The sequence below is a fragment of the Mesorhizobium sp. WSM4828 genome (genome assembly GCF_055811175.1).
In genome coordinates this window covers 1-41529 of record NZ_JBVVQK010000020.1, presented here as the reverse complement: position 1 = coordinate 41529, position 41529 = coordinate 1, and the positions used below count along the sequence as shown (strand labels likewise).

The window sequence follows — 41529 nt, the reverse complement described above, 5'->3', positions numbered from 1 at the left end:
GGGGGGGGTGGTGTGTATAAACACCCCCCCCGGGGGGGGGCCCCCCCCCCCCCCCTCCGGGGGGGGGGGGGGGGGGGGGCCCGGGGGGGGGGGGGGCGGCCCCCCCCCCCCCCAACCCGATAGATTTCGAAGTCCCGCGCTCGCGTGCGGTCGGCATGCAGCACCTGCCGCGTCTTGCGCGGATCGAGCTCGACGACGTTGCACTCGCGTTCGAACAGATTGATGATCGGTGTTGCGAAAAGTTCAAAATCGGCCGCCGTCACATCGGCAAGTTCAGGCACCGGACGCCTGAAGATGAAGATGATCTCGAGTTCGGCCGTGCATGTGCGCACGATGGGCTGCAATCCCGAAACCCGAGCATAATGAAAGCGCTCCGGCATCATGAAATATTCGCGCAGAAGACGGTACCCTTCGAAGGTCGGACGTGTACGAGGCATCAGCGCCTCGTCATCGTTGATGCCGACCATTTCAGGTACCGGCAACGGCGATATCGGGTTGGCTTTGCCTTCCGGCCGTGCACCAAGGGCCGAGCAGGCGCCGAAAATCGCGTCGAAAAGCAGTGGTGCCTTGGTGCGCGCGGAAAAGTAGAGATCAAGCCGGTCGAGCGACAGTTCGTCGAGCTTGCCTTTTCCGGTACGAGCCAGTGTGATGCGAAGCGCCGCCTCGCCATTCACACCGCCGATCCGCGCGATGCCGGCCGCAGCCAAGGCGCTGCGATCCTGAAAATAGCCGACCGAGGTGATGGCAATCGGCCACAGCGTCATGTCCTGGGCGGTGGTGAACGTGCAACGCGTCGACAGGCCTGGCAGGAGGCTGGAAACCAGACGCGTTTTGCGCTTGACGACATGGCCCCCAATCATTGTCTGGACCTGCTGGCCGGGTTTGAACACCACCATGGCCGTTGCCGGCGCCGGCGTGACAAGATCGGGATAGAGAACATCAAGGACGGCGCGCGAGAAACGCGAGCGTTCCGCATCGACCTTGAGCCGGGTCCGCGCGGCCAAGAAAGCAACGCCGTCAAGCAGCCGCTCGACGTAAGGGTCCGGACAGGGGACCGTATCGAGTGAAAGGTTGCGCGCCACCGCGGGATGCATATCGGCAAATTCTGCCGCGAGTGCGCGGATATGGGTCAGTTCCTCCTCGTAATACTCTACGAAGACCCGGTCCATCTCAGCCTTCCCTAAATTCGGTCCGAGCCAAGCCGTTATCGAGATTGATCGTGGTGCGCAGGCGCATACGTTCGGGCGTCGGCGTCATGATCAACACCGCATCTATCTCGATCTTCAGGCCCACGGTTTTGTCGCCAAGGGTTACCGTAACCTTTGTTGCACTGTCCTTGAGACGCGGCTCGAAGGTGGCAAGCACCGAGCGGATCTCGCGCGCAAGGGCCTCGCGATCAAAGTCGCGGGAAGAACGGCCCGAGAAGGAAGGCACTCCGTAATTGACGACGCTGCGACGCACCTCCGGAAAATCGGCGAGCGACGGCGGGTTGTCCGCGGCCTGTTCGCTTTCAAGGTCGGTAAGAAGCGGAACGGCCTCGAAGCGCTCGGTGTTGAACAAAGCCTCGACGTCGCGCCGCACGGCTTCCTTGAGCACACGCGCCGACACCACCACGCCGCGGCTTTCGATTTCAGCGCGGTGCTGGCTCTGAAAGGCGAGGCGATGCAGACGCCGCTTCTGGTCGGCCGTCAACTCCGCGTCGGCGTCGATGAGCCGGGCGCTGGCCGCAACAAGATTGTCCAGCCGCTCCGCGCCAAGCTCGTCCTGCAGTGCCTGGCGCAGCCCGTCTATCTCGGAGGTCATACCCGGCAGATCGTTTACGAGGCGGTCCCACAGAGAGGGCTGGACGGCTTCGCGCTTTGCTCGCGAGCTGCCGCTACCCAGCGACTTGTCCGCGCCGGGCCGCCGGGCCTCACTTGCCGACATAGACATCCATTTCGATTTCGTCGTTGTCGTCGTAGACGAACTTTATTTTCTTGTAGGCAAAGCTGACCTCCTCCTCGATCAGGTCCTCCTCATCCTCGGCCTGCGACATGTCGTATTCCATGATCGAGGCGTCGGTGAGTGTGACGACCAGGTAATCCTTGGTCTCGCCATCAATGGTCCGCCGTGCCGAAAACACGACTTCGTCCAGGGCCTTGTTTTCGAACAGCGCTTTTTTCAGGTAGGGGGAGGATTTGTCATAATGCTTGGTGAACTTGATCATACCCAAGGACACACGACCGCGGCGCGAGAGCGAGTTTGGATCATAGGGTGCGATCATCTTGTAATCGACGCCATGGATTTCGATTTCGTCCTCATGGCCATCACGAGTGCTTGGACCCTTGATATCCGGAACCTTTAGAAAGCCATCAATCTTCGTATTTGTGGGCATTGTCTTTCTCCACCGCTTTCAAAAACCAAGATGTTGTTGCTGCAAATCAAGTCTTTACGGACGGAAGTTCCGAAACCAGCCGGAGCGAGGCATTGATTCCTTCCAGCTGATAATGCGGGCGCAGATAGAAGCGGGCGTTGTAGTACCCTGGGCGTCCCTCCACGCTGTCGACCTGAACCTCGGCGGCGGCGAGCGGGCGCTTGGCGCGCGCCTTGTCGTCGGCAAAGGCCGGGTTGGCCAGCACATACCGGTTGATCCATTCGGTCAGCCAGATCTGCATATCGGAGCGCTCCTTGAACGAACCGACCTTGTCGCGCGCGATCGCCTTGAGGTAGTGGGCAAAGCGCGAGACCGGGAAAAGGTAGGGCAGGTTGGCGCTCAGCCGCTCGTTGGCCTGCGCATCGGGGTCGACCAGCCGTCCCGCCCTTGTCTCGTCGTCCTGCAGCGAATGGGCGCCAATGAAGGCGGCGAGATCGGTGTTCTTTCGATGCAGGATGGGCATCAGGCCGAGCTTGGCCAGCTCCGCCTCGCGCCGGTCGTCGATGGCGACCTCCGTCGGACATTTCATCGCTATCGAGCCATCATCGGTCGGGAAGCTGTGCACTGGCAGGTTGAGAACCGTGCCGCCATTTTCGACGCCGCGGATCTGCGTACCCCAGCCATAGAGCTTGTGGCTGCGGTTTATGTTCACGCCCATCGGGAAGGCAGCGTTCATCCAGACATATTTGTTGTGGTCGCCATGTACCTCCTCCTCGAAGGTGAAGCCCTTCACCGGAACGGTATCGGTGCCATACGGCAGCCGCGCCAGGACGCGAGGCATGGTCAGGCCGATATAGCGTGCATCCTCGCTCTCGCGCAGCGACTGCCAGGAGGCATAGGCGGGGTTGGAGACGATCTGCTGCAGGTCCTGCGGATTCGGCAATTCCTGCCAGCTGTCCATGCGGAACAGGCGAGGCGAGGCAGCTGCGATAAAAGGCGTGTGCGCTGAGGCGCAGATGCCGGAGATGTTGCGCAGCAGACCGACGTCGCGCGGGTGGTTGGAAAATTCGTACGCACCGATCACACAGCCGATCGGCTCGCCGCCAAGCATCGAATACTCGTCCGTGTAGACTTTCTTGAAGATCGGGCTCTGATCCCACATCTGGCCCTCATAATCCTCAAGCGTGTCGGCCAGCTGCTCCTTGGAAATGTTCATCACCCGGATCTTCAGCTTCTGATCCGTCTCGGTATTGTTGACGAGATACCACAGACCACGCCATGTGCCCTCCATTTCGCGCACTTCCGGCGCGTGCAGGATCTCGTTGACCTGTTCAGAAAGCATCTTGTCGATCCCGGCGATCAGCGATTTGATCGACTTGATGGCATTGGACGAGATGGTCGTGGTGTCGGAACGCGATTGCGCGGCAAGCGCGAGATTGCGCACCAATTGCTGCAGCTTTTCGCTGTCGTCCTTCTTGACCTTGAAATCCTTCTCGAGGAGCCCGCTGAATTCTCCAAGATCGATGGTTTCCGCCTCGGCGACGGCTGCGGTTTTTTGCTGTTCGGCCATGGTCATTCCCCTGCCTTGTCGTCCGCCAGCGCCTGGCTGGCGATCTTGCCAAGCAGCGGTTCATTGTTCAGCAGTTGCGCAATGCGCTTTTCGGCGTCGACGCGCCCGTCCATGAAGCCGAGAAGTTCCTCGAGCTGGCGGCGCATCTTGAGGATTTCGGCTAATTGTGGAACCTGTTCGGCAATCTTGTCCGGCGCGAAATCGCCCATCTTGGTAAAGGTAAGGTCGAGCGCCAGCTCCTCGTCCCGCTCGGCGCCTTCGGCCTGCGGCAGCGTATTCTTCACGCGAGCTTTCACGCGTGGTCCAAGTGCCTCCATGAAACGCGGAAACCGGTTTGCATCGGTCTCGACAAAGGAGCGGTCCAGCACCGACTTGGCCGCTTCCTTCGTCTGCGAAGCCCCCGAAAGGTCGGCCATGACGGCCATGACAAACGGCAGCTCGATTGTCGTTGGACTGCCATAGGTTTCCACGTCATAGGCGATCTGCACCCGCGGCGCGCGATTTCGTTCGATGACCTTGGCTTTGCTTTCGGCTGGCATTGCTTGCTACCTTTCATCCTTCTGAGCCGTCTTCTTGGCATCGGGAACGCCGGCAAGAAGCCGGAACTCCTTCAGTCCCGACGGGGCGAGATCTTCCATCAGTTCAACAAAATCCATATGCACCATCCGGCGCACACGGCGGGCGAGGTGGGGAATCGGGCTCGACGGTTCGGTGCGGTCATAAAACGCGACGACGAGGTCCAGGCATTTCACCACGTCGTCGCGCGAAGTAATCCGGTCGGGAAGTCCGGTGCTCGAGTCGGGGTAGCTAGCCACACTTGCCATAGTATCGGCTCCATGACCGTTTCGAGCAGGCATTGCCGGTTCTGCAGGCGAAGGGGGCGGCTTTGCCGAGCCATTCGCCATCGCGCCGGCAGCCGAGTTGCGCTCGAGGGTTGTCAGCAAACGCTGCAGGAACCGTTTTAATTCCGGAATGGTGGTCCCGCCGCTGCCTTCAAGGCGAGCGTTGAGGGCTGTCTCGACGGCTTCCAGTGCCGTGACCGCCGCGCGCGCATCGGCGATGAGCAACTGCATTTCCTCATTGGCTTGATCCGCCTGCGCCGCGCATCCGGCACGAACCCGGTTCAACAGTTGTCCGTGCGCACTGACAAGCGCGGCCTTTTCGGCCGCATTCAACCCTGACGCTGCTTCTTGCAGCATGACGCGGTCGTCGAGAGCAGCGTGTTCCAGGTCGCGTCCGCTGATCGGCCCGATCGAGCGTGGCGCAAAGAAAGTCATTTGACGCAGGTTGGCCAGCAGCCCGTCCTGACCATTTTGAAGATCGAGCAGCGCGTTGATGCGGCGCAAGGCGGCCTCGCGAGGCGACGTGTTGAGCCGCAGCGCTGGGTGCATGGATTCCCAATGCTGATCGAATGTCCGCCTAATAAGCGTCAGACCCTGCGCCAAGCCGGCGAGTCCCTGCTCGTTGGCCAGTGCGCGTGTGACAATGACAATCAGGCGCAGGTCGCGACCACGCGCGCGCAATTCCTCGGCCTTGGTGAGCACTGCTGGCCAGTCGACGGGAATGGTGCTTTGCGAGACCGGCCTGTTGTTGCCGTCATGGACAACCTTGACCTGGGGCTCCGTCAGGCGCTCCAGTTCGTGAAACGCCGGATCGTTACGCAAATCCTCTCCGGACGGATTTTCACCGTCGAGCGGAGCAAGCCAGAGTGCGACGTCGATCACACCGATCCCCCAGTCACCGGCCCTGAGGCCGACCTGCCCCTACGTTATCACACGGTTGCGCTTTTCCACAATTCAGCGAGTGCGGAAAAAATTAACAAAAGCTAATGCAGCCTTGTCTTGATTGTGAAATCCGGGGGCGTGATCGCCGAGCCCTGAATCGGGAATGCGTCGTGGCGGGATGTCAGTACCGTCGTTGTTTATGGCCGACGATGCGGGATCTTCCACCAATGGCGGGAGCCCGCATAATCGGTGCATCGAAACCTTTGTTCATCACGCACTTTGTCAAGTGGCTGCTTATGTGGCAGGTTATCAACTTGCAGAGTGCAGGAGCACGTTCGATGGAACAGCGCCGGTCATCGCAGAGTTTCAAGCGCAAGGAACTGGTCGGCAAGCTCAATACTGTAGGCTTGCGCGCCTTCAAGGCAGCGGCCGACAGTGCCAAGCTGCGCGGCAATCCTTACGTCGAACTCGTCCACTTCATCGAGCAACTGGTGCTCTCCGACCGCTCGGATGTGCAAATGATGATCGCCGATGCGGGACTGGATGCGAGCCGACTTACGGCCGATATGACCCGTGCGGTGGACAAACTGCCTTATGGCGCAACGTCGATCGAAGAGTTTTCCGACCATATCTTCCACGCCATCCAGGAGGCCTGGAATCTGGCAACACTGGAATTCGGCGTGGAGGAGGTCCGCAGCGCACATGTTCTGCTTGCTTGCCTGAAGACACCGGTGCTGGAAGGCCTGCTGTCGAAGATCAGCGGCGAGTTCGACAAGATCGACGCCGACGCCGTCGTGGCGCGCTTCGCCGATGTCACGGAGGGCTCACTCGAAGCCGGCGCTGCGCCAACGGTCAGCGCGGCAGAGGCGCCGCGGCGGCATCCCGGCGGGGATTCGGCACTGGCCAAATATGCCACCGACCTGACCCAGCGCGCCCGCGACGGAAAGATCGACCCGGTCGTCGGCCGCGATCCGGAGATCAGGCAGATTGTCGACATATTGATGCGACGGCGGCAGAACAATCCGATCCTGACCGGCGAGGCGGGTGTCGGAAAGACTGCAGTCGTGGAGGGTTTTGCTCTGCGCATCGCCCAAGGCGATGTGCCGCCCCCACTGCAGGGAGTGAGCGTGCGCATGCTCGACGTCGGATTGATGCAGGCAGGCGCTAGCGTAAAGGGTGAATTTGAAAAGCGGCTGAAGGCTGTTATCGACGAGGTTCAATCGTCCGAAGCGCCGGTCATCCTCTTCATCGACGAAGCCCATACCCTGATAGGCGCGGGTGGTGCTGCCGGAACCGGCGACGCCGCCAATCTGCTCAAACCGGCGTTGGCGCGCGGCGAGCTTCGCACCATAGCGGCAACGACCTGGGCGGAATACAAACAGCACATCGAGAAAGACCCGGCGCTGACCCGCCGCTTCCAGGTGGTAAAGATCGACGAGCCGCCCGAAGCGGTGGCCATTCTCATGTTGCGCGGGGTGGCCGGCGTCCTGGAACAGCACCACAAGGTGCAGATATTGGACGAGGCGATCGACGCGGCGGTCGCCCTGTCGCATCGCTACATCCCGGCGCGGCAGTTGCCGGACAAGGCGGTCAGTCTTCTCGACACCGCCTGCGCGCGTGTCGCCGTATCGCAGCACGCCACGCCGGCCGAGGTCGAGGACATTATGCGCCGTCGCCAGGCGCTGGAGGTCGAGGGCGGCATCATCGGCCGCGAGGCTGCAATCGGCATCGAGGTGACCGAGCGGCAGGCACGGGTCGAGGCTGGGCTTGCCGAGACCGAACGCACGCTTGCGGCCGCGCAGCAGCGCTGGGAGCGCGAAAAGGCTCTGGTGGCCGAGATACTCGAACTGCGCGCCAGGCTGCGCGGTGACGGCGTGCCTCTCGATACCGTGGAAGGGCAGGAGGCCGCCACTGAGACAGAGAGCGTGGACCCGCCGGAGACCGAACGGTCCAACCCCGGGACGGAGGTTCCGGCGGGAGGCGGTATTTCTCCTCCCGATCCGGCTGCCGATCTCGCTCGGCTGCGCGAACTGATGAGCGAACTGGCCGAGGCGCAAGGCGAAACACCGCTTATCCTGCCATCGGTCGACCGCAACGCCGTGGCGGCCGTGGTTCAGGACTGGACGGGCATCCCGACGGGGCGGATGCTGTCGAGTCAGACCGAGAAGGCGCTGCGGCTCGCGGCCACTCTGTCCGAGCGCGTTGTCGGACAGGATCACGCCATGGAGATGATTGCCAAGCGCGTGCAGACCAGCCGCGCCGGTCTCGGCGCCCCGGAAAAGCCGGTGGGCGTATTCCTGCTTTGCGGTCCCTCGGGCGTCGGCAAGACCGAAACCGCCTTGGCACTGGCCGAAACGCTCTACGGCGGAGAGCAGAACCTGATCTCGATCAACATGTCTGAATTCCAGGAGGCGCATACGGTTTCCACTTTGAAGGGCGCGCCGCCCGGCTATGTCGGCTATGGCAAAGGCGGAATTCTCACCGAGGCGGTTCGGCGCAAGCCCTATTCGGTGATCCTGCTCGACGAAGTCGAGAAGGCCCATCCGGACGTGCACGAAATCTTCTTCCAGGTCTTTGACAAAGGGATGATGGACGACAGTGAAGGCAGACGCATCGATTTCAAGAACACGCTGATCCTGCTCACGTCGAATGTCGGCTCAGAAGTCATCATGGGCCGGACAAGGAACGGGGCGGAACGGGCAGGGCTCGACGAATTGGACACCGCGTTGCGCAGCCCGTTGCTGAAGGTCTTTCCTGCGGCCTTTCTCGGCCGGGTGGTGACCATCCCTTACTTTCCGCTTTCGGATTCGATGATCGAAGCGATCACCTGTCATCAGTTCGCCAAGATTGCTCGCCGGCTGCGCGCAACCAACGATGCGGAATTGGTCATCGGCGACGGTGTCATGGATCTGGTCAAGGCCCGCTGCACGGAAATCGAATCGGGCGGCAGGATGATTGACGCAATTCTGACCAACACGCTCCTCCCGGAGTTGAGCCGCGGCGTGCTGAACCGATCGCTCGCTGGTGAAAAGATGACGAAGGTGACGGTTGGCGCCTCAGCCCAAGGGTTTACCTATTCGTTCGAATAAAAGCGCGGATATTTCGGGCGGCTCTTTTCCGCAGCTGTCGCGTTATTCGCTCGTGCGGCAGTCAAGCCAACACAACCAATCTTTGCTAGTGAGCGAAGCGGGTCCAGTTAACGCCGCGAAGGAATCCGATATGGCGGAACCACAACTCTCTCAGTCCGTAGTGCCAAAGCGCGCGATCTTGCACACCGGCTTGCCTGCCGTGAAAACCGCTCAATTACTGATGTAGTGGAACGGGCGCTCGAATCCTACGAGGTCCGCGAGGCCGGCCGCGAGCCGGCTTCGGCCTTCTATCGCCGCCTTTCAGCACAATCAGGCACAGACATCGACCTTGAGGCAGTGATCCGGGAGAGTCGCCAGGTGAATCCAGGCGTCGAGCTTTGATCTTCGTAGCCAGCAATGTCGTTTCCGAAACGCTGAGGAAGGCTCCAAACCAGGCGGTCCTTGCCTGGCTGGTCCGATATGATACCGAACTCGCGCTTCCAACCGTGACGATTGCCGAGATCGATTTTGGCATTGAAAAGATAAGACCGGACCAGCGTTCTGAACGACTGGAGCAAGGGTTATCCGACTGGCGCAGGCATTTCGCAAACCGCATCTCCGACTGAAGAAGCTGCACTGGCTTAGGGCGAAATTATGGGTACTGCTGCTCGCCAGGGTCGCGGGATGTCGGCACCCGGTGGCATGATCGCGGCGATTGCTCGAGTAAACGGTGGCCGCTTCGCCACCCGTAATCGGAACGACTTTGACACAAGAGAACTCGTTCGACCTCTCCGTGAGAGTTCTAGAGCCTTAGAAGGGGGAGTAAGGAGGGCAGGGGCAGGGGCTTCTTCCCTTTTTGCGTGGCTGGGCCTCCTCAGTCCGGCAATATTCCTCGTAATCTCGGCGAGATGGTGGTTCCTCGGCGAGAATGTCCTAATGCACCTGGTGGCGCGTTCATCAAAAATCGCGTCAGCGCGAAAGCCGATTTTCATCGTCAATCAAGGTGAGGCGCGAGGGGGCTCTGTCGCTCCAACGCCAGAGCACGAGATTCAAGTCGCTGTGGGTCGCGCCGGGCGCGAAGCTTTTGACCAACAGCGCATTGAACCCATTGGCCATCAGGCGCCGGGCAAAGCTCTGGGTTCTCGCCTCTCCAGAAACAATCATCTGCTCGCGCCACGTCGTATCGGAAAGGACGGCGGGATCCATGCCCTCAGCTTTCAGGGCGTTCTCATCCCGGCTGTCAAATATGTTCTCAATCTCTGCGTCGTAGGCGACGAGGGTGGTCGGCTGCAGGCTGCCCGCCTGATTCGCTTCCCTCAGCGCCGTCATTACGGACAGCGAGGAATAGAGCGCTGCCACGCCTTTCGGATTGAACCGTCCTCCATAGAGTTCGGCGCCGCGGCCTGAAAGCGGTTCACGCGCATAGATCGGATTGAGGGCACGGTAGAGCGCACCGCGATAGAGCATCGAACCGGTCAGGCGTGGACGCCGGCATCAACCGCATCGATGTAATCAAGCACCTCGTCCGCACGACCACTGCGAACCAGTTGCATCGCGGTCTGGCCAGAAAACCCCGGCAGCGGCTCCGATCGATACCAGGCATAGGCCATCAGGGTTGAACCGAAGCGCGGCTCGACCTTGTTGATCACCTCGACCATTTCACGCAGGCGGCGCTGAGTCTTGTCCGACCGGACCCGCTCCTTGCGCTGAACGGCGTCCTTGCCCAGCCCGGCAGTCCGGGCGACTTCCTCGCTCGTCGTGCGAAAGGCGTCGGCAATCTTGCGCGGGGCGAAGAAGCCATCGTCGGAGTACTGGACAAGTGCCATTATCAATCCTAGCCGCAAAATGCCTCATATCCTGACGGTATATAGTGTCAAAATGGGAGGCGCTCAAGAGGGGAGCTCATTGCGCAGGCATTAGAAGCCAATGGCCGTGCGGTGTTAAACTGCCTATTCACCGCATAAAGTGCGGCAAAAGATCTTGCGCCCTCGAGCGGACGCAGAAGCGCAATCTTGACGTGACACTTGGCTGCAATGGTTTCTAAGCTGCCTCGACCGCACCATCACGGGGGCCGAGGAAATTTTGCCCAATGTGCTGCGAAAGGCCCGTTTCCAGGAGGAGATGGTCTAACCAACCCTTAAACGAACGCCAGCGCAAACCCGTCAACCGGCTCCTGGACGGCCCTGAAGGCAAGCTCACCTCCTCGATAGCACTGGCCAAGACCTCAGCTGATACGGCCTTCGGCCCGACATCTTCTGTTCTAGCTTCTGCAGGATTGCCAATATAGCCGGCAAGCCGCGCGGCCCTTCGCCGCTGCGCGTCTCCGATACAGCACGCGTCTTGTCCCGCTTTGCGGAGACCGCAGATGCGCACGGCTCGGCGCAGTGTTAGTCGCCGCCGTCCAGGGCGTCAGGTGGCCTGATTTCTGGTGGCTCGGCCTGCCCACGCCGGTCTTTTGGGGCCTTGTCATGGGACTTCTTGCCATTGTGCCTGTGCTCGGGGCATTTGTGATCTGGGTGCCCGGGGCGATCTATCTCGCTCTGGAGGGGGCTTGGCCCAGCGCGGCGATATTGACCGTCTGGGGCGGCATCACTGTCGGTGGCATCGACAATCTGCTCTATCCGATGCTTGTCGGGAACAGGTTGCGCCTCCACACGGTGGTGGCCTTTATCGGCTCGGTCGGCGGCATTCGTCCTGTTCGGAGCATCCGGCCTTGTCCTCGGGCCCGCGGTGATCGCCATCACGGTCAGCCTCATTGATGTGCTGAAGAATCGGTTGACTAACCACCGCGAGACGGCGCCAACGCGCCCTGCCGAGCTACCGCATCAGTCCATAACGGATTGAACAATGTTACCAACCGTCGGATGCTTGCCGGGCCTTAACCAAGCGCGTCGGAGGCTTGTTGGCTCGCGTCCCACTCTCCAAGTGTCTCTCACCTGCTCGACCGAGGTGCGCCCACATCGCGGCCGGTGGCATCGCGGCGCCACACTATGCCCTTATCCAGTTGACGGGCGTTTTTCTGTGGCTATCCAGCAGGATCCTAGCAAACTTTAATGCCAATCTTGGAGGGGCGGTTCTATCATTGGGCCGAGGACATCCGAGACGGAGAATTGACATGCCGATCCATCGAAAAGCCCGGACTGCTGGTATTTTTAATCCATCCGAGCTGGCGCTTCTGGGCCGCGTTTTCGATTGGCTCAAGCGTGACTGTCAATCCGAGCATGAGCATGAAGCGCTCGCATCGCGCATCATTGCAAATTACATGGCCGGAGTGATGGACGAGGCCGAATTGCTTTCGACTTCGAAGCTGCCGCTGGGCCGATAGGGCGGACTTCACCTCGGCTGACTGGGCTTCAAGCGCGCAGGTGCCAGACTGAACCAGTCTCCTGGCAGACATTCAATCAGGCAATGCACATCAGCCAGGCTGCTGTATTGCGGCGAGTTTCCACTCATCGCCGTCCTGGCGCATGAAGGTCCATAGTTCGGTTGTCTCCGTCGGCCGATCGGCCTGGCCCTCGACGATCTTGCCGCTGATGCGATCGCGGGTCACGTCGCGAGACTCATAGCGCAAAGCAGCCGTCGCGTAGTCGCAATCACCCTCCCGCCAACTTTCCGCAATATCTGCCTCCAACAGGCTGACGTCCGATACGTCGTTCCTGATGCCCTTTTTGGCATTGTCGGCAAGTTCCTCGGACAGATCGGACACCATCTCGGGCGTCACCAACCGGCGCAATGCAGAATGGTCCTCACGCCCGAATGCTTCCTGAACTTCCGTCAGCCGTTGCTGGAACGTGTCGAGGTCGGTTTGGGTGAGTGTGACTTCATCGGAAGCACCGGCTTGGGAGGGATTGTCTTGGTTCGTTCCGCCATATCCTGACCCGATACCTGGAATGGGGAACGCTGTGGCGTTGCTTGGGTCAGGCCGGGCTGCTGCGCTTCGCCCCAAGCTCTCCGTGCCCCGCGAGGCACCGGCCATAGCTGGCGCCGGGTTTTGCGCCGCCTGCGAGCGGAAAAAGCGGATCGCCAGCATGATCACGCCGCCGAACAGCAGTAGTTGGAGCAAAAGGCCCAACATGCCGGCTAAGCCGCCGAACCCATGGCCCAGAAGAACGCCGATCAAACCGCCGAGAAGCAGCCCCGCATCATCGATCCGCCGAGGCCGTTGAAGAAGCTCGGTCGCTGGAATGGCTGTGGCTGACGGGCCGCATTGTTCGTTGCCGCATTGGGCGTCATCGAGCGCTCGACCGGTGCGGCCGGTTGCGGCGCAACTCTGGTCGGCGGGACCGGCTGGAAAGTACGCATGCCGCGACTGCCGAAGCTGCCGCCACGGCGCGCATCGGCGTGATCCACAGCGACCATGGAAAATGCCAGGAACAACCCCGCAAGCAAAACGGCAAACCGGCTGGAACCGAAATCGACATAGGCAAGTCCTCAAGTGACATTCTTTCCGCTCATATGGGGTGCGTCGATCGAATTATCAGTGAAGCGTCCGCCGAGATATTTTCGGACGGCACGGTCGGCCGCCCACCAGGGTTCACGACGAGAACGTCCAGCTACCCAAACGAGATGACCGCCTGAGGAATCCCGCGCCCGGCCGACCGGCGCCGGTCGCGTCAAGAGCATCGGTCATGCAAGCCTCTGGTCATCGGTCTTCCGGGAATGACGCCGACTCAATGTTGACATACAGCTTTCCGAGGTACTATCAACACATCTGGAAAACCTGTCATACAGGTTTGCCCCTTCTGAACTGGAGATTGCGTGAGCACGGCCGTATCCGCAAAACATTCCGACGCAGCGAGCCTGGTCAGCAATACGATCGGCGAGATCACGCGCCATATCCGCGCGCATGAACTCGGGCCCGGCGACCGGCTGCCCAGCGAGGCCGCTCTTTCGAGACAACTAAGCGTCTCGCGTACGGTGGTTCGCGAGGCCTTCAGCTCGCTCGCCGCCATGCGGCTTATCGACCTGAGGGCAGGCCGACGGGCTACCGTCGCCGAGCTGGATTATGGCGCCATGTCATTGGTCATCGAGCATGGCGTCCACACCGAGCAGATCACGGTGCAGCAAATCTACGACGTGCGCCGCACGATTGAGACCCGCACCGCCATGCTGGCGGCCTTGCGCAGAACAGCTGACGAAGTGGAAAGGATCAGGACGCACGCGCTCGCCATGCGCGAGAATTTCCAGCAGCCGGAACAGGTCATGGAGCACGATCTCGCCTTTCACCTCGAAATCGCTAAGGCTGCGAAGAACCCGGTTTTCAGCCTGATCGTCGGCGCGTTCGAGCGCGTATCGCGCCAGACCTGGCCGATCGGCTGGCGGACCCGCCCTTCGGATGCCGAGCAGTTGGAGATGATCCAGATCCATATCAATCTCGCCGAAGCAATCGAGACGGGTGATCCCCAGTCTGCTCGTGACCTGATGGCGAGGCATTTTGACGAGAGCGTCAAGGCCCTGCTGGCGGCCGGCATCGCCTGAGGAGCGGGGACGCAATGAAGATCACGAAACTGGAAACGCTACGGCTCAAGGAGCGGCCGAACCTTCTCTGGGTTCTGGTTCACACGGACGAAGGCCTCGTCGGACTGGGCGAGACCTTCTTCATGGCCGAAACCGTCGAGACCTATCTGCACGAATATGTCGCGCCATGCGTGATCGGGCGCGACCCGTTGCAGATCGACCTGCTTGCCGCCGACCTCGTCGGCTATCTCGGTTTCCGATCGACGGGCGCGGAAGTCAGGGGCAATTCCGCTTTCGATATCGCGCTTTGGGATCTGTTCGGAAAGGCGACGGGTCAGCCGATCGCACAACTCCTCGGCGGTTTCACCCGCCACGAGATCAGGACCTACAACACCTGTGCCGGAACCGAATACATCAAGAGGGCCACCGGGCAGACGACGGCCAACTATGGGCTTGATAAGCCCGGCGACGCCTATGATGATCTGAACGGCTTCCTTCACCGCGCCGACGAACTGGCGCATTCGTTGTTGGAGGAAGGCATCACGGCCATGAAGATCTGGCCCTTCGACATGGCGGCCGAGAAAACGCGTGGCCAGTATATATCGCAACCCGATTTGAATTCCGCGCTGGCGCCGTTCGAGAAAATCCGCAATGCGGTCGGCGACAAGATGGACATCATGGTTGAATTCCATTCAATGTGGCAGCTGCTGCCGGCCATGCAGATCGCTCGCGAGCTTGCCCCCTACAAGACCTTCTGGCACGAAGATCCGATCAGGATGGACAGCCTGTCCAGCCTCAAACGCTATGCCGAGGCCTCGCTGGCGCCGATATCGGCTTCGGAAACGCTCGGTTCCAGGTGGGCCTTCCGCGACCTTCTCGAAACCGGAGCGGCCGGTGTCATCATGCTCGATATCAGCTGGTGCGGCGGGCTCTCGGAAGCGCGCAAGATCGCTGCCATGGCGGAGGCATGGCACCTGCCGGTTGCGCCACACGACTGCACCGGTCCAGTGGTGCTCGGCGCATCGACCCACCTGTCGCTGAATGCGCCGAACGCACTTGTCCAGGAGAGTGTCAGGGCCTTTTACAAGACCTGGTACCGCGACCTTGTGACCGCTTTGCCGCAGGTGAAGAACGGCATGATCACCGTGCCTCCCGGACCGGGCCTCGGCATGGAACTGAACCCGGAAATCGATCGCGCCTTCACGGCGCTTCGACGGGTGACTGACGCATCTACGCTCTGAAAATGAACCTGAAGCAGCTATCTACGGAGGAGGAGAACCATGAAGAAGCTACTTATCTCGGCAGCCCTGGGAGCAGTACTGGCTGGAGGCTCGGCAATCGGCTCACGCGCGCAGGAGCCGATGAACATCGTCTTCACGCATCATTCGTCGGCGTCGAACCCGTTCTGGCAGGCGGTGAAGAAGGGGTTTGACGACGCCTGCGCCAAGATCCAGGCCAATTGCCAGATGGTCTTCACCCAGACCGAAGGCTCGATCGAGCAACAATCGGCCAACATGCAGGCAGCGCTCGCGGCAAAACCGGACGCGCTGATCACCTCGATCGTCGACAACAATGCCTTCGACCAGATCATCGCCGACGCCCGCGCTGCCGGCGTCACCGTCATCGCGTCCAACGTCGACGACACCGAGGGTGCAGCCGGCAATGCCCGCCAGGCTTTCATCGGCCAGGGCTTCATTCCCGCCGGCTACGAACTCGGCAAGAAGATGTCCGAGTTCTTCCCCAAGGAAGGCAAGATCAGGGCGCTCGTCGGCGTTTCCGCGCCCGGTCAGAACTGGTCGGAACAGCGTGCTGCCGGCGTCATGAAGTTCCTTGAGGAATACAAGGCCGCGAATGGAGGACGCGAAGTGGTCATTGAACGGCTCGACACCGGCACAGATGGCGCCGTCGTCGCCGATCGTGTTGGCGCCTATCTGTCTGCCCACCCGGACACCACTGTGTATTTCGACACCGGCCTTTGGCATGCCTACGTGGCCCAGGTCCTGATCGATCGCGGCATCGAGCCGGGCAAGGTGCTGATGGGTGGCTTCGATATTGTCTCGGAGGTCCTGCAACAGATGGAAGCGGGGTATATCCAGGTCCAGGTCGACCAGCAGCCCTACATGCAGGGCTTCATGCCGGTGATGGAAGCCTATCTCGCCAAGAACGTCGGTCTGCTGCCGGCAGACATCGACACCGGCAAGGGCATCATCGTCAAGGAAGACGTGCCAAAGCTCAAGGAACTGGCCGCAAAAGGCGTGCGGTAGGCGCGAAGCCAGTGTCCTCTCCTCGTTCTTTACGGGGAGAGGGCGAGGGAGGGCCAGGCAGCACGGTCTCGAGCGTTGGCTCCGTCCCGTCCTCCAACGGGTCTCCCCCGTCAAGGGCGGTAGAAGACAGACTGCCGCAATCCCCCTTGCCGAGGCGGCAAGCCAGCGGAAAACAATCCCAAGCCGGAGCGAATGATGAAGCGCTTGATGAAGATTTACCTGGAGAGGCCGGAGCTTGCGGCGGTCGTGTTCCTGCTCCTTCTCCTCCTCCTCTTTCAGATCCGCTCGAACGGCGTATTTCTGAACACACAGAACGTGCGAGGAATGCTTGGGCTGCTGCCTGAAATGGGGCTGGTCGCGATCGGCGTGACCCTGCTGATGATATGCGGCGAGTTTGATCTTTCCGTGGGCTCGGTCTTTGCGCTGACCCCGATGACCATGGCAGTGATGCTGGCGGCCGGCGTGCCGTTCGCGCCGGCCTTTGCCGCAGGCCTCGCGATCGCCGCTCTGATCGGCTTCTTCAACGGGTTCATCACGATTCGTTTCGCGATACCAAGCTTCATCACCACGCTTGGCATGCTGTTCATCGCGCGTTCGCTGACAGTGGTAATCTCCGGCGGCTTTCCTCCTGTTATCCCAGCCAACGCTCTGCCGAAATGGCTGTTTACGATCTATGTGGGGCCGGGCGACCTCTTTCGCATGTCGTTCTTCTGGTTTGTCGCCGTGGCAATCCTGGTGACGGTGCTCCTGTCGCGCACGAACTTCGGCAACTGGGTGCGCGCCACCGGCGGCTTTCTGCCCGCCGCGCAATCGATGGGCATTCCGACGGCCCGGGTGAAGGTCGCCTGCTTTATGATCTGTTCGGTGCTCGCCGGCTTTGCCGGCACCATTCAAGTGATGCGGCTAGGCGCGCCGTTGCCGTCCATCGGCGAGGGGCTGGAGTTGCAGGCCGTATCGGCTGCCGTCATCGGTGGCGCCTCGCTGGCTGGTGGCATCGGCACCATCTTCGGCGGCATCATCGGGGCTGCCCTTATCCGCGTCATCGACAACGGACTGGTGCTGAGCCAGGTTGACGCCAACTGGTTCAAGATGGCAATCGGCTTCCTGACCATCTTCGCGGTCGTCATGAATGCCTGGCTTCGAAAGCGGGGCAGGGCAATGAAGGTGGAGACCTGATCATGGCGACACCCATCATTGCGATCAAGGGACTCCAGAAATGGTATTCCGGCGTCCACGCCTTGAAGAACGTCACGCTGGACATCTACCCCAATGAGGCACTGGGCCTCGTCGGCGACAACGGCGCCGGCAAATCGACGCTGATCAACATCCTGTCAGGCACCCAAAAGCCCGATGGCGGCGAGATCAGGATCGACGGCGAACCGGTCCGCTTCTCGAACCCACGCGACGCCATGGATCGCGGCATCGAGACGATCTACCAGTACAATTCCATGGTCCCGACCATGACCATCGCCCGCAACGTTTTCATTGGACGCGAGCCGGTGAAGCGCTCGGTTTTCGGCATCGGCATCCTGGACCAGAAGCGCATGCGTGACGAAAGCGTCAAGGCGATCGCCGACGTCGATCTGCATCTGAGGTCACCCGACGCGCTGGTCGGCGAACTGTCGGGCGGCCAGCGCCAAGGCGTGGCGATCGCCAGGGCCATGCACTTCAAGTCGAAAGTCATGATCCTCGACGAGCCGACCAATCATCTCTCGGTGAAGGAAACGCGAAAGGTGATCGGCTTCGTTCGCGCCCTCAAGGCCCAGAATATCACCAGCGTCTTCATAAGCCACAACATGCATCATGTTTTCGAATGCTGTGACCGGGTCGTTGCCATGGCGCGCGGCGAGATCGTTCTCGACAAGCGGATTGGCGAGACTTCGATCGAGGAAATCCACGAGGTTCTGTGACGTGGAGAAGCGATCACTCGCGAGCCACTCTGCTGGTAGAGGTCAGTCTGCGCTACGGCTTTTCCGCCAGGATCGCCTCAGCGGTTTTCTCGTCGGTGATCAGCACGTCGACGACTCCCAGACGCAACACGGCGCGCAGCACCGGAACCTTGTCGAGGCCGCCGGAGGGCAGGATCACAGTATCGACGTCGCGCAGATGTTGGGGGGCGAGGCCAATGACACGGCTGTTTAGCGGGTGATCGACGAGTTGTCCGTCGGCGTCGATCCAATGGCCGCAAATATCGCCGACCGCTCCGGCTTCGCGGAGCGATCTGAGATCATCGTCTCCCACCAGTCCGATCCGGAAGATGGTGGCGTCCTTGTGCACCGCGCCCACCGAAACGAAAGCGGCGTCAACGTCGCGGGCATGAGTGAAGGCGTCTTCCAGAATAGACTGGCGCATAAGCAGGTCGCGTGTGGCCTCGGTGTCCGTGAACACGGGTGCTGCGATGTAGAAGCATTCCGCGTCAAAAAGCGCCGCGAGCCGCGAGGCGATTTCATAGATGTTGATCGCTGATCCACGCGTGAGCCCGCCAAGCAGGGAAACGACCGACATCCCTTTGACCGGACGTACAGTCACTGAGCGCAGACTAAGCTGGAGCGTCCGTCCCCATCCCACGCCCACCGATATCCCGTCACGGATTCTATGCGACAGGGCTTCACCGGCAGCGGCTGCGATGACCTGTGGCACCAGGGCAGGATCGGGCGGTGTCGGAACCACGATTGGGTCGGAGACTCCATAGGCGTCCCGCAGCCGGTGCTCCAGCTCGATGCAGTTCGCCACCTTGGAATTGATGCGAATCTGGACGATCCCCCGCTGGCGGGCATGCGCCAGCATCCGGTTGACGCGAAGGCGCGTCAGGCCAAGAGACTTGGCGATTTGCGCTTGCGTCAGGTCACCGACATAAGCAAGCCAGGCGGCGCGCACGAGCAGCCCTTCCTCGCGATCGGCCGTGACGGAACTGGTGACGGCTTGGCGGCCGTCGCGTTTCTTTCGTGCGGGTTTCTCCATCAGATCATCCTGTCCACTCCGCCGCAGCGGGTCCAGAGCGGGCTCGGCCGAGCCATGTGCCCATCGATATGAGGCATCAATCGCGTTTCCCGGCTCCTCTAGCTTCGATGATAGCGGTCGAAGGACAAAACCAGCGGAGCATCATGGCAAATTGCGTCGATGATGGCCCTCGTCAGCGGCAGGCGATCATGGGGAAGTACGCCCCGGGCCATCATATTCTTCAAAGTCGGACCAAGGTCCAGCGCCAGTTGCGCGCCCTCGACCGTGTCCGAACTCATATGTTCGCGCTTCGCCACGGAATAGGGCAGGCCGCGGCCGAGCAGGCGCCCCATGCGACCGTTACGGCCCGCCTGGCAGGTCACATAAAGATCGCCGGAGCCGGCCAGCCCCAGCACTGTTTCGATCTTTCCACCCAGAGCTTCGACCAGAATCGCCATCTCGGCGAGGGACTGCGAGAAAAGTGACGAGGCAAGATTGTGCATGAGCGCACCATTGGGCGCCCTGCCGTCGCGCTCCAGCAGCCCGACGGGAGCCCCAACGGCGAGTGTGTAGAAATTCTTGAAAGCGGCGCAGATCTCGACGCCGACGAGATCGGATGACGGTCGCGCATGATAGAAGGGCGCGCGCAGAAGGCGGGACGCCGCGGCCACCTGGTCGGGATTGTGCCCGGCCACGATCACAGAGGTGTCGCGCTGTGCGGCCAGTTCGCCGGCAATGCACGGTCCGCCGACGGCCATCACAGGGGCAGACAAGCCAGTGCGTTGCTCGATCTCGCGGGCAAGCAGATACGGCAGGATTTCCACGCCTTCGTCGCTTGCTGCAAGTCCTTTCGTAATCATCAGGATCGGCACGGGCGACTTGATGCTTTCTGCAATGCGTTCGATCGCCCAGGGAACGCCGGCCGACGAGACGCCGAGTACAAGCAGATCGGGTCCATTGTTCATCGCCGCCCCGAATTCGGTCCAGGCACAGGCGGTCACCGCGTCGGGCAGAGTGATATTGAGGCGTGGATGACGGCCTGTGCTGGCCACCGAGCCGACGATCTCCTCGTCGAGATGAGTGCCGACAAGAGTGATGTGGTTACCAGCGTGAGCGGCCGGAAGCGTCATGGCAGCGCCCATGACGCCGGCGCCGAGGATAATTATCTGCGCCATTCAACTTCTTCCCTTGTCCAGCCGCTCGCCGCTGCCTTCGTCGAACAGGTGGATTCGCTCAGGCGCCGGCTCCAGATGGATCACAGCTCCAGGAGAGGGCTCCATGCGGTCATGCAGCACCGAGCAGATTGCGGTGTTGCCCATGCTGGCAAAGATGTGGATTTCGGGGCCAGTCGGCTCGACAACCGTAATCCTCGCCGGGATGCCGCGTCCGTCGGCCACTGGTCGAAGATGTTCGGGGCGAATGCCGTAGATCACCTTTTGGCCGGGCCGGACCGCAGCCCCTGGCGGGAGCGGGAGGGATAGCTCGTCGGTCCGCACCACCCAGGCGTCGCGCTCGGAAGCCACCTCGCCATGGAACATGTTCATTGCGGGCGAGCCGATAAAAGAGGCGACGAACAGGTTTGCCGGGCGATCGTAGACATCGAGCGGGCGTCCGATCTGCTCAATATGGCCGTCGCGCATGATGACGATGACATCGGCCATGGTCATGGCCTCGATCTGGTCATGCGTAACATACACCGTGGTGGTCTTCAGCCGCTGGTGGAGCTCCTTGATTTCGGTGCGCATCTGCACGCGCAGCTTGGCGTCGAGGTTGGACAGCGGCTCGTCGAACAGGAATACAGTTGGGTCTCGCACGATGGCGCGGCCCATGGCGACGCGCTGGCGCTGGCCGCCCGAAAGCTGGCGCGGATACCGTTCCAGATAGGGTGTCAGGTTGAGGATCGATGCCGCCCACCCGACCTTCTGTTTGATTTCTTCGGTTGGGCGCTTCTTCAACTGCATGGAAAAGGCCATGTTGTCGAAGACGGTCATGTGCGCATAAAGCGCGTAATTCTGGAAGACCATCGCGATGTTGCGGTCTTTGGGATGGAGCGTGTTGACGACCCTGTCGCCTATGGCGATCTCACCGGACGTGATCGGCTCGAGACCGGCTATCATGCGCAACAGCGTGGACTTGCCGCAGCCGGACGGCCCCAACAAAACGACGAACTGGCCATCCTCGATCGAGAGATCGAGTCCATCGATAATCGAGAGGGCGCCATAGTCCTTCTTTATGTTGCTGATGGTGACAGACGCCATAAATTGCTACCCTTCGATTGCCCTTGCCGGTTGGATCTCGTTTTCGCCATGCGAGCCGTTGGCGATCGGATGAGCTCTCACCATTCGTTCTCCAGAAACTCTTCCAGCAACCCTGCATCGGCGGCCAGATTGATGAAGGACCATCGGCCGCGGATTTCTCGCGAATAGCGAATGGCATCGTGCCAAAGCGCACGCGGCAGGCCTAGTTCCGCGCCGGTGACCGGACCTCCCGCAGCCTTGAGTGCTGCCTCCATGCGGGCGACCGGCATTGCCATCGGCCGAACCTCCTGGCGCAGCGCAGGCCAGATTTCCGCAAGCCTGCGGTTGAACACTTCCGTCTGGTTGGCGTCGAGTGCCGTCTTCTTCATCTCGGCAATGCACAGTGATCCAAGCTGCGCGCCATAGCGGGCCAGCATTGCCGCCTCGTCGATGACGGTCGGCTTTGCCTGCGGCGGTTCATCCATGTCGAGCAGCCGCGCTTGCAGACGGGCCATGACCAGCGAGGCAACCCCGACCTGCTGGCCGTGCGTGGTGCCGGGATGATGGTCTTGCGCGAACATGTCGATCCAATGGGAAATCTGGTGCTCTCCCATGGACCCGGGATGGGAAACGCCGGCAAAGCACACACCCATCGAGCACAGCGTCAAAACGCGCTGGAGATGCCCGACGGCGGTGATGTCATGCCTGGCAAGGCCAGGCGCGTGGGCCAGCATCGGCTCCTCGTCGCCCGCCTGTAGCAGGTAAGGCACCTCGGAATAGTAGGTGTCGAACAGCCGATATGAAGCCCACCAGTCGATCTGGGCGGTGGACCGGCAGAGGCTGTCGCCAAGCCCGGCGGCGCTGAGCCAGGAGGGTGCTGCGGCCGAAACACCAAGGTCCAGGAAGATGCCCCGCGGAGCGTGCGAGGGCAGCGAGATCTTGAGCCCGGAGGCCAAGGTCACCGACGCTGTCGAGGCGCCATAGCCGTTCATCGAGGCTGCCGTGCCGAAGACGGCATAGGGCCGCTCGTCGAGAAAGGTTGCGTGCTTGCAACTGTCGTTGAGGACGCCGGACCCAACGGCCACGACCCCTTCGGCGTGACGCGTCTTCTCCCTGACCATCTGGATCGTTGCCTCATCGCAGTCGAGGCCGTCAGGCAGCACGATTTCGTCGATGTCGGCGATGGCACGCAGCGCCCTCGCGACGCGTTGGCCCATCACATCGACGGTGTTGATATCCGATACAACAGCGATGCGGCTGCCTAGCGCCAGGGGCGCAACAAGATCCGACTCGCGGCCCTCCGTCGTCTCCAGCAGTTCGATCGTCTGGAACGGCAGGACCGCGGCCGCGCCGGTCTTGGGATCTGTCCAGCGTCCCGCGACAACGTCCTCGATCAACGCGTTCCAGTTGGTCGTTTCAGCCATGATCGGCCTCCATGAAGGCTGCGAGGCGCTGGTTCCAGGCTGAAAGCGTTGGCCAAAGATCGGCATGGATCGCAAGAAGCTCGGCGTAGAGCGCGGCACGTTTGGTGTCGGGTTCGAAGGTTTTGGCCGGCTCGCTGGCCATTGCGAGCGCCGCTTCGGCGATGGTGGAAAACCAGCCCACGCCCTTTGCCGCCGACATCGCCGCGCCAAGCGAGGAGGCTTCGACGGTCGTCGAACGTTTTATAGGACGATCGAGCGCATCCGCCAGAATTTGCATCCACAGGTCGGACTTCGCTCCTCCGCCGATCGCTATGAACTGGTCGATGGTCTGGGCGGCAGCCGCAGCGGCCCGCTGACTTGTCGCGGCCTGATGCAGCGCTATGCCTTCCAGCACGGCGCGATAGATGTCGCCGCGGCGGCTCGAGCCCGAAAGCCCAGCAACAACACCACGGGCCGTACTATCCCAGTGCGGATCCATGACGCCCTGCCAGTAGGGCAGGAGCATTATGCCGCCTGCGCCGATCGGGCTGGCAGCGGCCTCGGCCTCGAGCGTCTCCAGGGCATCATTTGCGCCATGCAGATCGGCGCCGAGCATTTCGCGCGCCATCCAGTCGACAAGAAAAGTGCCGGCGCGAAGGCACGTCTCGTAAATATAGCCGTCATCGGCGACCGCCGTCTCGGTGCGGAAGGCCAGGTCGTGGACGTAGTCCGTGCCGAAGCTGCCGGAGACGACCGCCGTGCCGAGGTTGATGTAAGCGCATCGCGGCTGTAACACACCCGCGCCCGTGCCGGCGCATTGACCATCGCCGCCGCCGGCGACGATCGGCGTGCCCTCGCGCAGGCCCGTCGAAATGGCCGCTTCCGAAGTCAGTTGGCCCAGAACGGTGCCGGGCCGCGCGAGGTCCGGCATCATGCGCCGGGCGACGCCTGCCGCGTCCAGTATGTCGTTCGACCAGTCCATAGCGCGCATATCGAGTATGCCCATCGGGTCGGCGGATGCGGTGGACGTCACCCATCGGCCGCTCAAGCGAAACACCAGATAGCCGTGGACTTCGGCCATCCGCTCCACGCGGGCAAAAATCTCGGGCTCTTCCTCGCGAAACCAGATCATGCGGTAAAGGCAAGGAATGACGTCCAGCGGCTTGCCGGATATTGCGTGGACGCGTGCCGCGCCGAAACTCTCGCCGAAGCGCCGTGCTTTCCCCCGGGCGCGCTCATCGAGCCAGAGCGTTGCGGGCCCGACTGCCTGGCCCTGCTCATCGAAAAGGCCGAAGCTCTCGCGTTGGTTGGCAATCGCAAGGGCGGCAATGCGTGCCGGCGAAACTGTTGCCGCGACAGCACGAAGCGCCGTGACCGTCGAGGCCCACCATTCGGCCGGATCCTGCTCGAAATAGCCCGAACGCGGGTTGGACAGCGCAAGCGGTGCACGACCTTCAGCCACGGCCAGACCATTGCGGTCCCAGGCGATCGCCTTGGTAGCCGAGGTCGAGGAATCAATGCCGATGACGAGATCCGGAACCATTGCCGCCACATTGCCAAACGGCGAGGGCGGCCGAAGCCGCCTTCGCCCAAATCACCGATTAGCCGCTAAAGACCGGCATCCTTGACTTTGCCGTCGACAATCCCGGCTATGGCATCCAGGCATGCCTTCGCGTCGCCGCCATAGTCTTGGCCCGTAAGCAATTTGCCGAGCTCAACCGGGATGTCGTTGTTCGACAGATCCGCCCAAATCGGCATGTCCGGCTCCGATCCCATCTGATTGTCGATAGTGTATTTGATCGCGTCGAAATGACGTGTCGTTCCGGGGCCGACAACGGCCTTCGCCTTGACCCGAGGGTCTGTAAAAGAGGAATTACGCATCGGCGAGGCGCCGCCGCCGAGCGTCGATACCCGCGCCATCACATCCTTCGAGCAGACCCACTGCATGAACAGCCATGCTGCTTCCTTGTTCTTGGAATATTGCGACAGCGAAATCGTCGAGCCGCCCTGGTGACCAACGGCCGGGATTTCGTTGAAGCCGCAATCGGCGGCGGCGCGACGACCAGGAACTTCCTTGGGCGCGGGCAGGGCCTCGAACAGGCCTTTGACCTTGGAATCATTGGCGTCGAAGCCGGGGAAATCTTCGCCCCAGGTGATTGCCATGGCGGCCTGACCCTGTGTCAGGGCCTGTCCCTGGCCGTCCCAGGTCCAAGTCGTCGCCGACGGCGGCGAGTTCTTGACCAGCTCCTGATAGAATTTGAGCCCGGCCACGCCGCGCTCGTCATTGCCGACAAACTTCTTGTCTTTGTTGAAGATGGAACCGCCATGGCCCCACAATGCGAAGGTCCAGTCGCATTCCAGCGAATAGTGGCCTGACTTCGCCTGGCATGCTGTGCCGAAGATGCCGTTGCTTTTTTCTGCCTCTGTGAGCGCCTGAACGGCCTTGAGGTAGGCGTCGAGGTCTGTCGGCAGCGCAATGTTGTGTTTGTCGAAAAGATCCTTGCGGTACATCAGGATGAAGATCGGAATATCGAATGGAATTCCGCACTGTTTACCGTTGTACATGGCGATGCCGTCGACCAGCGGCTTGGAGAAATCGTCCCAGTCGAAGTTGGGCATCGCCAGTTCTTTGTTCTGGTCATAATACTCGCGCGGATCGACGACATCCTGGGCAAATGTCGCCATCCAGGACTGGTCGAGATAGTAGACGTCGTACGTACCAAGCTGGCCCTGTACGTCTTGCGTCGCCTTGGCGAGAACCTGCTCCAGCGGCACGATCTCGACTTCCACCTCAATGCCGGTTGCTTTTGTGAATTCACCCGCGACAAGCTGGTTGGCCACGATCGTTGGCGGCGTCGCTTCCGAAGTATAACGGATTTTGGTGCCGGCATATGGCTTGCCGACGTCGGCCAGCCACTTCAGCATATCGGCGTCCTGGGCGCGGGCTTCCTCAACCCCGAGCCCCAGCACCCCCCGATTGGTACGGCCGCCTCCTAGCATGGCCGACCCGAAGGCAGAAAAGCCGACACCAGCAAGCGCCATCTTCCTCATGAAGTCGCGTTTGGTTATTCGGCGCGCCGTAAAATCGTTGCAGGTATCGGCGACGAATGTCTTCTTGTCGTGTTCACTGAAGCTCATGATCGTTCCTCCATTGCGTTTTTGTCGTCGTTCTTCTCGTCTGCGCCTCACTCCTTCAGGGATCCGAGGGTGAGGCCGCGGACCAGATGCCGTTGAACCAGCAGGATAAAGATGAAGCTGGGTATGATGGCTGACGTGCCGAGCGCTGTGATGTAGCCCCACTCGGTCGCGGTCGAGGTGACAAAAGTCGAGATCTTCACCGGCACAGTGCGGATCGACGTTGTCAGGAACAGCGAGAGCAGGAACTCGGTCCACGAAAAGATGAAACACAGCACGGCCGTCGCAGCGATGCCGCCCTTGACCATGGGAAGGACCACGCGCCGGAACGTCTGCCAGCGCGTCGCGCCGTCAATCAGCGCCGCCTCATCAACCTCGCGCGGAACATCGTCGAAGAACGATTTCAAAAGCAAAACCGCCAGCGGCAGGTTGATCAAACTGTGAACGAGGATGAGGCCCGTATAAGTATCGCGCAAGCCGAGATCGCGGAACATGAAAACGATCGGAATGACGATCGCGATTGGCGGCATGAAGCGCTGCGAGAGAATCCAGAACAGGAAGGACTGCTGGCCGCTGAACTGCATTCGCGACAGGCAATAGGCGGCCAGAGTGGCCAGCAGCAGCGTCAGCGCCGTCGATCCGACGGCTATGGTGGCGCTGTCGAGCAACGACTGGCGGGAATCGTAGGAACTGGCGCCACCCTTGATGACCCCGGCCGCCTCGCCGCCCTGTTCCATGCCGATGTCGACGCGTGAGACGCCAAGCAAGGTCACGCGGTAATTGTCCGGCGTCGGTGTGAAACCGACGTAGACCGGCCCGCTGCGGTCGAAGATCGCCGAATAGGGTTTGATGGACGACAGCGCCCACCACGCGATCGGGAACATGAAGATCGCCACCACCAGGACGGCGAGCACGTCACGGGTAATCGCTTGGGCGCGCGACGACTCCATCAGAACCTCACCTTGAACAGCCTGACGAACAGGTTCGACACGACGATCAAGACGACGAGCACGATCAGCGACAGGGTCGCGGCATAGGGAAAATCTCCGGTGAAGTAGATTCGACCCGCGTAGAATGAAAGCGTCTCGGTGGCCGTGCCTGGCCCGCCGGCGGTGATGATGTAGACGTAGTCGTAGATGCGAAAGAGATCGACGCCGCGGATCAGCACCGCGACCGCTATCACCTTGCGCAGCATCGGCAATGTGAGCCGCCAGAACGTCTGGATGCCGTTGGCGCCGTCGATCGCGGCGGCTTCGAAAGGTTCCTTCGGCAGCGCCCTGAGCCCTGCCAGGATGATGAGCACCATGAACGGCGTCCACTGCCATATGTCTGCCAGCAGGATCGCCGCCAATGCGGTTCCGGGCTGCGTCAGGATCGGCTGTGCCGGCGAGATCAGGTCGAGGGCATAGAGGTAGAACGACAGGACCCCGAAAGAGCCGTCCTGCATCAGCAGGAACATCATTCCGGTCACCGCAGGCGGCACCACCAGCGGCAGTGTCATCAGCGCCCGCAGCACGCCGTAACCTTTGCGATCGGTGTCAAGCAGAAGGGCAATGAGGATGCCGAGCGCAAGCTGAACCGCAAGCGCGACGAAGGTGTAGATCAGCGTCGTTTCCAACGAATGCCACATACGCGCATCCGAGAAGGCGCGCGTCCATTGGTGGAGCCCGGCGAAGTCAAGTTGCCGGGAGACGACATTGCGTTTGTGAAACGACAGCCAGACCGAATAGGCGAGGGGATAGATGCCGAAAACGAGAAGCATCACCGTGATTGGCGCGAGCCAGGGAAAAGGATGCTCGGCCGTCATGAACCGGGGCAGGGCCCATCTGGGCATTTCGCGGGTCACGGTCACCGTGCTCACGCGCAAATCTCCGCTTGGTCACAGAGACGCATCGGCCTTCTCCCTATCGGCCAGATTGTGCCAACTTGAACTTTTGTAAGTTTGTTGTGCCTTTTGTTAAGAGCGTGTCGGACGGCCGCCGATTTGTCAAGTGTCAGTTCCGTCAGCGCCCAAGGGATTGCTCGCGATCCCAGGGAATGCCGTCATGGCCGGGTATGGAGTTGTTTTTGGAGGGAACGCCGCCGGCAAATGCCGTGTGTCAAATCAAAAGGGCCCAGGGCTGCCGCCGCTTTGGCGGCCCAAGAAGTTACGCAACGCATCGAGGAGATCGGGAGGACAGTCCGAAGGCTTTGGAGGAGCTCGCCTTAATCCGGGAATCGGATTTGAAGCTTTACGTCCGCCGGCCGAGCTTCGACCGCGCGATCAAATGCGGTGATGGAGTCTTCGAAGGCGAAGGTCGCCGAAATGAGTGGTTTTAGGTCGACCCGGCCCGACCCCATCAGCGCGATTGCCCGCTCATATTGGTGGGCATATCGGAACACAGTCTCGATGCGGACTTCCTTGGTCGAGGCGGTGGCAATGTCGAGGGTCACAGGCGCCACCGGCAGGCCGACCACCACCACCGCGCCACCGGGCCGGGGCAGATCGAGCAGGGTCTCCCATGCCTTGGACGAGCCCGAGCATTCAAAGACAACGTCGGCACCCCAGCCATCAGTCAGGCCCTTTACCTCCGCCGCCAGGCTCTTGTCGCGGATGTTGACCGGGATCACGCCTTGATAGCCACCGGCGATGTCGAGCTTGGGTTGGGCGAGATCTGCGACAATGGCGCGGGCGCAGCCGCCGGCGAGCGCAGCGATCGCCACCATCGTGCCGATCGGTCCGGCGCCAATCACCACCGCCGTGTCGCCTGGCGCGATCTTTGCTTTGGCAGCCGCCTGCATGCCGACGGCGAAAGGCTCCACCATGGCGCCTTCGACAAAGCTGACATTGTCGGGCAGTTTGAAAGTGTAGTTGGCGGGGTGGACGACATAGGGCGTCAGCACGCCGTGGATCGGCGGCGTTGCCCAGAACCTGACCGCCGGATCGATGTTGTAGAGGCCGAGCCGGCTCGCCCGCGAATTGGGATCGGGGACACCCGGCTCCATGCAGACGCGGTCGCCGACCTTCAGATGCTCGACGCCTTCGCCTGTTTCGACGACGGTACCGGCGGCTTCGTGGCCCAAAACCATCGGCGCTTCGACCACGAACGGGCCGATGCGGCCATGCGTGTAGTAGTGCACGTCGGAGCCGCAGATGCCCACCGTATGGATTTTGATGCGAACTTCGCCCGGCCCCACGGTCTGCGGCAGATCGATCTCACGCAGCTTGAGTTCGTGCTGGCGTTCAAGAACAAGGGCGCGCACGTTCGTCATCGACGTAGTCTCCTCTAAAGCCGATTGTTGGAGGTCTCATCGACCTTGAGCATCGGCACGCTCATCATAGCCGCTTATCCGCGGCTTCAAAATCCCGTTCGGAAAAGGGTGTTGCCTCATTCCGACTATGCGTACCAGCTTCCAGGGCCAAGGGGCTTTGAAGGCCACCATGCCGCTGCCAAATTAGCGTTTGGATCATCCAGGGTGCTCTGAGATAGCCAGTGATGGGTTGGGGCAACAGAATAGGAAGCCAGTGTTTAGAGGGGCGGCGTGCACGTTCGGTGCACACAAAATTCGCCCATTTTTTCGGTTCTGTTTTGGCAAAGCGGCGCAACAGGGGACGCGTGACGCGATGTTTCATCGTCACCCGGCTTTGGCCACCCCAGCGACAGAGCACATGACGGGGTGCCGAAGCACGACGAAAGGGGGTCTTTTACTGGTATGCGACATGCTTCTGAGGGTTTCGGCATAGCACAGGGTGGCCGAACCCGTCGCGGTCCGACGGCGAACGCTCCGCGTTAGGCGATGTAGGTGCTGTGTCGATCATGGCTCCGCCAGTTGCTGGATTGTGTGCATCGGTAGGACCAGCCGGAGGGAGTCCGGCAGCCGCACGAAGCCGTTTCCCTCATTGAAGGCAGCGGCGCGCTCGCTGGTGGCATCCACTACCAGCTTCGAGGAACCGACTGTGGCCGCGCTCGCATAGGCGCGCCGCACGACGTCGGCGAGAAGCATCGCACCTCGGCGTTCGCCCTGCCGGGCTTCCGAGACCGCCAGCCGTCCGACCAACGTGGCGCTGACCAGCGGATAACGCGGGATGTGCTTGCGCGCTGCGGCCGGCATGTCGCCCTGTGCAACGCCGGTTGCGCAAAGCGTATAATAGCCCAGCACGATATTCGGTTTGTCAGGCTCCACTAGTATGAAGACCCCATTCGCCTTGCGCCGCACGTCCTGGCTTGCCTGCGTCCGAAGATAACGGTCGAGGCTGGCCGACGCCGCAGGCAAAGCCATCCCGGTTGTGATGCGACGCGAGCGCCACGATCTTCAAATCTCGCCGAGACGCCGCCACGTTCAGGAAGCGACCCGGCGCTTGTGCTCGGCCAAGGCGCGGACCAGCCGTTCACTCGGCTCTGGCGGATTGCTCAGCGCGTCGAAGAATGCGGCGCGGTCGCGATTGGACAGCACCAACGTCTCATGCTCGGCGATCGTCCGACGCGCGGCGTCAGTAAGCGCAGTGATGCAGAAGTCGCTGACTTTGCGTCGTGACAGATGCGCTGCCCGCTCGATAAGATCTTTAGTCTCTTCATCCAGCCGGAATCCGAGGCGTTCGACGCGGTTGGGCGTCTCTCGTTCGATCGGGGGCTGTTTGCGCGGCATTGGGATCACTCCTGTCGCAACGATGTGCGTCACATAGACTAACAAATGAACATCCACTTTCTGCTCCCGATGGGGATGCGAGAGTGCATCGGCAAAAATGCAAGTAAACATCAACCACCGTTTCAGCGATGCCGCGCTCGGCCGGCGGAATGTGCCTCGTCTCGCCTCCCAGGCCAAGTTGCTGGCGTAAGGACGATTGCAGACTTTCGCGGCTGAGGTATCCCCTTCAATCGCGGATGTCTTGAAGGCCTCTTCGCTGATAAGGTCGATGCGGATCTGGTCGCGACCGTCGGTACCGATATGACGAAAGACGCCCAGGAACTCCCCCGATCGCAACAGGAACTCGCTTTCCAGCGGTTCCAATAGCTTCTGATCATAAGTAAAATGCGGCCAGTCTGGCCTGCGCCCAATTCCATACCGTGAGCTATAGAGCACCTTTCTATAACGCATGATGCCTCCATAACTCATGATGCCGCGAAGGTGAGCTATAGCACCCCAGCTATGCCTCAGAGTCCGGTCGGATACGTCAACAAACTGGCAACGTGGTTCGAGTTGTAGACCGCCATACAGCAAGATCCACTGTCGAGGAGGCGTTCTTTTGCTATCGTCGGCAAGCGGCCCGACAACAATCGAGCGCCAGGAACTCGAAATTTCGAATTGGAGCGCCTGTTTTTCGGCGATACATACCGGTACTGCAATGCCGTTCTCAGTGGTGGCTCGCAGCGGCCGTCGGCAAGCTCACCATCTTCAATTTCGGCATACGAGAAATGACGTTGGCCGGGTGCGATCGCGTTCTACGATGTCGCCTGCTGCCGCGATGGATGTCGCATTTCGGTGGCTCCTTGAAAATTGGCTCAACCATGTTATGTTGGACGAAATTGTTAAATGTTAGACATTGGAGGCTGCGTCATGGCGAAGGCAGCGAGGAAGAAACACACGGCTGGTACCGCGGAACGGCAAGGCAGATCTGCCATTCAGAAGCGCGCCGGTATGGCCGGTATGATCGAAATGACGACGAAGGCTGGCGAGCCATTTCCGAAGACTGGTCGGGCAACAAAGACCGGCAAGTCTGTCGCGGTGAGCAGAACCCGTTTTGAAGCTGTCATGAAGGCGGCGAAACATTCTGGCCTGCTGGGTGAGAAGAGCACGCGGATCGGTGGTCGTATCAGTCCGGCGCTGATCGAAAAAGCCAAGAGGCAGACCGGGATTAAGACTGACACCGACTTGATCGAATTCGCCCTCGCCAATGTCGCACTCGACGACAATTTCGGACAGACCTTCAGAAAGACGAGAGGCACCGTCGATCCGACGCTTAAGCTCGGGTTCTGAGTTGACTGACTTCGATTTTGCCAGTTCTGTCCGCTGGGCGCGTTTCGATCCTCAGGAACAGCTGTCTCGGCGCAAGGACGACGACCTTCCGTTCCTCGGTGATACTGCCGAGGCGGGGCAAGAGCTGATGCTCGATACCTGTGTCTACATTGATGGTTTGCAGGGCCATGCTCCGGATGTTGTCGCCGATCTGCTCGATCTCAGACTGAGTAATCATTCGACGGTTGCCATCCAGGAACTCATGCACACCGTGGGCGTGCTAGACCCCAAGCATCCAGGTACAAAGAGTGCAATCAAACAGATTGGCGCTACCGTTCGCGGCATGCACCCGCATCGTGTCTTCGCACCGGATCCGGACGTGCTTGGAAAAGCTGCGCTGCTGTCAGGCATCATGTGCCGCCTTCAGGGCTACCAGAAAGATGCTCGCCTCCGCGCGCTTCAGGATTGTGTCTTGTTCCTGCAGGCGCAGAAGCTAGGGTTCACGGTGCTCACTGCGAACATCAGCGACTTCGATTATCTTCTTCAGCTAATTCCAACCGGACGCGCGCTGTTTTACCGGCAAGCCTGATCGTCACTCCCAGGATACCATCATTGTCGCTGAGAATGCCGGTCAGCGTGGCCGCGCTGAAAATGCCCCCAAGAATAACCGTCCGCCTATTTGGGAGCATTATCCGCGTCGTTTTGGAACCCCTTTCCCCAGTCGTCAGCCGATACGCGTGAAATGAAAAGCTGTTCGAGCTGCCAGAAGGCAAAGATCGACATCTGCCGGTGATCGCATGGCGAAGCTGCGCGGCCATTCATTCCGGGCATGCCCATGCCGCCGCCCATCATGCCATCGGCGCCCTTCAGCTTGTCGCCGCCCGTCATGCCGCCCTGCAGCACGATCTCCTGGCGCGCGGCGTGTGCGAGGTCCGGCGCGGGCATCGGATTGGGCGGCAGGGCAAGGGAGGCTCTCGAGGATGTGCCCTGAACGGCGCCTTGTCATAGGCAAATTGGTCAGCATATAGGCATGGCCGGCCGGCAACCGGACGCAGCGCACTTCAAACTGAAATCCCGGCCTGTGTATTATTGCTGACCCTTCGCAAGCGTTTGGGCTTGAAGCGGCAACGCTTACGCTCTGCCACGCGCACGTGGCCAAGTAGCCTCACTCGCTCATGGCATGAAGCACGTCGTGCTTGATGATCTCGATGCTGCGCAGATTGAGCAGGCGGATGACGCCTTTGTCCTTCAGCCGGGTGAAAACCCGCGACACGGTCTCGATGGTGAGGCCGAGATAGTCGCCGATATCCATGCGCGACATCGGCAGTTCGACCTGCCGCAAGCCGCCCTGCCGCTCCCCCATGTCGACCAGGAACGCGGCGACGCGTTCGATGGCATTCTGGCGGCCGAGGACCAAGAGATGCTCCTGCGCTCTCGTCAGGCCCTTGAGAGCCAGCGGCAGCAACTGGCGGGAGAGATCCGCACCAGTGGCAAAGCGGAAGACGCGGACACTGGTGGCATTGATGGCTTCGGCGAAGAAATGATGGGTGGTGTCGGCTTCGAAACCGAACGTCTCTCCGGCCAGATGGAAAGCGCTTATCTGCCTGCGACCGTCGGCAAGCAGGCGGTAAACACGCACGGCGCCAAACTCCACCTGATAGAACGCTCCTGCCTTTTCACCTTGCGCATAGATTTCCGAACCGGAGGGAAAGAAGCTAACCGGCTGTAGCGGTGTCGGATCGAACGCCGTAGGCAGGCGCGACTGTACGGGGTGCGTCGGCAGTGAAATTCTGGAGCTCGATTGGGCGTGCATGGCTGTTTCCCGGTTGATCCGTAACACAGCAATCGCGCGAATCCGCAGGTCGCGAAATTCGGTTATGTCCCTACGGGAAACTACGTAGCACTTGAGAGGCGATGCCGCGGTGGGGAAGGCTTCGTTGATGGTGTCTCGTCCGACGCGGCCTCGACGGTTCCAGTGCGCGAAATTGGGATAAGTGGAGGTGAGACAGTATCATCGTGGGCGCTCCACCGAGGTCACCGTCCGGGTAGAGGCCCGGCCGACACCTTGTTTTGCCCCCACAAAGACTGCTCAGAGCTGCCGCGGCGACAAGGCGGGTGAAGCTCGCTTCAGCGGCGTGCTTCAGGCAGTCGGGAATCGCGCCGTGCTCGAACTCCTGCACCGTCCGAAGCATTGGAAAATCGAGTGCCGCCAGGTCGACCCGGCGGACGACATGCCCCGCCAGTTCCGCACCCTTGGCGTAGGCCCTGGCGAGACTACGGCAGAGCCGGTGCGGCGATGGATCGGGATGCCCGAGAAACAATCAAGATGCGCCGGCGGCATGGGTTACCTCCAAGGCGGCTTGGCAGCAGCCGGACGTGCCGGAATCTCGGGAGACCCTTCAAGCTGATCATGGCGTACTCCTTCTCGGAGTTTCACAAAGCGGCTGTCCGGCTTGACATCGGCGTCAAAAGAGGCCGGTTCTCGGCGCTACCAGAAAGTCGAGGGCAGCAACATCGTGCCGTAGCCGGCTATTGCGGCGACGAGCGTTGCACCTGCGAGCGGCAACCAGAACCTGATCGGGCCGGCAAATGCGGCCAGCGACAGGCGGCAGATCGCGTTTGCTGCCAGCGCCGCGAGCACCGCCTGGCCAACGGTCTCGACAGGGACCGAATGCTTGACCAGGCGCAAGGCACTGAGCACCGACACATCAACATCGAATGTGCCCGCAAGCGCCGAACTCGCCAGCAAGCCGCGTCCGCCGAATTGAGCAGCCAGTGCAGCGCTCGCGGTCGCGACGATCGCAAACAGCAGGGCAAAGAGCAGCAACGGGCCGAGGTCGAAGGGATTTCGCGCGACGGCGGCACCCTTGCGATCCCCGCTATCCCGAGCCAGGAGCAATGCTCCGCAAACAGCGAAGGAGAGCGCCGCGGCAATTGCGGGAATGCCGACCGAAGGGAACACGCTTGGCTCGACGATCAGAACCACGGCGCAGACGCGTAGCAAAGAAACCATTGCGGCCAGCGACGCCGCGCCAGCGAGCGGCAGAGGATTGCTTGCCGACACGGCGTTGCGGGCCAGCGCCACGGTTACGGCGGTGGAAGAGACGATCGCGCCTGCGAGCGAGCTGACGAGCAGCCCGCGTGCGGTTCCAAGGACGCGAACGGCGACATAGCCGGCGAACGATATCGACCCCATCAGCACCGTGAGCAACCAGACTTCCCACGGATTGAAACCGCCCCATGGGTCCAACGTCCGGTTTGGCAGCAAGGGCAGGACGATCGCGCTCATCACAGCCAGGATCAGCGCGGAACGAAGCTCGATCCAGGACAGTCGCTTCAGGAGGCCGTGTAGGACTTCGCGACTGGCAAGGATGGCGGCGAGTGCCGCTCCTCCTGCAGAAGCGGCGCGGTAATCGCCAGCGACGGACAACGCACCGAGCGTGAATACGCAAAGGGCTGCTATTACCGCCGTGACACTGAAATCCTCATCATGGGCTGCCTCACGCGCCTTGTACCAGGCGAAGATTGCCGCAAAGGCGATGAAACCACCGACCAGCACGGACACTGCGTCGAGAGCATCGGCCAGCGCTGCGAGAAGGCCGCCGAGCAGACCGGATATGCCGTAGGTTCGAATTCCGGCCGTCCGGCTACGATCGGGCGCATCCCGCTCTCGCCAGCCGCGCTCCAGTCCGACGAGCAGGCCTATGGTCAGTGCAAGTCCGAGCCGGGCGATGAGCGGATCCACGATTTGTGGGCTTCAGGCGCCGGCCATCGGCAGGTGGTCGCGGATCCACCTGACGATTTGCCCCGCATTCATTGCGCCGGATGTGCGCGCAACCTCATGTCCGCCATGGAACAGGATCATGGTCGGGATGCCGCGAATGCCGAGCCTGGCTGAAACGGCCTGCTCATTATCGGAGTTGAGCTTGATCAGCCGAATATGCGGTTCCAGTTCGTTTGCTGCGGCTTCATATGCGGGCGCCATCATCTTGCAGGGCCCGCACCATGCCGCCCAGACATCCACGACAACGGGAAGGCTGCCTCGCTTGACCTGGCGATCGAAGATTCGTTCATCAACGTCGTCGGGGTGACCTGAGAACAGCTTTTTCCCGCACTTTCCGCATTTTGCGTTTTTGGCATTGCGCGCTGGCGGCAGTCGATTGATGCCGCCGCATTTGCTGCAAACCACCAGATTTTCCTGCGCCATCGCCCTTCACCACTGGTATCATTTTCTACCTGCGCCAGAGAATACGGGTCCCTAAGCTGGCTAGCACTTCCAATTTTGTTTTGGCGATGGACGATTTAGCATGAAACGGATTGCCCGGCACAATTGACGCCGGCAGTGTGCCCGTACGGTGTTCGGACGGGAAAGCACGCTATTCCTTTGCTTCCCGACCCGACGCCTGCTTGATAATGATCCTGAAGAAAACATGCGGAGTGCTGTCCGAAACAGGAGGCGTAACCGGTTTCAGAGCGCCAGGCTCCCACCAGTCGACGTGCTTGCTCAACACCGACCATGCATGGTCGCGCTGGACCTTGTAGCCGATCCGGTCAGGCAGTTCTTCATAGACACCGTCGACAACCACGCTTCTCCATGCCCGTCCTTGGCCGCGTTCGTCGACCTGGACGCACACCGGCGGATTGGCACGCATCCAGTCGACCTTTTTGCCCGGCATGGAAAATGCATAAAGGTGATTGTCGGCGTGGGCATAGTAGAATGGCACGACGTAGGGCTGTCCATCCTTGGCGCATGCCAAGTGGCCGACACGGTTGGCCGTCAGCAATCTTGTACATTCCAAAGCAGAAAGCGTGCGGATCAGCATTGGCGCGATCTCCTGTTTTCGTGACAGCACGGTATCGCCGGTGCTCCATCGACTCTGATATCCGGCCGACTCTGATATCCGGCATCGCCGATCGTAGCCCTGCCGCAGGGGAGGTCATTGATCACGATCAAGGAGTCGGTCGGCCGACAGACGAATCGACAACCGTGGCTAGGCCCGCCGGCGACTCGCATGGCGGCCCATGTCAATTGTCAGCGTCCATGCCGGAGTGGGGATTTGGAAAATGATCCAGATCAAGGCGGGGCCTGCTGCTTCCACCCATCATAGGGGATGATGTGGAAGCCGATCTCAAGCGCTCCGTTCGATCGTGAACTGGAACTCGCCGTCCTCGACGAGGACGGCGAACACGCGCTTGTCTTTCCTTGCATCAAGGAGTGGGAAGGCTGGAAGAACGCCGCCTCCCGCGCACGCATCGACGTTCACCCGACCCACTGGCGAGACTGGGTGCCGGATACGATCCCGGCAAACAACCACAGGTCTCTTACTGACTCGCTTTAACGGTTGGGCTCCACAACCAAAGCCATGCGCACGAGATGCGACAGACTGCTCGCGGCCATCTTGCTCATGACATTGGCACGATGGATCTCGACTGTGCGCGGGCTGATGCCAAGATCGTAGGCAATCGTCTTGTTCGGCAGGCCGGACACAAGGCCATCCAGCACTTGTCGCTCCCGCTCCGACAGGGCCGCCAGACGACCGCGGATTTCCGCGTTTTGTGGGTGTGTCGCCTCCGTCCGATTGCGACTGTCCAAAGCGGAGCGGATCGCTTCGATCAGCACCTCGTCGTCAAACGGCTTTTCGATGAAGTCGGCGGCACCTTCCTTCATCGCCTGAACAGCGAGCGCCACATCGGCATGACCCGTCATGACAATGACCGGAAGCGTATGCCCGCGGGTCCGGAGCTGTCGCAGGAACTCGATGCCGTCAATGCCCGGCATGCGCACATCGGTCACAATGCAGCCGTCGAGATGGCCCGTGGCCGTAGCCAGAAAAGCTGTCGCCGATTCGTACAGGCGCACGGCGAAATCAGCCGTCGCCAGGAGAAAACCGAGCGATTTGCGAACGTCGACGTCGTCGTCGACGACGTGCACCAGATGGTTACCGGTCATTGGCGACCTCTTCCTTCTCCACGATACGCAAGGTGAACCGGAATGCGGTTCCTCCAGTGGGCATTGCCTCTGCCCAGATGTGGCCACCATGCGACTCAACGATGGTACGGCAAATTGAGAGGCCGACGCCCATGCCCTGTTTCTTGGTGGTGACAAATGGCTGGAAAAGTTGAGCGGAGATCTCAGGCGCGAGACCGGTGCCTGTATCGACCACGCTTACCTCTGCCATCCCGTCGTCACGGGCCAAGGTCATGACTTGCAACTCACGGCGTGGCACACCTTGCATGGCTTCTATCGCGTTGCGCATCAGATTGAGCAGGACCTGCTGAATCTGGATGCGGTCCGTCAAGACCAGTTCGGCGGCGGGATCAAGCTTGTAGGTGACGCGGACATCAATTTCTCTTGCACCGACCAGGGCGAGCGACGAGGCTTCCTCGATTAACGCGGGCAGGCGTTCGACCTGGCGCTCGCTCTCGCCTCTTGCGACGAAGTCCCGAAGGTGGCGAATGACGTCTCCGGCCCTCAAGGCCTGTTCCGCTGCCTTTTCCACGGCCTCCCTCAACATCGGCGCGTTCTCTTCCGTGCTTTTTTCGAGAAGCCGCCGGCTGCCTTTAAGGTAGTTCGTGATTGCCGTGAGAGGCTGGTTGATCTCATGCGCTAATGTCGAAGCCATTTCGCCCAGCGCGGTAAACCGCGCCATGTGCAGGAGCTCCTGCTGCTGCTCCTGTATTCTTGCTTCCGCTCTGTAGCGTTCGGTCAAGTCCCGGCAGAAGCCGGTAAAGAAGCGGCCGGTCCCAGGATGCATTTCACCGACGGCAAGTTCCATCGGAAAGGTTGAGCCATCCTTGCGCATTCCAGTGACGGTGCGGCCGAGCCCGATGATGCGGCGCTCACCGGTCGTCAGATAGCGGTGCAGATAAGCGTCATGCTCTTCGCGATAGGGCGACGGCATCAGCAGACTGACATTTTGTCCGAGCACCTCGCTCGACTGGTAGCCGAACAGCGTTTCGGCAGCCGTGCTGAAGGATTGAATGAGGCCTTGTTCATCGATGACGACCATTGCATCAGGCACCGTGGCCAGGATCGAACGCAAATGATCTTCGCGCAAGCGGAGGGCGGCGTTCGCAAAGGAAAGCTCGCTAACATCGGTGCCTTCGACGAAAATAGCCGTGACGCGACCGTCGTCGGCCTTGATGGGCTGATAGACGAAATCGAGGATGCGCTCTTCGACCGGCTCGTCATGGCTGTTGCGAAGGGCTACCTTCACGCCCTGACCTCTGTAGGGTTCGCCCGTTTCGTACACCTGGTCCAGCAGTTCGTAAAAACCCTGGCCCTCAAGCTCGGGCAGGGCCTCGCGCACCGACTTTCCTATCACTTGCCTTTGGCCGATCAGGCGCTGATAGGCGGCGTTGGTCAACTCATAGATATGACCCGGCTCACGCATCAATGTCATGAAACCGGGGGCTTGCTCGAACATCTGGGCCAGCCGGTCGTGTTCGGCCGTGGTCTGCCCCTGGCCGCGAACGTCGGTCGACAAGTCACGTGTTTGTCCGTCGTCCAAATCAAGTCCTTTGATCAGGGAACCCGCAACGCAGCCTAGTTATCATTCATCGCTGTTTCTGCACACGCAAAACCATGATGCCAAATAGTCGCGATCAAGGCGGTTACTAATGCACTTTGACCCGCATCAAGGCGCCGCAGGCCCATGCACCCTCATGCTGCATTCAACTGCTCCAGCGAAAGGCGGCTCCAGTGTCCTACAAATCAATTATCGTGAACCTCGCCATCGATGCACCTCCTGCGGCCATTGTGAGCCTCGGGGTTGAACTTGCTGAACGCTTCGGCGCTCACCTTATCGGCCTCGCAGCTGCGGATGTCCCGCCTCTGGTCGCGACTGGCGACGGCATGGTCTACGAAGGCGAGATCATGCTGATCCAGCGAACGCAAATCGAAAAACGGCTCGCCGAACTGCGCGCCGACTTCGAGAGGCTCGTTCCTGCCTCGATCTCAAGCGAATGGGGTCAAGCCGTCTGCAGCCCGACGCGTTTCCTCAGCGTTTCGGCCCGTGCGGCCGACCTCATCGTGACCAGCGGCGACAAAGGAGAAAATGTCTATCGCACTGTCGATATCGGTAGCCTTCTACTCGGCACAGGCCGGCCAGTACTCGCCGCTGCAAGCCATATCGAACATGTGGCAAAGACCGTGCTGGTCGCCTGGAAGGACACCAGGGAGGCGCGACGGGCGCTGACCGACGCATTGCCCTTCTTGGCCAAGGCCAACGACGTCGTCATCGCCACAATCGACAGCGAGCGTGACGACGGCATCCGTGACAGCCTCGCCGATGTCGCAGTCTTTCTTGAGCATCACGGCATCATGGCGCGGACCGAGTTCATCCGCGGCGACGCTGACGGTGAGCATCTGTTGGCATTTGCGCGCTCAATCAACGCCGATCTGATCGTTTCCGGCGCATATGGCCACAGCCGCCTGCGCGAATGGGCATTCGGTGGAGTCACGCGCACGCTGATCGAAGAAAGCAGCATCAACCGCCTCATGTCGTATTGACCCCCGGCCCATCGCAAGTCCGCCAGTTGCGGCATTCACGCAAGTATCACGGTCGGCAGATAGCCCGTTGACCGAGATCAATGCAGCGGTCGCCGAGATGACAATGATATGGCGGGAAACGGGAGTGACCGACATGACTTTTCTCGACTACCTGATCTCAGTTGACGCCAGGACAGCCTTGATGGGCCGCATGATGCGGAAGCTCGGCGTCGACAAACAATTGAAGATCGTTCCAGACAATATAGCCGTCACCAATCGGGCGGTGGACCGCTGCCGCGCCTGCGGGCACCAGGATGAATGCTCGACCTGGCTCGACGAGCAGCAGCAAGCCGACGATCCGCCAGACTATTGCCGCAATCGCGACCTGATCGCGCGGCTGCAGCATGCGGCCGGTCAGCGATAGGAGTCCCCGGCCAAATGGCAGTTTGCGTCACTAACGACGCGTTGGCCGCCCCATGGCGGTCAACCAAGAAGAGACCATAAGAGGTTGTCACTCACGGCTCCTCGGCCAGCGATGCGCCCAGGATCACCCCTTCAATCCCTTATCCGCGCCCTGATCTTCATCAGTTTCGACGGGTAGTGCCGGCGCCATCGCCATCACGCCGGCACAGCGGAGCCAGTCAGCTTTCCAGTCTGTCATCTCGGTCGATGAGGATGCGCTCCGCCGCTCCGTCGAGGTCCTCATATTGCCCGCTCCTCAAAGCCCACAGAAACCCAGATAGCCCAAGAGCGCCGAGGAATAGGGCCACAGGTATCAGATAGACGAGCGTCGTCATGATGATCGCGCCAGTGCGCCGGTGGCAGACCGGTTGCCGCGCCTGCCCGCCGTCTCCGGTGCGGTCGCCGCAAAGGACGCCAGGCGTAATGCATTTCCGATGACAAGCAGCGACGAGGCGGACATCGCGATTGCGGCGATCAACGGTGTGACGTGC

General features: G+C 61.0%; 40 protein-coding genes and 3 pseudogenes. 15 read left to right on the top strand and 28 right to left on the bottom strand.

What is annotated here, in order from left to right; genetic code table 11:
* The 6 genes from tssF to tssA form a co-directional block, all read right to left on the bottom strand.
* On the bottom strand, positions 1-1169 hold a 1169-nt coding region (tssF, locus tag AC0L2X_RS21630; protein ID WP_473600301.1), incomplete at its 3' end, for a type VI secretion system baseplate subunit TssF.
* A 1-nt stretch (position 1170) separates the two neighbouring features.
* Positions 1171-1926 carry a type VI secretion system baseplate subunit TssE gene (gene tssE / locus AC0L2X_RS21625; RefSeq protein ID WP_473600340.1) on the bottom strand — a complete coding sequence of 252 codons (756 nt, stop codon included), beginning with the start codon at positions 1924-1926 and terminating at the stop codon, positions 1171-1173.
* Entirely contained in the window at positions 1913-2374 is a 462-nt protein-coding gene (locus AC0L2X_RS21620; protein ID WP_023678576.1) for an Hcp family type VI secretion system effector, read from the bottom strand. Before AC0L2X_RS21620 ends, tssE begins: the two co-directional genes overlap by 14 nt.
* A 46-nt stretch (positions 2375-2420) precedes the next feature.
* On the bottom strand, positions 2421-3923 hold the full coding sequence (gene tssC, locus AC0L2X_RS21615) for a type VI secretion system contractile sheath large subunit (RefSeq protein ID WP_352665768.1): 1503 nt from the start codon (positions 3921-3923) through the stop codon (positions 2421-2423).
* Between the two features lie 2 nt (positions 3924-3925).
* Positions 3926-4462 carry a type VI secretion system contractile sheath small subunit gene (gene tssB / locus AC0L2X_RS21610; RefSeq protein ID WP_352665767.1) on the bottom strand — a complete coding sequence of 179 codons (537 nt, stop codon included), beginning with the start codon at positions 4460-4462 and terminating at the stop codon, positions 3926-3928.
* 6 nt (positions 4463-4468) lie between these two features.
* Entirely contained in the window at positions 4469-5647 is a 1179-nt protein-coding gene (tssA, locus tag AC0L2X_RS21605) for a type VI secretion system protein TssA (RefSeq protein WP_473600300.1), read from the bottom strand.
* Positions 5648-5985: 338 nt separating this feature from the next.
* On the opposite strand from tssA, the gene tssH reads away from it, so the two are divergent.
* The 3 genes and pseudogenes from tssH to AC0L2X_RS21590 form a co-directional block, all read left to right on the top strand.
* Positions 5986-8736 (top strand): type VI secretion system ATPase TssH, encoded by a 2751-nt coding sequence (gene tssH, locus AC0L2X_RS21600; protein ID WP_473600299.1) that lies wholly within the window; start codon positions 5986-5988, stop codon positions 8734-8736.
* Between the two features lie 130 nt (positions 8737-8866).
* Positions 8867-9117 (top strand): annotated as a pseudogene (locus AC0L2X_RS21595) (type II toxin-antitoxin system VapB family antitoxin).
* Positions 9114-9495 (top strand): annotated as a pseudogene (locus tag AC0L2X_RS21590) (PIN domain-containing protein); the annotation flags it as partial. The pseudogenes AC0L2X_RS21595 and AC0L2X_RS21590, both read left to right, overlap by 4 nt.
* Positions 9496-9684: 189 nt before the next feature.
* Here the strand turns inward: AC0L2X_RS21590 and AC0L2X_RS21585 are convergent.
* Both AC0L2X_RS21585 and AC0L2X_RS21580 read right to left on the bottom strand, forming a co-directional pair.
* Positions 9685-10182 (bottom strand): RES family NAD+ phosphorylase, encoded by a 498-nt coding sequence (locus tag AC0L2X_RS21585; RefSeq protein WP_473600298.1) that lies wholly within the window; start codon positions 10180-10182, stop codon positions 9685-9687.
* Positions 10183-10190: 8 nt separating this feature from the next.
* Positions 10191-10541, bottom strand: a complete 351-nt coding sequence (locus AC0L2X_RS21580; RefSeq protein WP_473600297.1) for an MbcA/ParS/Xre antitoxin family protein — start codon at positions 10539-10541, stop codon at positions 10191-10193.
* A 558-nt stretch (positions 10542-11099) separates the two neighbouring features.
* Here AC0L2X_RS21580 and AC0L2X_RS21575 point away from each other — a divergent pair.
* Both AC0L2X_RS21575 and AC0L2X_RS21570 read left to right on the top strand, forming a co-directional pair.
* Positions 11100-11474, top strand: a complete 375-nt coding sequence (locus AC0L2X_RS21575) for an AI-2E family transporter (RefSeq protein WP_473600296.1) — start codon at positions 11100-11102, stop codon at positions 11472-11474.
* Positions 11475-11830: 356 nt separating this feature from the next.
* Complete coding sequence (locus AC0L2X_RS21570; RefSeq protein WP_473600295.1) at positions 11831-12040, top strand: hypothetical protein; 210 nt, start codon at positions 11831-11833, stop codon at positions 12038-12040.
* A 90-nt stretch (positions 12041-12130) separates the two neighbouring features.
* Here the strand turns inward: AC0L2X_RS21570 and AC0L2X_RS21565 are convergent.
* Positions 12131-13074, bottom strand: a pseudogene (locus AC0L2X_RS21565) (Tim44 domain-containing protein).
* Between the two features lie 399 nt (positions 13075-13473).
* Here AC0L2X_RS21565 and AC0L2X_RS21560 point away from each other — a divergent pair.
* The 5 genes from AC0L2X_RS21560 to AC0L2X_RS21540 all read left to right on the top strand — a co-directional run bounded on the left by AC0L2X_RS21560 (position 13474) and on the right by AC0L2X_RS21540 (position 18346).
* Entirely contained in the window at positions 13474-14193 is a 720-nt protein-coding gene (locus AC0L2X_RS21560; RefSeq protein WP_473600294.1) for a FadR/GntR family transcriptional regulator, read from the top strand.
* A 14-nt stretch (positions 14194-14207) separates the two neighbouring features.
* Complete coding sequence (locus tag AC0L2X_RS21555) at positions 14208-15413, top strand: mandelate racemase/muconate lactonizing enzyme family protein (protein ID WP_473600293.1); 1206 nt, start codon at positions 14208-14210, stop codon at positions 15411-15413.
* A 39-nt stretch (positions 15414-15452) separates the two neighbouring features.
* Complete coding sequence (locus AC0L2X_RS21550; RefSeq protein ID WP_473600292.1) at positions 15453-16436, top strand: substrate-binding domain-containing protein; 984 nt, start codon at positions 15453-15455, stop codon at positions 16434-16436.
* A gap of 195 nt (positions 16437-16631) precedes the next feature.
* Positions 16632-17612 carry an ABC transporter permease gene (locus AC0L2X_RS21545; RefSeq protein WP_473600291.1) on the top strand — a complete coding sequence of 327 codons (981 nt, stop codon included), beginning with the start codon at positions 16632-16634 and terminating at the stop codon, positions 17610-17612.
* 2 nt (positions 17613-17614) lie between these two features.
* Positions 17615-18346, top strand: a complete 732-nt coding sequence (locus tag AC0L2X_RS21540) for an ATP-binding cassette domain-containing protein (protein ID WP_473560746.1) — start codon at positions 17615-17617, stop codon at positions 18344-18346.
* Between the two features lie 52 nt (positions 18347-18398).
* Here AC0L2X_RS21540 and AC0L2X_RS21535 read toward each other — a convergent pair whose 3' ends face one another.
* The 11 genes from AC0L2X_RS21535 to AC0L2X_RS21485 form a co-directional block, all read right to left on the bottom strand.
* A complete protein-coding gene (locus tag AC0L2X_RS21535) occupies positions 18399-19397 on the bottom strand; it encodes a sugar-binding transcriptional regulator (protein ID WP_473600290.1) in 999 nt (332 codons plus the stop codon).
* 98 nt (positions 19398-19495) lie between these two features.
* Entirely contained in the window at positions 19496-20551 is a 1056-nt protein-coding gene (locus AC0L2X_RS21530) for a hypothetical protein (protein WP_473600289.1), read from the bottom strand.
* Positions 20552-21634 carry an ABC transporter ATP-binding protein gene (locus AC0L2X_RS21525; protein ID WP_473560743.1) on the bottom strand — a complete coding sequence of 361 codons (1083 nt, stop codon included), beginning with the start codon at positions 21632-21634 and terminating at the stop codon, positions 20552-20554.
* A gap of 77 nt (positions 21635-21711) precedes the next feature.
* Positions 21712-23037, bottom strand: coding sequence for an iron-containing alcohol dehydrogenase (locus AC0L2X_RS21520; RefSeq protein WP_473560741.1), 1326 nt, complete (start codon positions 23035-23037; stop codon positions 21712-21714).
* A complete protein-coding gene (locus tag AC0L2X_RS21515; RefSeq protein WP_473600288.1) occupies positions 23030-24559 on the bottom strand; it encodes a xylulokinase in 1530 nt (509 codons plus the stop codon). Before AC0L2X_RS21515 ends, AC0L2X_RS21520 begins: the two co-directional genes overlap by 8 nt.
* Positions 24560-24624: 65 nt before the next feature.
* Positions 24625-26154 carry an ABC transporter substrate-binding protein gene (locus tag AC0L2X_RS21510; protein ID WP_473560829.1) on the bottom strand — a complete coding sequence of 510 codons (1530 nt, stop codon included), beginning with the start codon at positions 26152-26154 and terminating at the stop codon, positions 24625-24627.
* Between the two features lie 47 nt (positions 26155-26201).
* Positions 26202-27101 (bottom strand): carbohydrate ABC transporter permease, encoded by a 900-nt coding sequence (locus AC0L2X_RS21505; RefSeq protein WP_473600287.1) that lies wholly within the window; start codon positions 27099-27101, stop codon positions 26202-26204.
* Complete coding sequence (locus tag AC0L2X_RS21500; RefSeq protein WP_473600286.1) at positions 27101-28012, bottom strand: carbohydrate ABC transporter permease; 912 nt, start codon at positions 28010-28012, stop codon at positions 27101-27103. The genes AC0L2X_RS21505 and AC0L2X_RS21500 overlap by 1 nt, the downstream gene beginning before the upstream one ends.
* A 344-nt stretch (positions 28013-28356) precedes the next feature.
* The gene (locus AC0L2X_RS21495) at positions 28357-29403 is read right to left on the bottom strand and encodes an NAD(P)-dependent alcohol dehydrogenase (RefSeq protein ID WP_473560734.1); all 1047 of its coding nucleotides are present in this window, start codon (positions 29401-29403) and stop codon (positions 28357-28359) included.
* Between the two features lie 543 nt (positions 29404-29946).
* Entirely contained in the window at positions 29947-30411 is a 465-nt protein-coding gene (locus AC0L2X_RS21490; protein ID WP_473560732.1) for a GNAT family N-acetyltransferase, read from the bottom strand.
* A 60-nt stretch (positions 30412-30471) separates the two neighbouring features.
* The gene (locus tag AC0L2X_RS21485) at positions 30472-31227 is read right to left on the bottom strand and encodes a DUF4172 domain-containing protein (protein WP_473600285.1); all 756 of its coding nucleotides are present in this window, start codon (positions 31225-31227) and stop codon (positions 30472-30474) included.
* 459 nt (positions 31228-31686) lie between these two features.
* On the opposite strand from AC0L2X_RS21485, the gene AC0L2X_RS21480 reads away from it, so the two are divergent.
* Positions 31687-32106 carry a hypothetical protein gene (locus AC0L2X_RS21480; protein ID WP_473600284.1) on the top strand — a complete coding sequence of 140 codons (420 nt, stop codon included), beginning with the start codon at positions 31687-31689 and terminating at the stop codon, positions 32104-32106.
* Position 32107: 1 nt separating this feature from the next.
* Complete coding sequence (locus AC0L2X_RS21475) at positions 32108-32674, top strand: type II toxin-antitoxin system VapC family toxin (protein ID WP_473560725.1); 567 nt, start codon at positions 32108-32110, stop codon at positions 32672-32674.
* An 86-nt stretch (positions 32675-32760) separates the two neighbouring features.
* Here AC0L2X_RS21475 and AC0L2X_RS21470 read toward each other — a convergent pair whose 3' ends face one another.
* The 5 genes from AC0L2X_RS21470 to AC0L2X_RS21450 form a co-directional block, all read right to left on the bottom strand.
* Positions 32761-33030 (bottom strand): hypothetical protein, encoded by a 270-nt coding sequence (locus tag AC0L2X_RS21470; RefSeq protein ID WP_473560723.1) that lies wholly within the window; start codon positions 33028-33030, stop codon positions 32761-32763.
* A 220-nt stretch (positions 33031-33250) separates the two neighbouring features.
* On the bottom strand, positions 33251-33898 hold the full coding sequence (locus AC0L2X_RS21465; protein WP_473560721.1) for a helix-turn-helix domain-containing protein: 648 nt from the start codon (positions 33896-33898) through the stop codon (positions 33251-33253).
* A 675-nt stretch (positions 33899-34573) separates the two neighbouring features.
* Positions 34574-35830, bottom strand: coding sequence for an MgtC/SapB family protein (locus AC0L2X_RS21460; protein WP_473600283.1), 1257 nt, complete (start codon positions 35828-35830; stop codon positions 34574-34576).
* Positions 35831-35842: 12 nt separating this feature from the next.
* Positions 35843-36292: a thioredoxin TrxC gene (trxC, locus tag AC0L2X_RS21455; RefSeq protein WP_473562270.1), complete on the bottom strand. Its 450-nt coding sequence runs from the start codon at positions 36290-36292 to the stop codon at positions 35843-35845.
* A 169-nt stretch (positions 36293-36461) separates the two neighbouring features.
* Entirely contained in the window at positions 36462-36908 is a 447-nt protein-coding gene (locus AC0L2X_RS21450) for a pyridoxamine 5'-phosphate oxidase family protein (protein ID WP_473600282.1), read from the bottom strand.
* A gap of 291 nt (positions 36909-37199) precedes the next feature.
* Here AC0L2X_RS21450 and AC0L2X_RS21445 point away from each other — a divergent pair, with 291 nt between their 5' ends.
* Positions 37200-37424: a hypothetical protein gene (locus AC0L2X_RS21445; RefSeq protein ID WP_473600281.1), complete on the top strand. Its 225-nt coding sequence runs from the start codon at positions 37200-37202 to the stop codon at positions 37422-37424.
* On the opposite strand, the gene fixJ is transcribed toward AC0L2X_RS21445, so the two are convergent.
* The gene (fixJ, locus tag AC0L2X_RS21440) at positions 37421-38035 is read right to left on the bottom strand and encodes a response regulator FixJ (RefSeq protein ID WP_473600280.1); all 615 of its coding nucleotides are present in this window, start codon (positions 38033-38035) and stop codon (positions 37421-37423) included. The two genes, AC0L2X_RS21445 and fixJ, sit on opposite strands and share 4 nt — an antisense overlap.
* The gene (locus tag AC0L2X_RS21435; protein WP_473600339.1) at positions 38025-39512 is read right to left on the bottom strand and encodes a PAS domain S-box protein; all 1488 of its coding nucleotides are present in this window, start codon (positions 39510-39512) and stop codon (positions 38025-38027) included. The genes fixJ and AC0L2X_RS21435 overlap by 11 nt, the downstream gene beginning before the upstream one ends.
* Positions 39513-39787: 275 nt before the next feature.
* Between AC0L2X_RS21435 and AC0L2X_RS21430 the strand changes: the two genes are divergently transcribed.
* Both AC0L2X_RS21430 and AC0L2X_RS21425 read left to right on the top strand, forming a co-directional pair.
* The gene (locus AC0L2X_RS21430; protein WP_473562274.1) at positions 39788-40597 is read left to right on the top strand and encodes a universal stress protein; all 810 of its coding nucleotides are present in this window, start codon (positions 39788-39790) and stop codon (positions 40595-40597) included.
* A 133-nt stretch (positions 40598-40730) separates the two neighbouring features.
* Positions 40731-41000 carry a DUF6455 family protein gene (locus AC0L2X_RS21425; RefSeq protein WP_292656670.1) on the top strand — a complete coding sequence of 90 codons (270 nt, stop codon included), beginning with the start codon at positions 40731-40733 and terminating at the stop codon, positions 40998-41000.
* 217 nt (positions 41001-41217) lie between these two features.
* On the opposite strand, the gene ccoS is transcribed toward AC0L2X_RS21425, so the two are convergent.
* On the bottom strand, positions 41218-41373 hold the full coding sequence (ccoS, locus tag AC0L2X_RS21420) for a cbb3-type cytochrome oxidase assembly protein CcoS (protein WP_352779411.1): 156 nt from the start codon (positions 41371-41373) through the stop codon (positions 41218-41220).
* Positions 41374-41529: the final 156 nt, after the last annotated feature.

Bases quoted from the DNA above. Each gene is read 5' to 3' on its own strand.
- AC0L2X_RS21530 (WP_473600289.1), bottom strand. From the start codon at position 20,551: ATGGCGCAGATAATTATCCTCGGCGCCGGCGTCATGGGCGCTGCCATG.
- AC0L2X_RS21510 (WP_473560829.1), bottom strand. From the start codon at position 26,154: ATGAGCTTCAGTGAACACGACAAGAAGACATTCGTCGCCGATACCTGC.
- AC0L2X_RS21545 (WP_473600291.1), top strand. From the start codon at position 16,632: ATGAAGCGCTTGATGAAGATTTACCTGGAGAGGCCGGAGCTTGCGGCG.
- AC0L2X_RS21550 (WP_473600292.1), top strand. From the start codon at position 15,453: ATGAAGAAGCTACTTATCTCGGCAGCCCTGGGAGCAGTACTGGCTGGA.
- AC0L2X_RS21555 (WP_473600293.1), top strand. From the start codon at position 14,208: ATGAAGATCACGAAACTGGAAACGCTACGGCTCAAGGAGCGGCCGAAC.
- AC0L2X_RS21485 (WP_473600285.1), bottom strand. From the start codon at position 31,227: ATGCGTTATAGAAAGGTGCTCTATAGCTCACGGTATGGAATTGGGCGC.
- AC0L2X_RS21495 (WP_473560734.1), bottom strand. From the start codon at position 29,403: ATGACGAACGTGCGCGCCCTTGTTCTTGAACGCCAGCACGAACTCAAG.
- AC0L2X_RS21520 (WP_473560741.1), bottom strand. From the start codon at position 23,037: ATGGCTGAAACGACCAACTGGAACGCGTTGATCGAGGACGTTGTCGCG.
- tssB (WP_352665767.1), bottom strand. From the start codon at position 4,462: ATGCCAGCCGAAAGCAAAGCCAAGGTCATCGAACGAAATCGCGCGCCG.
- tssE (WP_473600340.1), bottom strand. From the start codon at position 1,926: ATGTCGGCAAGTGAGGCCCGGCGGCCCGGCGCGGACAAGTCGCTGGGT.
- AC0L2X_RS21450 (WP_473600282.1), bottom strand. From the start codon at position 36,908: ATGCTGATCCGCACGCTTTCTGCTTTGGAATGTACAAGATTGCTGACG.
- AC0L2X_RS21445 (WP_473600281.1), top strand. From the start codon at position 37,200: ATGTGGAAGCCGATCTCAAGCGCTCCGTTCGATCGTGAACTGGAACTC.
- fixJ (WP_473600280.1), bottom strand. From the start codon at position 38,035: ATGACCGGTAACCATCTGGTGCACGTCGTCGACGACGACGTCGACGTT.
- AC0L2X_RS21490 (WP_473560732.1), bottom strand. From the start codon at position 30,411: ATGGCTTTGCCTGCGGCGTCGGCCAGCCTCGACCGTTATCTTCGGACG.
- AC0L2X_RS21465 (WP_473560721.1), bottom strand. From the start codon at position 33,898: ATGCACGCCCAATCGAGCTCCAGAATTTCACTGCCGACGCACCCCGTA.
- AC0L2X_RS21470 (WP_473560723.1), bottom strand. From the start codon at position 33,030: ATGCCCGCGCCGGACCTCGCACACGCCGCGCGCCAGGAGATCGTGCTG.
- AC0L2X_RS21515 (WP_473600288.1), bottom strand. From the start codon at position 24,559: ATGGTTCCGGATCTCGTCATCGGCATTGATTCCTCGACCTCGGCTACC.
- tssC (WP_352665768.1), bottom strand. From the start codon at position 3,923: ATGGCCGAACAGCAAAAAACCGCAGCCGTCGCCGAGGCGGAAACCATC.
- AC0L2X_RS21535 (WP_473600290.1), bottom strand. From the start codon at position 19,397: ATGGAGAAACCCGCACGAAAGAAACGCGACGGCCGCCAAGCCGTCACC.
- AC0L2X_RS21585 (WP_473600298.1), bottom strand. From the start codon at position 10,182: ATGCTCTATCGCGGTGCGCTCTACCGTGCCCTCAATCCGATCTATGCG.
- ccoS (WP_352779411.1), bottom strand. From the start codon at position 41,373: ATGACGACGCTCGTCTATCTGATACCTGTGGCCCTATTCCTCGGCGCT.
- AC0L2X_RS21620 (WP_023678576.1), bottom strand. From the start codon at position 2,374: ATGCCCACAAATACGAAGATTGATGGCTTTCTAAAGGTTCCGGATATC.
- AC0L2X_RS21480 (WP_473600284.1), top strand. From the start codon at position 31,687: ATGGCGAAGGCAGCGAGGAAGAAACACACGGCTGGTACCGCGGAACGG.
- trxC (WP_473562270.1), bottom strand. From the start codon at position 36,292: ATGGCGCAGGAAAATCTGGTGGTTTGCAGCAAATGCGGCGGCATCAAT.
- AC0L2X_RS21505 (WP_473600287.1), bottom strand. From the start codon at position 27,101: ATGGAGTCGTCGCGCGCCCAAGCGATTACCCGTGACGTGCTCGCCGTC.
- AC0L2X_RS21570 (WP_473600295.1), top strand. From the start codon at position 11,831: ATGCCGATCCATCGAAAAGCCCGGACTGCTGGTATTTTTAATCCATCC.
- AC0L2X_RS21540 (WP_473560746.1), top strand. From the start codon at position 17,615: ATGGCGACACCCATCATTGCGATCAAGGGACTCCAGAAATGGTATTCC.
- AC0L2X_RS21425 (WP_292656670.1), top strand. From the start codon at position 40,731: ATGACTTTTCTCGACTACCTGATCTCAGTTGACGCCAGGACAGCCTTG.
- AC0L2X_RS21435 (WP_473600339.1), bottom strand. From the start codon at position 39,512: ATGTTCGAGCAAGCCCCCGGTTTCATGACATTGATGCGTGAGCCGGGT.
- AC0L2X_RS21525 (WP_473560743.1), bottom strand. From the start codon at position 21,634: ATGGCGTCTGTCACCATCAGCAACATAAAGAAGGACTATGGCGCCCTC.
- AC0L2X_RS21580 (WP_473600297.1), bottom strand. From the start codon at position 10,541: ATGGCACTTGTCCAGTACTCCGACGATGGCTTCTTCGCCCCGCGCAAG.
- tssH (WP_473600299.1), top strand. From the start codon at position 5,986: ATGGAACAGCGCCGGTCATCGCAGAGTTTCAAGCGCAAGGAACTGGTC.